This window comes from Microcoleus sp. PH2017_24_DOB_U_A (assembly GCF_020738205.1).
GTDB lineage: Bacteria > Cyanobacteriota > Cyanobacteriia > Cyanobacteriales > Microcoleaceae > Microcoleus.
In genome coordinates this window covers 1-57,335 of record NZ_JAEQCT010000070.1, presented here as the reverse complement: position 1 = coordinate 57,335, position 57,335 = coordinate 1, and the positions used below count along the sequence as shown (strand labels likewise).

At 45.8% G+C, this 57,335-nt stretch carries 51 protein-coding genes; 25 read left to right on the top strand and 26 right to left on the bottom strand.

Features of this window, described 5'->3' with window-relative positions; all coding sequences use genetic code 11:
• Positions 1 to 278 precede the first annotated feature (278 nt).
• The gene (locus tag JGK07_RS20145) at positions 279 to 611 is read left to right on the top strand and encodes a (2Fe-2S) ferredoxin domain-containing protein (RefSeq protein WP_293176941.1); all 333 of its coding nucleotides are present in this window, start codon (positions 279 to 281) and stop codon (positions 609 to 611) included.
• On the opposite strand, the gene JGK07_RS20140 is transcribed toward JGK07_RS20145, so the two are convergent.
• Together JGK07_RS20140 and JGK07_RS20135 are read right to left on the bottom strand one after the other, a co-directional pair.
• Positions 608 to 997 carry an HNH endonuclease gene (locus JGK07_RS20140; protein WP_366516864.1) on the bottom strand — a complete coding sequence of 130 codons (390 nt, stop codon included), beginning with the start codon at positions 995 to 997 and terminating at the stop codon, positions 608 to 610. The two genes, JGK07_RS20145 and JGK07_RS20140, sit on opposite strands and share 4 nt — an antisense overlap.
• A gap of 84 nt (positions 998 to 1,081) precedes the next feature.
• Positions 1,082 to 1,708, bottom strand: coding sequence for a heme-copper oxidase subunit III (locus JGK07_RS20135; RefSeq protein WP_293176940.1), 627 nt, complete (start codon positions 1,706 to 1,708; stop codon positions 1,082 to 1,084).
• 19 nt (positions 1,709 to 1,727) lie between these two features.
• Here JGK07_RS20135 and JGK07_RS20130 point away from each other — a divergent pair, with 19 nt between their 5' ends.
• Positions 1,728 to 1,928 (top strand): hypothetical protein, encoded by a 201-nt coding sequence (locus tag JGK07_RS20130; RefSeq protein WP_293196527.1) that lies wholly within the window; start codon positions 1,728 to 1,730, stop codon positions 1,926 to 1,928.
• A gap of 305 nt (positions 1,929 to 2,233) precedes the next feature.
• Here JGK07_RS20130 and ctaD read toward each other — a convergent pair whose 3' ends face one another.
• The 4 genes from ctaD to JGK07_RS20110 form a co-directional block, all read right to left on the bottom strand.
• Positions 2,234 to 4,039 carry a cytochrome c oxidase subunit I gene (ctaD, locus tag JGK07_RS20125; protein WP_293176938.1) on the bottom strand — a complete coding sequence of 602 codons (1,806 nt, stop codon included), beginning with the start codon at positions 4,037 to 4,039 and terminating at the stop codon, positions 2,234 to 2,236.
• Positions 4,040 to 4,111: 72 nt separating this feature from the next.
• The gene (locus JGK07_RS20120; protein ID WP_293176942.1) at positions 4,112 to 5,119 is read right to left on the bottom strand and encodes a cytochrome c oxidase subunit II; all 1,008 of its coding nucleotides are present in this window, start codon (positions 5,117 to 5,119) and stop codon (positions 4,112 to 4,114) included.
• A 219-nt stretch (positions 5,120 to 5,338) separates the two neighbouring features.
• Positions 5,339 to 6,100 (bottom strand): class I SAM-dependent methyltransferase, encoded by a 762-nt coding sequence (locus tag JGK07_RS20115; protein ID WP_293220064.1) that lies wholly within the window; start codon positions 6,098 to 6,100, stop codon positions 5,339 to 5,341.
• 169 nt (positions 6,101 to 6,269) lie between these two features.
• The gene (locus JGK07_RS20110; protein ID WP_366039527.1) at positions 6,270 to 7,319 is read right to left on the bottom strand and encodes an LD-carboxypeptidase; all 1,050 of its coding nucleotides are present in this window, start codon (positions 7,317 to 7,319) and stop codon (positions 6,270 to 6,272) included.
• A 37-nt stretch (positions 7,320 to 7,356) separates the two neighbouring features.
• On the opposite strand from JGK07_RS20110, the gene JGK07_RS20105 reads away from it, so the two are divergent.
• From JGK07_RS20105 to JGK07_RS20095, 3 genes are all read left to right on the top strand, one after another.
• Positions 7,357 to 8,790, top strand: a complete 1,434-nt coding sequence (locus tag JGK07_RS20105) for a carotenoid oxygenase family protein (protein ID WP_293241468.1) — start codon at positions 7,357 to 7,359, stop codon at positions 8,788 to 8,790.
• Positions 8,791 to 9,349: 559 nt separating this feature from the next.
• Positions 9,350 to 10,174 carry an SDR family NAD(P)-dependent oxidoreductase gene (locus JGK07_RS20100; protein WP_293193195.1) on the top strand — a complete coding sequence of 275 codons (825 nt, stop codon included), beginning with the start codon at positions 9,350 to 9,352 and terminating at the stop codon, positions 10,172 to 10,174.
• A 171-nt stretch (positions 10,175 to 10,345) separates the two neighbouring features.
• Positions 10,346 to 12,100 carry an asparagine synthase-related protein gene (locus tag JGK07_RS20095; protein ID WP_293205558.1) on the top strand — a complete coding sequence of 585 codons (1,755 nt, stop codon included), beginning with the start codon at positions 10,346 to 10,348 and terminating at the stop codon, positions 12,098 to 12,100.
• Positions 12,101 to 12,383: 283 nt separating this feature from the next.
• Here JGK07_RS20095 and JGK07_RS20090 read toward each other — a convergent pair whose 3' ends face one another.
• The 4 genes from JGK07_RS20090 to JGK07_RS20075 all read right to left on the bottom strand — a co-directional run bounded on the left by JGK07_RS20090 (position 12,384) and on the right by JGK07_RS20075 (position 17,543).
• On the bottom strand, positions 12,384 to 13,577 hold the full coding sequence (locus JGK07_RS20090; RefSeq protein WP_293241466.1) for a hypothetical protein: 1,194 nt from the start codon (positions 13,575 to 13,577) through the stop codon (positions 12,384 to 12,386).
• A 130-nt stretch (positions 13,578 to 13,707) separates the two neighbouring features.
• On the bottom strand, positions 13,708 to 14,940 hold the full coding sequence (locus JGK07_RS20085; protein WP_293205554.1) for a decarboxylase: 1,233 nt from the start codon (positions 14,938 to 14,940) through the stop codon (positions 13,708 to 13,710).
• 89 nt (positions 14,941 to 15,029) lie between these two features.
• Positions 15,030 to 16,886: an asparagine synthetase B gene (locus tag JGK07_RS20080; protein WP_293241463.1), complete on the bottom strand. Its 1,857-nt coding sequence runs from the start codon at positions 16,884 to 16,886 to the stop codon at positions 15,030 to 15,032.
• A 33-nt stretch (positions 16,887 to 16,919) separates the two neighbouring features.
• Complete coding sequence (locus tag JGK07_RS20075) at positions 16,920 to 17,543, bottom strand: DUF3859 domain-containing protein (RefSeq protein ID WP_293193191.1); 624 nt, start codon at positions 17,541 to 17,543, stop codon at positions 16,920 to 16,922.
• A 240-nt stretch (positions 17,544 to 17,783) separates the two neighbouring features.
• Between JGK07_RS20075 and JGK07_RS20070 the strand changes: the two genes are divergently transcribed.
• Positions 17,784 to 18,047, top strand: coding sequence for a hypothetical protein (locus JGK07_RS20070; protein WP_293176928.1), 264 nt, complete (start codon positions 17,784 to 17,786; stop codon positions 18,045 to 18,047).
• A gap of 173 nt (positions 18,048 to 18,220) precedes the next feature.
• Here JGK07_RS20070 and tsaB read toward each other — a convergent pair whose 3' ends face one another.
• Positions 18,221 to 18,880 (bottom strand): tRNA (adenosine(37)-N6)-threonylcarbamoyltransferase complex dimerization subunit type 1 TsaB, encoded by a 660-nt coding sequence (gene tsaB, locus JGK07_RS20065; protein ID WP_293176926.1) that lies wholly within the window; start codon positions 18,878 to 18,880, stop codon positions 18,221 to 18,223.
• Positions 18,881 to 18,882: 2 nt separating this feature from the next.
• On the bottom strand, positions 18,883 to 20,592 hold the full coding sequence (locus JGK07_RS20060) for a serine/threonine-protein kinase (protein WP_293176924.1): 1,710 nt from the start codon (positions 20,590 to 20,592) through the stop codon (positions 18,883 to 18,885).
• A 39-nt stretch (positions 20,593 to 20,631) separates the two neighbouring features.
• Here JGK07_RS20060 and JGK07_RS20055 point away from each other — a divergent pair, with 39 nt between their 5' ends.
• Entirely contained in the window at positions 20,632 to 20,778 is a 147-nt protein-coding gene (locus tag JGK07_RS20055) for a hypothetical protein (RefSeq protein ID WP_293176922.1), read from the top strand.
• A 132-nt stretch (positions 20,779 to 20,910) separates the two neighbouring features.
• On the opposite strand, the gene JGK07_RS20050 is transcribed toward JGK07_RS20055, so the two are convergent.
• Positions 20,911 to 21,159 (bottom strand): Ycf34 family protein, encoded by a 249-nt coding sequence (locus JGK07_RS20050; protein WP_293146353.1) that lies wholly within the window; start codon positions 21,157 to 21,159, stop codon positions 20,911 to 20,913.
• A gap of 108 nt (positions 21,160 to 21,267) precedes the next feature.
• Here JGK07_RS20050 and JGK07_RS20045 point away from each other — a divergent pair, with 108 nt between their 5' ends.
• A complete protein-coding gene (locus JGK07_RS20045) occupies positions 21,268 to 22,533 on the top strand; it encodes a CCA tRNA nucleotidyltransferase (RefSeq protein ID WP_293176920.1) in 1,266 nt (421 codons plus the stop codon).
• 256 nt (positions 22,534 to 22,789) lie between these two features.
• Here JGK07_RS20045 and JGK07_RS20040 read toward each other — a convergent pair whose 3' ends face one another.
• Complete coding sequence (locus JGK07_RS20040; protein ID WP_293176918.1) at positions 22,790 to 23,914, bottom strand: ankyrin repeat domain-containing protein; 1,125 nt, start codon at positions 23,912 to 23,914, stop codon at positions 22,790 to 22,792.
• Positions 23,915 to 24,849: 935 nt separating this feature from the next.
• Here JGK07_RS20040 and JGK07_RS20035 point away from each other — a divergent pair.
• Together JGK07_RS20035 and JGK07_RS20030 are read left to right on the top strand one after the other, a co-directional pair.
• Entirely contained in the window at positions 24,850 to 25,461 is a 612-nt protein-coding gene (locus JGK07_RS20035) for a 2OG-Fe(II) oxygenase (protein ID WP_293176916.1), read from the top strand.
• Between the two features lie 820 nt (positions 25,462 to 26,281).
• Positions 26,282 to 28,399, top strand: coding sequence for a glutamine synthetase III (locus JGK07_RS20030; RefSeq protein WP_293291017.1), 2,118 nt, complete (start codon positions 26,282 to 26,284; stop codon positions 28,397 to 28,399).
• A gap of 263 nt (positions 28,400 to 28,662) precedes the next feature.
• Here JGK07_RS20030 and JGK07_RS20025 read toward each other — a convergent pair whose 3' ends face one another.
• From JGK07_RS20025 to JGK07_RS20000, 6 genes are all read right to left on the bottom strand, one after another.
• Positions 28,663 to 31,560, bottom strand: a complete 2,898-nt coding sequence (locus tag JGK07_RS20025) for an S-layer family protein (protein ID WP_293176912.1) — start codon at positions 31,558 to 31,560, stop codon at positions 28,663 to 28,665.
• A 174-nt stretch (positions 31,561 to 31,734) separates the two neighbouring features.
• Entirely contained in the window at positions 31,735 to 33,144 is a 1,410-nt protein-coding gene (locus JGK07_RS20020; protein ID WP_293205534.1) for a cation:proton antiporter, read from the bottom strand.
• Between the two features lie 349 nt (positions 33,145 to 33,493).
• Positions 33,494 to 34,267 carry a 1-(5-phosphoribosyl)-5-[(5-phosphoribosylamino)methylideneamino]imidazole-4-carboxamide isomerase gene (gene hisA, locus JGK07_RS20015; RefSeq protein ID WP_293176908.1) on the bottom strand — a complete coding sequence of 258 codons (774 nt, stop codon included), beginning with the start codon at positions 34,265 to 34,267 and terminating at the stop codon, positions 33,494 to 33,496.
• 116 nt (positions 34,268 to 34,383) lie between these two features.
• Complete coding sequence (locus JGK07_RS20010) at positions 34,384 to 35,067, bottom strand: TIGR02117 family protein (RefSeq protein WP_293205532.1); 684 nt, start codon at positions 35,065 to 35,067, stop codon at positions 34,384 to 34,386.
• A 155-nt stretch (positions 35,068 to 35,222) separates the two neighbouring features.
• Complete coding sequence (locus JGK07_RS20005; RefSeq protein WP_293205530.1) at positions 35,223 to 36,413, bottom strand: glycoside hydrolase family 10 protein; 1,191 nt, start codon at positions 36,411 to 36,413, stop codon at positions 35,223 to 35,225.
• A 165-nt stretch (positions 36,414 to 36,578) separates the two neighbouring features.
• The gene (locus JGK07_RS20000) at positions 36,579 to 37,988 is read right to left on the bottom strand and encodes an amidohydrolase (protein WP_293241459.1); all 1,410 of its coding nucleotides are present in this window, start codon (positions 37,986 to 37,988) and stop codon (positions 36,579 to 36,581) included.
• 388 nt (positions 37,989 to 38,376) lie between these two features.
• On the opposite strand from JGK07_RS20000, the gene JGK07_RS19995 reads away from it, so the two are divergent.
• The 10 genes from JGK07_RS19995 to JGK07_RS19950 all read left to right on the top strand — a co-directional run bounded on the left by JGK07_RS19995 (position 38,377) and on the right by JGK07_RS19950 (position 49,702).
• On the top strand, positions 38,377 to 39,147 hold the full coding sequence (locus JGK07_RS19995) for an isochorismatase family cysteine hydrolase (protein WP_293176900.1): 771 nt from the start codon (positions 38,377 to 38,379) through the stop codon (positions 39,145 to 39,147).
• Between the two features lie 410 nt (positions 39,148 to 39,557).
• Positions 39,558 to 40,010: a cupin domain-containing protein gene (locus tag JGK07_RS19990; protein WP_293146325.1), complete on the top strand. Its 453-nt coding sequence runs from the start codon at positions 39,558 to 39,560 to the stop codon at positions 40,008 to 40,010.
• 124 nt (positions 40,011 to 40,134) lie between these two features.
• On the top strand, positions 40,135 to 40,305 hold the full coding sequence (locus JGK07_RS19985; protein ID WP_366025916.1) for a hypothetical protein: 171 nt from the start codon (positions 40,135 to 40,137) through the stop codon (positions 40,303 to 40,305).
• A gap of 13 nt (positions 40,306 to 40,318) precedes the next feature.
• Positions 40,319 to 40,678 (top strand): DUF952 domain-containing protein, encoded by a 360-nt coding sequence (locus JGK07_RS19980; protein WP_293176898.1) that lies wholly within the window; start codon positions 40,319 to 40,321, stop codon positions 40,676 to 40,678.
• A gap of 315 nt (positions 40,679 to 40,993) precedes the next feature.
• Positions 40,994 to 41,569 carry a hypothetical protein gene (locus JGK07_RS19975; RefSeq protein ID WP_293218828.1) on the top strand — a complete coding sequence of 192 codons (576 nt, stop codon included), beginning with the start codon at positions 40,994 to 40,996 and terminating at the stop codon, positions 41,567 to 41,569.
• A 124-nt stretch (positions 41,570 to 41,693) separates the two neighbouring features.
• The gene (locus tag JGK07_RS19970; protein WP_293241456.1) at positions 41,694 to 44,027 is read left to right on the top strand and encodes a glycoside hydrolase family 31 protein; all 2,334 of its coding nucleotides are present in this window, start codon (positions 41,694 to 41,696) and stop codon (positions 44,025 to 44,027) included.
• Between the two features lie 770 nt (positions 44,028 to 44,797).
• The gene (locus JGK07_RS19965; RefSeq protein ID WP_293192075.1) at positions 44,798 to 45,883 is read left to right on the top strand and encodes a Fic family protein; all 1,086 of its coding nucleotides are present in this window, start codon (positions 44,798 to 44,800) and stop codon (positions 45,881 to 45,883) included.
• A 54-nt stretch (positions 45,884 to 45,937) separates the two neighbouring features.
• A complete protein-coding gene (locus tag JGK07_RS19960) occupies positions 45,938 to 47,086 on the top strand; it encodes an AAA family ATPase (protein ID WP_293176890.1) in 1,149 nt (382 codons plus the stop codon).
• Positions 47,083 to 47,694 (top strand): hypothetical protein, encoded by a 612-nt coding sequence (locus JGK07_RS19955; protein WP_293224489.1) that lies wholly within the window; start codon positions 47,083 to 47,085, stop codon positions 47,692 to 47,694. Before JGK07_RS19960 ends, JGK07_RS19955 begins: the two co-directional genes overlap by 4 nt.
• Positions 47,695 to 47,767: 73 nt before the next feature.
• On the top strand, positions 47,768 to 49,702 hold the full coding sequence (locus tag JGK07_RS19950) for an ABC transporter ATP-binding protein (protein WP_293291015.1): 1,935 nt from the start codon (positions 47,768 to 47,770) through the stop codon (positions 49,700 to 49,702).
• A gap of 242 nt (positions 49,703 to 49,944) precedes the next feature.
• Here JGK07_RS19950 and JGK07_RS19945 read toward each other — a convergent pair whose 3' ends face one another.
• Positions 49,945 to 50,367 (bottom strand): hypothetical protein, encoded by a 423-nt coding sequence (locus JGK07_RS19945; RefSeq protein ID WP_293176884.1) that lies wholly within the window; start codon positions 50,365 to 50,367, stop codon positions 49,945 to 49,947.
• Between the two features lie 298 nt (positions 50,368 to 50,665).
• On the opposite strand from JGK07_RS19945, the gene gnd reads away from it, so the two are divergent.
• Positions 50,666 to 52,120 (top strand): decarboxylating NADP(+)-dependent phosphogluconate dehydrogenase, encoded by a 1,455-nt coding sequence (gnd, locus tag JGK07_RS19940; protein ID WP_293176882.1) that lies wholly within the window; start codon positions 50,666 to 50,668, stop codon positions 52,118 to 52,120.
• Between the two features lie 34 nt (positions 52,121 to 52,154).
• Here gnd and JGK07_RS19935 read toward each other — a convergent pair whose 3' ends face one another.
• Positions 52,155 to 52,430, bottom strand: a complete 276-nt coding sequence (locus JGK07_RS19935) for a hypothetical protein (protein WP_293176880.1) — start codon at positions 52,428 to 52,430, stop codon at positions 52,155 to 52,157.
• An 81-nt stretch (positions 52,431 to 52,511) separates the two neighbouring features.
• On the opposite strand from JGK07_RS19935, the gene JGK07_RS19930 reads away from it, so the two are divergent.
• Positions 52,512 to 52,982, top strand: a complete 471-nt coding sequence (locus JGK07_RS19930) for a restriction endonuclease (RefSeq protein ID WP_293176878.1) — start codon at positions 52,512 to 52,514, stop codon at positions 52,980 to 52,982.
• A gap of 3 nt (positions 52,983 to 52,985) precedes the next feature.
• Positions 52,986 to 53,399, top strand: coding sequence for an alternative ribosome rescue aminoacyl-tRNA hydrolase ArfB (gene arfB / locus JGK07_RS19925; RefSeq protein ID WP_293176876.1), 414 nt, complete (start codon positions 52,986 to 52,988; stop codon positions 53,397 to 53,399).
• Between the two features lie 106 nt (positions 53,400 to 53,505).
• On the opposite strand, the gene JGK07_RS19920 is transcribed toward arfB, so the two are convergent.
• The 4 genes from JGK07_RS19920 to JGK07_RS19905 all read right to left on the bottom strand — a co-directional run bounded on the left by JGK07_RS19920 (position 53,506) and on the right by JGK07_RS19905 (position 55,662).
• Entirely contained in the window at positions 53,506 to 54,096 is a 591-nt protein-coding gene (locus JGK07_RS19920; protein WP_293210959.1) for a helix-turn-helix domain-containing protein, read from the bottom strand.
• Positions 54,097 to 54,416: 320 nt separating this feature from the next.
• The gene (locus tag JGK07_RS19915) at positions 54,417 to 54,698 is read right to left on the bottom strand and encodes a helix-turn-helix transcriptional regulator (RefSeq protein ID WP_293176872.1); all 282 of its coding nucleotides are present in this window, start codon (positions 54,696 to 54,698) and stop codon (positions 54,417 to 54,419) included.
• Positions 54,699 to 55,009: 311 nt separating this feature from the next.
• On the bottom strand, positions 55,010 to 55,282 hold the full coding sequence (locus tag JGK07_RS19910; protein WP_293176870.1) for a helix-turn-helix transcriptional regulator: 273 nt from the start codon (positions 55,280 to 55,282) through the stop codon (positions 55,010 to 55,012).
• 137 nt (positions 55,283 to 55,419) lie between these two features.
• On the bottom strand, positions 55,420 to 55,662 hold the full coding sequence (locus JGK07_RS19905) for a helix-turn-helix transcriptional regulator (protein WP_293176868.1): 243 nt from the start codon (positions 55,660 to 55,662) through the stop codon (positions 55,420 to 55,422).
• Positions 55,663 to 55,939: 277 nt separating this feature from the next.
• On the opposite strand from JGK07_RS19905, the gene JGK07_RS19900 reads away from it, so the two are divergent.
• Both JGK07_RS19900 and JGK07_RS19895 read left to right on the top strand, forming a co-directional pair.
• Positions 55,940 to 56,938, top strand: coding sequence for a hypothetical protein (locus tag JGK07_RS19900; protein WP_293176864.1), 999 nt, complete (start codon positions 55,940 to 55,942; stop codon positions 56,936 to 56,938).
• Positions 56,910 to 57,107 carry a hypothetical protein gene (locus tag JGK07_RS19895; RefSeq protein ID WP_293176862.1) on the top strand — a complete coding sequence of 66 codons (198 nt, stop codon included), beginning with the start codon at positions 56,910 to 56,912 and terminating at the stop codon, positions 57,105 to 57,107. The genes JGK07_RS19900 and JGK07_RS19895 overlap by 29 nt, the downstream gene beginning before the upstream one ends.
• Positions 57,108 to 57,335 lie beyond the last annotated feature (228 nt).

The following is a 57,335-nucleotide window of genomic DNA, read 5'->3' as shown; positions in this document are numbered from 1 at the left end:
CTTGTAGGGCAGATAAGATTGTCAAACTCACCAATTATCGGGAAATTATCTGCGTCTATCAGTGTTTGTTTCAAAAGTATCTGCGGTTAGCCGATTCATAGATTTATGTAGCGCGATCGCCAATGGTTAGCATCAAAAGGTTTATCATGATTTTTGGGTTAGCACGGGAACTCTTCCAAAATCTCTATTGACTCTCTGACCACTTTTGTATATATGACCACACCTATTTCCATTATACAAATATAGCATACAAAAAGCAGAGTGTCAATCAAAAAAACATGAAAATCATCGAATCTTCTAGGCGAGTTCTTGTTTGCCAAAACCGCACTTGTCGCAAGCAAAATGCAGCCAAGGTACTGACAACTTTTCAGCAATTGTCCGGTGCAGAAGTCGAAGTTGTCGCTAGTAGTTGTTTGGGACAGTGCGGTAACGGGCCGATGGTGTTGGTGCTACCAGAAGAGGTTTGGTATAGCGGTGTTTCTGCTGAAGAAGTTGCGGCAATTACCGATCGACATTTGCGGGGTGGAAAGCCGATAGAGGCGATGCTTTATCGTAAGTTTCACCGCCATTCTGTAGGGGCGGTACCCCCGAACCCGCCCGCCGATGTTTAAGCTTTTTTGCTGTGTACTTGAATGCGTTTGTCGGTTTTTTGCTTCTTCACCCAAGAGACAAATTTCTGGAGTTGAGGGTCATTTTTGAGCTTTTCTAGGGTGTTGAGCTCTTGGGCGAGGTGTTTGTTGTCGAATAGAGAGTGTATCTGGCGGTGACAAGCTGAACAAATGTCGATCGTCTGGCTGGGATCTTCGTTTTTCCGCTTGGTGTTTTGTTTGGGGATGAGGTGGTGGGCGGTTAATGCTGCCATTGGTCGATCGCACAATTCGCACTGCATAATTTCCTCAATGCTGGTGGATGGGAGAATTGCTTCTTTTAATTTAGCGTCATTTAGGGCGATCGGCTTTGAGAAAGTCAGTAAAGGTCGATCGCACTTCCCAAACAATAAAAAACCCCCAACCGGGGGTCATCTTAATTTTATCAGGTGGGACAGGCATCTTGCCTGCCCGCTAAGTACAAAAGCCTACGCTCAAATTATGTACAGCAGCACAAACAAAACAATCCAGATCACATCGACAAAGTGCCAATAAATCTCAGTCGCTTCGATGCCGAAGTGGTGTTCGCTGGAATAGTGATCTTGTACGCGCGATCGCCAAACGACCCCAGCCATCAGCACCACTCCAAACGTCACGTGCAAACCGTGAAAAGCAGTCAAAACGTAAAAGCAACTGGCATACAAATTAGTCGTCAACCCAAACTCTAAATGAGTATATTCGTAAACTTGACCGCACAAGAAAACGACGCCCATAGCGATAGTCACGAGCAACCAATTTCGCATACCCGTCGCATCATTCTTTTTGATCGCAGCATCCGCATTGTGAATCACAAAACTACTAGCAATCAGAATCACCGTGTTAATTCCCGGCAGCAATAACTCGCGATCGGGTGTACCTTCAGGCGGCCACATCGGGGCCATCGCCCGATAAATCAAATACGCGGCAAACATACCCATAAATATCATGCCTTCAGATCCCAAGAACACAAGTACGCCTAGCATTCTGTGGTCGGGATGCTCTTCGCCGTGCGCTTCTATTTCGGCGCTGTGGTGGTAATTTAGAGCCGTTTTTTCTGGATCGATCGCTGGAATTTGTTGCATAATAAATTGCTAGTTGGTAATGGATGTTGAAGGAAGAAGGAAGAAGGAAGAAGGAAGAAGGAAGAAGGAAGAAGGAAGAAGGAAGAAGGAAGAAGGAAGAAGAAGGAAGAAGGAAGAAGGAAGAAGGAAGAAGGAAGAAGGAAGAAGGAAGAAGAAGGAAGAAGGAAGAGAACATTCGTGCCAACAATTGTCTGAAAATCTTTGTATCTCTCGTTTATAGCGGAGGCTCGATCCCCCTAAATCCCCCTTAAGAAGGGGGACTTTGAGTGTGTCCGGTTCCTGCATTCTCAAGGGGGGCTTTGAGTATGTCCAATTCCTGCATTCTCAAGGGGGGTTTTGAGTATGTCCAATTCCTGCCTTCTCAAGGGGAGCTTTGATTGCTTCTTGTCCCCCCCGACCTAAGGGGGGCTAGGGGGGATCGAGAGCTTAATCGTCAGACAGCAGAGCGGTACTAGGTTTGACGTGTTTGTTGACTGATGACTGATGACGTTCGCGAGCGGGGACGCTCGCGCTAATCACTGATGACTAATTGCTATCTTGACTTTCATCACCAGGAGAATCAACGTTTATCTCTGATTCAGGCTCGACCAAAGTAGCAGTCCCGCCAAAGAAAGTGGAAACTTGAGCCTCCGCAATCGGAATACCCCGTTTCTGGGCGTTGCGTGTCGCATTTTCCCTCAACTTCAGCCTGAGACGTTCGCCAGTGTTCTGAATTTTTTCCATGCCGTAATCGTAAGGCCCGGTTGCCAATACCGGTATTCCTTCAAAATTTTCGATCGGCGGTGGCGAAGTCGTCATCCATTCCAAACTTAAAGCTTGCCAAGGATTGTCACCTGCTTTCGGGCCGTACCTCCAACTCCAAATCACGTTAACAATAAACGGGATTGTCGAGACTGCCAGCATATAAGCGCCCACAGTACAAATGACATTAATTGTCGTAAATTTTGGGTCGTACATTGCCACCCGCCGGGGCATTCCTTGCATCCCCAAAGCGTGCATCGGCAAGAAAGTTACAGTAAAGCCCACATAGGTTAAAACAAAGTGAACTCTACCCCAAAATTCGTTAAGCATCCGCCCCGTCATTTTGGGGAACCAGTGGTAAAAAGCCGCGTAAATTCCAAACACTGAGCCGCCAAACAGCACGTAGTGTAAGTGAGCGACGATAAAATAAGTATCGTGAACGTGAATGTCGAAAGGTACGGAAGCTACCATGATCCCGGTGATGCCACCGAGGAGGAATGTTGAGATAAAACCCATCCCAAATAACATCGCACTCACTAGGCGGAGTTTGCCGCCCCAAATAGTTGCCAACCAGCTAAATATTTTGATCCCAGTGGGTACGGCGATGATCATGGTGGTGATCATGAAAAACATCCGCAGCCAGCCGGGAGTACCGCTGGTAAACATATGGTGCGCCCACACGATTAAGCCCAAAAAGCTGATGGCGAGACTGGAATAGGCGATCGCCAAATAACCAAAAATTGGCTTGCGCGAGTGCACTGGCAACACTTCTGAAATCACCCCAAAAAAGGGCATGATCATAATGTAAACAGCCGGGTGCGAATAAAACCAGAATAAATGCTGGTAGACGACCGGATCGCCGTTACCAGTCGGGTTAAAAAATGCCGTTCCCGCTAACAAGTCAAAGGATAGCAAAATCAAGGCTGCTGCTAGCACTGGAGTAGCAACTAAAGTCAGCGCTGAAGTCGCAATCATTGCCCAGCAAAACAAAGGCATTTCATTGAGACTCATGCTCGGAACCCGCATCGTGAATATGGTAACGGCAAAATTTACCGCCCCCAAAATCGAAGAAGTTCCCAGGAACAAAACGCTGAGAATCCAAATTTCTTCCCCCATTTGAGCAGTAACTAAGCTCAAAGGCGGATAGGAAGTCCAACCAGCCTGGGGAGCTCCCACCAAAAAACTGCTCAACAGCAATACGCCGGCTACGGGAATCATCCAAAAAGCCAGGGCATTGAGCCGGGGAAATGCCATATCTTTTGCCCCAATCATCAGGGGAATCAAAAAGTTAGCAAATCCGGCGCCTGCGGGGACAATCCATAGGAAAATCATCACCGTGGCGTGAACAGTAAATAAACTGTTATAGAGTTCCGGGGCGACAAAATCGGAGTCGGGTGTGGCGAGTTCGGTTCGCACTAAGGTAGCCATCACGCCGCCGATTAGATAGAATCCAAAAGTTGTAACTAGGTATTGAATACCGATGACTTTGTGGTCGGTATTAAATGTGAAATAATCTCGCCAATGTCTATCGGCGGGTGCTGTTCCGCGAGCATCTATGTTGGCAGTTTCTTGGAACTGTGCTTGTGTCATAGTTATTAGTCATTAGTTATTAGTCATTAGTTATTTGCTCTGGATTAAATATCCATTGCCAGGAACTAATGACTATTTTTTGTGATGAGTTGGATGAAGTTGTTCTAGACTTTCGGGATTAATTTTTATTTCCCTGACGTAGGGAGCTAAGAATTCCCCGTCTGACATTTTTTCGGGATTGATGGCAACTGCTTGCTCTAAGTTTTGAGCGCTAGCAACTTGCTGTTCTTTCACCCAAAGGTCGAAGTCTTCGGGTGTGTGAACGAATGCTACAGCTTTCATTGCTCCGTGATATGCGCCGCACAATTCAGCACAAACAATTCGGTATTCGCCGACTTTGTTTGGTATAAATCTTAGTTCGCTTCCTCGCCCAGGAATTGCATCTTGTTTGAGCCGAAATTCGGGCATCCAAAATGCGTGCAGCACGTCTTGAGCTGCAAGATTTAGCTGTACGTCGCCGTTGAGTGGCATATGCAGTTCACCGGAACTAACGCCACTTTCTGGATAGCTAAAAATCCAGGCGTACTGCAAACCCATGACATTTACTACTAAGTCTGCTGGTTTTTCTTCGTTTTCTGGGGCAGCACCTACGCCTAGGGCAATTTGTTTTTCTGGCTGAATTTGAGGTGCTTTTTGTGGTGTATCTGACAGCGTGCCTGCGATCGCACTTCCGCGCATTTTAGAGTGCGATTGCATTGTACCGTGATCGTGATTACCCATCGGATCGAGGCCACCCATTGAGTTGTAAATCTCAAAACTGTAGACTCCGATACCTAAAATAATCACCGCTGGTAGGGCTGTCCATAGAATTTCTAAGGGAAAGTTATCATGCCAAGCTGGCCCGTCTGTATTGTCTCCTTCACGACGGCGATATTTAATTACAGCAACGACTATCACTCCGTGGACTAGGATAAATAATCCTATGGAAAGTGTCATCATTGTGTTGAATAGTCCGTCTATCTGCGATGCTTGAGCCGAGGCGGCGATCGGCATTAATCCATGATTCTGGCCGTACCAGAGACTGATCAGAGTCACTCCGATGCCGACGAGCATGGTGAGGATGGAACTTGGAATGTTCAAGCTAGTACCTTTTAGTAGCGACACTTCTTCGCTGGAATAATTAGGGAAGCGCCTCTGGGTTGTCAATTTTTAATTGTAGATTGACATTTTGAACACAATGCCTATCTTAAGGCTTACTTAATGCTTAGTATTTTTGGGCGATCGCTCCTTCGCATGAATACGGCTTATGTCCCTTGACAAAAATCAGAAAAAATGGTAACAAATTTGTTTTCTTTGCTACTAAATTTGAGATTGTTTTTCAAACACCATTAAATGCTGCTGGGGTAACATATCTTTTGTCTCTTTCCATACTAAACCGACGGCGGCCATTTCTTTTTTCACCTGTTTCTGGGTCATTTTGTGCAAACCTTTAATGGGAAGCAGCGGATTTTCGCCCCGATACTCGATCGATACTGTGCGGCCTCCTGGTTTCAGTGCTTTGACAATTCCTTGCATCATTTCTCTGGGATAGGCAAACTCATGATAGGCATCCACCATCACAACTAAATCGACGCTGTTTTCCGGCAAATTGGGATTGTCGATACTTCCCAAAACTGGCTCAACGTTAGCGATATTTTTTTCTTGTTTATTTAATTCAATAAAGTTGAGCATTTCCGGCTGTACGTCAACGGCGAAAACTTTTCCTTCGGGAACTAGGGGGGCGATACGAAAGCTAAAATATCCGGTTCCGGCTCCAATGTCTGCTACAATGTCGGTTGGTTTTAAATCTAGATTGTTGACTAATCGAGCAGATTTTTCTTCCATGCCACGAGATGGTCTTTCCAGCCAACTAGCGCCTTGATATCCCATGACTTGGGCAATTTCTCGACCCATGTAAAATTTGCCGGTGCCGTCGGGATTGTGGATTGTTCGCTGCTGATAGATTGTATCTTGGTTGGCGATTTTATTGGCTGCTGATGCGCCGAGATTGAGCGGAAATACGCAAACTATTGTCAGGATGATTGCTGTTAATAATTTAATGAATTGTGGGATTTTATTCACGGTATTTATGATTGTGTATTTGAATGGTTGCTCGCGATCTGCCCATTGGTGACGACTTAATGTTAAACGTAATTAGTTACGTAGTTGCGCTTCAGCGCTCTTTATAATATAAGCTAAGAGCGCTGAAGCGCAACTACGTACCTTAGGAATATTGAGAATAGTTCAAGATTTAGCTGACGGCGGATGATAATAATTTGATTGTACCAGCAGTTGCGTCGATTTCGACTTCTTTGCCGATCGGCAAAGTGAACTTATCCCGAATGTGTCCCACCATCGAACCGTACCAGGCGGGAATATTCAAGGGGCGAATGCGATCCGTCAAGACTTGAGACAAGGTGAGGGACTCTTGCGGTTTTTCGGCCTCGCACTTGGTGCACTGTCCGAAAACAAAACCGGATATTTTATCAAGAATGCCTGCTAATTGGAGCTGCGTCAACATTCGATCGATACGATAAACCTCTTCGCTAACTTCCTCGACAAACAAAATACTGTTTTCCCAATCCGGCAAATAAGCTGAACCGATTAGTGTTGAGATTACTGATAAATTGCCGCCGATGAGTTTTCCCCTAGCTGTGCCGCGCCGGATGGTCTCTACAGGCATAGTTTTGGAGTTTTGCATGGTCACAGAACCTCCGTCAAACAAAACTTTTTTGACGTAATCTACTGTAAAGGGACTCCAACTGGAGACACCTAAAGGGCCGTGGAAAGTAACTATATTAGTTTTAGCATGAATTGCCAATAATAGCGCAGTAATATCGCTGAATCCCATAATAATTTTGGGATTGTTGCGGATTATATTGTAATCCAGGAGTGGCAAGATGCGACCGCAGCCCCAGCCGCCCATCCCGGTAAAAATAGCTTGCACTGAGTCGTCGGCAAAGGCTGCGTTGACATCCGCGGCGCGATCGGCATCTTTGCCTGCTAAGTAGCCGTAGCGGTCGTAAAAATGCTCTCCTAGCTTAACTTTTAAGCCTAGGTTATCCAGCACTTTGAAAAATTGCTGCACTTCTTTTTCGTAGTTGAAAGCGGCAGGATTGATTAAGGCTACTGTATCGCCGACTTTGAGGCGGCGCGGCTCGATCGCACTTTTCGACAATAGGTTGTTTTGGGCGATGGGTAAAAGCTGAGTACCAATAGCAGTCAGCCCAAAAGTTCTGAGCAGGTAGCGGCGGGCGAAAGTCATAACTGTTAGGTAATTTGTGCTATAATTGTATAGCAAAATTTCTGCCAGCTCAGCTAAAAATTGCCAGTTGCGAATGAAAACAGACAGTAAAATCTCAGCTAAAAAATCCTGGGCCAAATCTTTAGCCCGTCCTGCTGCGGAGTTTCCGCTGACTCAGCTATCGGTTAAAACTGGTAAAATTCCCGACGGATTGCGCGGCACTCTCTACCGCAACGGGCCGGCACGTTTGGAACGCGGCGGTGTTGCTGCGGGACACTGGTTTGATGGCGACGGTGCAATTTTGGCAGTACATTTTACTGATGTCGGTGCTGCTGCTGTTTATCGCTACGTGCAAACAGCGGGATATCTAGCTGAAGAAAAAGCCGATCGATTTCTCTACAGTAATTACGGTATGACAGCGCCGGGCCCTGTGTGGTTGCGGTGGACTAAAACAGTTAAAAATGCTGCGAATACTTCTGTTTTAGCTTTGCCCGATCGCCTTTTGGCATTGTGGGAAGGTGGCCCGCCTCATAGCCTTGATTTACAAACCCTAGAAACTCTGGGAACGGACGATTTAGGCAATTTAGATAAGGAATTTAGTTATTCCGCTCACTGCAAGTGCGATCCGATTACTGGGAATATTTTTAATTTTGGAATTACACCGGGTCTGAGTCCAAAATTGAATGTGTATAAAAGCGATTTTACTGGCAAAGTCGTACAAAAATCAACTGTTTCTTTAGATGGAATTTCCCCGATCCACGATTTTGTGTTTGCGGGAAAGTATTTGATATTTTTTATTCCGCCGGTGCAAGTCAATTTGTTGCCATTGTTAGCGGGAATTAGCAGTTATAGCGAGTCCTTTAAGTGGAAACCGGAATTAGGAACGCAGATATTAGTTTTTGAATCGGAAACTCTGTCTTTAGTTAGTCGCGGCGAAACCGATGCTTGGTTTCAGTGGCATTTTGCTAACGGTTTTGTCAAGGAAGATGGTTCGGTGGCGGTAGATTTTGTGCGCTTTGCTGATTTTACAACTAATCAGCGACTGAAAGAAGTAGCGACTGGTGAAACTCACACCGATGCGGAGGGTATTCTTTGCCGAGTGCATCTCAATCCTTTGACAGGGAAAGTGACAGGAATAGAAGAATTGTTGGATAAACCTTGTGAGTTTCCGGTTGTACCTGCTTCAGAAGTAGGACAAGACTCGCGGTATATTTATCTGGCAATGTATCGGCCTGATGTTGATATTGTAGCGGAACGTTACGGCGCGATCGCCCGTTTGGACACGCAAACCCGCAATCTCACAATTGCCGACTGCGGCGAAAATCGCTATCCCGCAGAACCCATCTACGTTCCAGATATTTCATCGGAGAAAGGTTGGATTTTGACAGTTATTTACGACGGCAATTCTGATAGCAGCGAAGTGTGGATATATGAGTGCGACGGACTTTCGCGCCCGCCTGTTTGTCAGCTAGAATTGCCTGGTGTCATACCTTTGGGCTTTCACGGTACTTGGAAATCGACCGTCTGAGAAGATTGTAAAGAAGTGTTGCGGAAGATTTATTAAAAATTGTTGCAGCTTTGAGGTGGAGTTGTTAACGTGTGTGTAGATAGGAGATTCTCATATCTAGGAGGTTTCATCAGTTGACAGTTGACAGTTGACAGTTGACAGCTACCTATAGCCGTCGATAGAAGAGGATTGGAGCAATGAATCATTTTGTTTGATTTTCCCCTAAATGGGGAAGCTTCAGACCCAATTTTAAGGTATGGAATTTATGCTCTGTATTGCTCAAAAATCCCGGCGAAGGTCATTCGCGACTACACAAACAAAGTCTGCCTTCGCAGACTAAAGAAAGAGGGAAATTAAGCCAAAGTCGGTATGATTTTCCACCTGGTTTTCCCATCTCAGGTTTGTCTGCTTGAATGAGGTTGAGTAGCCAGATTTACAACCAATTTCTGGCAAACCAAAAGTTTAGTTCAACTCACGCGCCCGTTGGCGATTCAAAAGTTTTGAGTTAACTCCACAAAATTCATAACTCGCAACTTATAACTTCGCGCGCGGTGAGTATCAAAATCAGAGGGTTTTATCTATGCAGCTTCAAGGAAAAACAGCTCTAGTTACAGGGGCTTCACGTGGAATTGGGCGATCGATCGCCCTGGAATTAGCCAGACAAGGAGTCAAACGCTTGCTGATTGTAGCGCGCAACCGCCACCAGTTGATCGAATTGGCAGAGGAAATCGATGTTTTTGGTACAGAAGTAGTGCCGTTAGCTTTAGATTTAACTCAGTCAGTGGCGGTGAATATTGCGATCGCCCAAGCTTGGCGAGATAACGGCCCGATTCACCTGCTAGTCAACTGTGCAGGCGTCGCGCACCAAGCATCCTTTTTGCGATCGCCGCTACCGTTAATTGAGGAAGAAATCGCCTTAAATTTGCTCGGAACCTACACAATCACCCGGTTAATAGCGAGGCGAATGGCTGCCCAAAAAGACGGAACAATCGTCAATGTTTCGAGCTTGATGGGCAAAATTGCCGCTCCTACAATGGCAACTTATTCTGCTACTAAATTTGCCATTTTGGGCTTTACCCAAGCATTACGCAGCGAGTTAGCCGCCTACAATGTCCGAGTCACAGCTTTGCTACCATCTCTCACAGATACCGACATGGTGCGAGACTTAGAACAATTCCGCTGGGTAGTGCCCACAACTCCCGAAAAAGTTGCCCTAGCACTTGTCGCGGGATTGCACAAAGATGCGCCGGAAATCTTGGTAGGATATCAAAGTCATTTAGCAGTTTGGTGTCACAGAATTGCGCCTTGGTTGCTGGATTTGGTGTTGCGGATGGCAACTCCTGAACTTAGGGATAAATCCCAGCGCGATCGCAAATTGCGATCGGTTTTAGCTGGCGGGCGATAAATCTGTTTCGGCTACGTAGGGTGCGCTTCGGCGCACCTTACGGTTACTCGGCGGTTGAAACCGCGTCTACACAAACGATGTCCGCCTCCGCGGACTAAGAAATAAAGCGATCGCAGGGTGTACGTTTCTGTTAAAGTTAATATTATTCTAAATAATATTAAGCTTGCCAGAATGAACAATATAAAATCATTACTGAATTACAAGAGTAGCCAAAAACAAAAAATTTCAGTTCCTCCAAGTCCTCTGGTTGAATTTGCCTCAAGTTGGCGGATAGCTTGGGGGAAAATAGACGCGATCGCAGATGATGCAGCGTGGCGAGAAGGTCAAATTGCGATTATTTGCTCTAACCCAAGTGTTCAGCTAATTCTCAGTCCCTCTGAAAAATTTGTGATTGTAGGCGATATTTGGCTCAGCAATCGATCGCAATTGCTGGAAAAATTGGGCATTTCTGCGAGTAGTTGGCAGGGGTGCGATCGCCAATTAGTGGCTCAACTGTGGGAACGCTGGGGCCCTGAATGCTTGCCGCTGCTGGCGGGTATGTTTGCGTTTGCGGTTTGGGATCGTCAATCGCAGGTTTTGCGGCTGGCGCGCGATCGCACGGGCGCGCGCACTCTCTACTACACTACTGTTGGCGCGACTCGCTGGATTGCGCCTCAACTGCGGGCGATCGCACAATACCACTCAAGGGCGATCGACCTCACAGCCCTGCGAGATTACCTCTGTTGTTCGTTCGTTCCGGGCGATCGTACCCTGTGGCAGCAAGTCCGAGAACTGCGCCCAGGAAGCATTTTAAGCATTCCTGACGAGACAATTTCGGCATACTGGGAACTGCGAGAACAAGTTGTCGAGGCGGAACAATCTTTAGAATGGCACGGCGCGAGATTGCGAACTCTTTTAGATGAAATTGTCCGGGAATATTTGCCAGCAAATCAACCTGTAGGCGTCTTTCTTTCCGGCGGGTTAGACTCTAGCTGCATCGCGGCTTTAGCTGCTCAATTTTGCGATCGACCAATTCACACTTACTCAATTCATTTTGGCGAAGAATGCGCCAACGAATTAGAGTTTTCCAGTTTAGTCGCCCAACACTGTCAAACTGAACACCACATTTTAGAAATTAGCTTTCGGGATATGTGGGAAAAGTTGCCAGAAACTATGGGTTACTTAGACGATCCGATCGGCGATCCGCTGACAGTGCCAAACTTGCTATTAGGAAGAATGGCGCGGGAATCAGTCGAAGTAATTCTGAACGGCGAAGGTGGCGATCCTTGTTTTGGTGGCCCCAAAAATCAACCAATGTTAATGAACAGCTTGTACAATTCTGTCACGAACTTGGATTCACTGCCAGCATATTTGCTTTCATTTCAAAAGTGCGCTGCGGATTTACCTCAACTGTTAAAACCGGAAATTTGGGCAGCGATGCAAGCAGAACCTTCGGTATTTAGTGCGGATTTGAATGCAAGCGGCAATTATCTGAATCGATTAATGGCATTAAATATCAAGTTTAAGGGGGCTGACCAGATTTTGACCAAAGTGAACAACTTGACTCAAGCTGCGGGCTTGCACGGGCGATCGCCTTTGTTCGATCGGCGAATCGTGGATTTGAGTATGACGATTCCGCCTGAGTACAAATTATCCGGGGTTGTGGAGAAAGCTGTGCTCAAACAAGCGGTGGCAAATTTGCTGCCGGCTCAAATTTTAGACAGGCCCAAAAGCGGGATGCTAGTTCCCGTACAGCAAGGGTTTAAGAGGTTTTGGCAGCGGGAGGCTAGGGGTTTGCTATTGTCAAGAAGAGCTGCTATTGCTCCTTATTGTAATCAATCTTTAATTGCTCAATGGTTAGATTATGAAGGAGATACTTGGGGGCGTTATGGCGTTAAGCTGTGGCTATTGACAAGTTTAGAGCTTTGGCTGCAAAGTAATAAGTAAGATCATGTCCGAGCGATTGCACATTATATTTGTAGGGACTTAGGCAGTGCCCATTAGTGTCAACTTAAGCCTGAAACCCCTGAGAATTCTCGCTTTTACCCCAGTCTAGATCCCCCTAAATCCCCCTTAATAAGGGGGACTTTGAGGATATTTCTTGTCCCCCCCTTATTAAGGGGGGTTAGGGGGGATCGAAACTTTGATACCAACAAGAGAGACGGCCGGTTTGACGTTAAGTTGACACCAATGGGCACTGCCGTGTCCTTTCCTCGTAACCCCACAAACCTCAACCAAAACTGTCAACAACATAGATAGAACTCTCCGTGCCACCTAGCAGAATCAAAGTGCTGTCATCGCTGCCTATATCTCGACTTCCAGCAATTCCTCGATTCAGAATTTGAATCATTTTTTGAGGACTAAACGATTCCAATTCTACATAATTACCTAATTCCAACCACTCCAATTCTTCAGCCGATAAATCTTGGCGAATTGCTGATGATAATTGTTTAGCATCTCGTGCATTTTGCTCGGAACTTAGAACAAACATACTGCCGCCACCCGCCAGAATTTGCTTCGGTAACAATCCAATATCAATAATTATCGCACTGTGATCTGCGAACCAATTAGGACTCGTGCGTAGGTGGTTAACTAAACCAATTCCTTTGGGAGTGCAATCGTGCAAAGCGTACACTTTTAAGTCGGGATTGCGGCGCAGCATTTCCATCGTTGTATCGAAGATACTTTGAGGATATCCGGTAATACTGAGGACTGCACAGTTGTTTTCAAAGTGAAAATTGTTGGCGATTAAGAATTGGGCAATTTCTGGGCTATCGCACACCACCAATCTGTCAAAACTGTAAGCGCTGACATCGGGACTGACGGTGGCATTTTGATTTGTATCGCGGGAAGGTGGCAGCATTTTTGCGATCGAGGAGTTGATTTCTGTCCACTTATTAATCCAGTATTGAAGCAGATTTAAGTCAATCGTAAATTCTTGACTATCTGTAGGTTTTTTATCAATTTTGAAATTTCCCAGATAGATGGATGCCATTCCGAGAATAGAGCTAGCTAAAAAGAATGAAAAGGAACTTGATAACAGATTCCAACCGATTCCCGCTACCAAAATTATTACACCCCAAACTTGCAAAGTTTTCGCTAATTTCTGGCGTTTTTGGTACGAATACTTAGTAGAACGGCTAGCATTAAAAATTGCTTTAATTAATAAAACATTGCTCGCAAACATTAGGACAAAAAAAGCTATACTCCATTCGGGAAATAGAATTAATATCCAAATGCTCAAAAAGAAACCTAAAAATATATTAATAATTAGGTATGATGGGATTGTGTATATCCCATAATATTCTGTTGGTTTCGCTCGTTTTTCAAACAGGTAAAATAACTGCTTAGGAGTGAAAAACAGCGTATCGTTCACAGAAATATCAGCGATCGCCTTGGCAAACATCGGGTCAGTTATTGTCAATCTTCTGATATAAGTCGGCCCAAAAACAAACTGATGGTTACATTTTTTACAGCGATAGCTATTGGCTCTGCGCTCTTTTAACTTATTGTCAGTTTGGCACTTGATGCACTTCATAAAAATCTCCTAGTGATTATTCAAAAACTTGATTAGCTAACAAAACGCTGTAATCTTCTCTGTGGCGAATTAGCCGATGCCCGCCATTTTCTAACAGCACTTCCGCTGGTTTGGGACGGTGCAAAAAGTGCGACGACATGGCATAGCCGTAAGCTCCCACATCTAAAATACCAAGGATTTCGCCAATAGTCAAAGCCGGAAGTTGACAGTTTTTCCCCAAATAATCTCGCGAATAAGTCGTATTGCCACAAACATCAGTAAAATGTAGAGCATCCCGACAATTCCAGGTATAAATCTCTCGATAACCGCCATGAACCGACGGTACTGAAAGATTAGCAACAGTCGTATCTACACCGACAATTTGTTTAGCTTCCTGCCATTTTGTGGAAACAACTTGAGCCAGCAAAGTAGCACATCCCGCTACAACCGATCGCCCTGGTTCAATTATTAAGTCAATTGCGCGGTCTAATTGACTAATTCTACTGGTCAATTCTGCCCCAAATAGTTCCCAGTCAAAGGCTGTACCCCCGCTGTGGTAAGGATAGCCAAAGCCGCCGCCAAAATCGAGATATCCCCAATCTGGCAATTGCTGCGCTGCGGCAATTATCGTATCAATTACTTGAGTAAACGCTGCGGTAGAATTAGTGCCGGTTCCGCGATAAAAATGCAAGCCGCTAAGCTTTAATCCGGCTGTTTTTGCGATCGCAATTGCTGCGGGAAATTCGGGCGATCGCACTCCAATGCGACTTTCCCCCGTTAATTCGGGCAAATTCAGCCTCAAACCCAGACTGGGCGGTTCTAAAGCCTGCTGGTTTTCCCTGAGAGATTGGTACACTTCGCAGCACAACTGCAACTGGCTAAGACTGTCGAAATTCAGAGTTTTGACACCCCATTTGAGAACTTGTTCCATCTCATCTCGGTGCAAATTGCTGCCGCTGTAAACAATATTTTTGGGCGCAAAACCAGCCTGAATTCCCAAATAAATATCTCCCGGTGTATTGGCGTGCAATCCCCACCCGCTATCCCGAAAAATTTGCAGCAGGGCGATGCTACCATTGGTGACGCTGGCAAAACAAAATTGAGTTCGCGGATAGTCAATTGCCTTAGTAATGCGGGCAATGGTTCGACGCAAAATGTCGCTTTGATAAACGTACAGCGGCGAACCGTAGGTAGCTAATAACTCTTGGGCTAGGGCAAGAGTGAAAGGCGGTTGTTTGATGATTGATTTGCGATCGGTAATTGTTTGCATAAGTGTAAAGTATGTATTTAGTCTCGCGTTGCGCGGACTTCGTTTGTGTAGACGCGGTTTCAACCGCCGAGTAATCAAGGGAGTAGCTTTCATTCTCCCCACCGCTGACGGTAATTCCAAACCTGTCGAGGCAACCAAAAGGGATGATTCCAAGATTTATTTTTCACATTTTTACCTAAAATTTGCGATCGCCAATTTTGCCACATCACCAACAGCCAAATCATTTCCCCAATACGCCGCCCTTGAATTCCGGCTGCGAATTTGCCGGACATAATTTGAGCCGCTAAATCTGGTTTCCAGCATTTCTCTGACAGCAAAACGGCAGGATTCAACCAATCGCCGATGTCATGCCAAAATTCGTTAAAACACCACGAAGTTAAGGGCACGCCCATACCGCGCTTTTCCCGCCACACTATGTCCGCAGGTAGCCAATTTTCTACCGCCCGTTTGAGGATGTATTTCTCGCAAGCACCTCGCAAACACAGTTCTCCCGACAGTTGAAATGTCCAGTCTGTGAGGGCAAAATCGCAAAAGGGCGATCGCACTTTCAGACCAAAAGCCAAAGCCAAATTAGCAGCCCGCGGATGGATGTTCTGCGCGCCTTTCAGCATCAAACCCGCGCGGCGGAGGCGGTGCAGCAAAGACTCGCCCACAGAAGGATTAAGAGCCTCTAACAGCCAATTTTGAGGCTGCAAATCCTGAATTTGAGTGTAAATTTCCGGCTGATAAACTTTAGATTCGTATCCCCAAAGGCGGTGAAAAGTTCGCAAGTATTGCAAGGCAAAAGTTTGGTCTCCGGCGGGATTTGCTGCTTGATAAACAGCCGCTGCAATCAGGGGTTTATTCGTCCAGCCCGCAAATAATTGATCGCCACCTTCGCCGTTAAAAACGATCGCACATTCTTGACTCGCAGCCTCATTTAACAGGTACAGCGGGACTGTAACTCCGTCACCAAAGGGCAAATCTAAAGCTTTCACCGCAGAATGCAAGACTTGTTTAATCCGATGTGGCCTAGCATCTACTTTTACCAAGGGAATGTTCAGCGAATCGGCAACTTTTTGGGCCCAAGGATATTCGGGAATTCCGGCCTCGCCGAAGTCGAGAGTATAAGCGCGGACTTTGACTCCGGCTTTGATTAATAAGGCTGCGACTACTGAGGAATCTAAACCGCCTGATAGAAATACTCCGACATTTTCATTACTATTTATATCAGAAATTTGACGTTCTACAGCATTTTTAAGTAAGTTTTGTAATTGTGTTATTGCTTCTGCTTCGTCTTGTATTTTTTCTGAACTTTCTCGCCATTCTAACAAGCGTTTTGAGTTGGCTTCAAGAATGACACCGCTATCTCGATCGCACTCCCAAGTTAATTCGGTTCCGGCGGGAACTGCGAACACATTTTCTACAGGAGTTAAGGGAGTTGGAACGTAGGAAAAACAGCTATAGCCGTACAAGCCGGGAATGCTAATATCTGGTTTTTTGCAAATATTTAATAGCAGTTGTATATTCGATGCAAACCAAATACTCTGCCCGATTTGCGTCCAGTAAAGTGTTACTCGCCCAAAGGGTTCTCGTCCCAAAATTAGGCAATTTTCGCGGACGTTTGCCCAGGCATCAGGTAACAGCAAACCGTTGGATGATGGATAAGTCGATAGCCCAGATGCTGAGAGGGCAGCGATTTGCCAAGTTTTAGCGCTTTTTTGGGTTGGCAAGTGCTGCGGGCGATCCTCTTCGAGGGCTTCGCTAACGCACTCCGTACTGACAACATTCCAAATTGGGTAATTTTCGTCGCCTGTGGTGGCGAAACTGGACAAATTATCGACTTTTTGGACTGGGATTTCTGTTGCAGATTGGCTAACTATTTTGGCTAGCAGTGCTTCCAATTTATCGCGGGAATCGCTGCCCCAGTATCCTATAAATTGACGCTTTTTGTTTATTTTTACCATGTTAAAATGAATCCATAGGCGAGTTTTTGATGATTATTTAACTTCAAAGGATGTACTGCCGATCGCCCGACTTTCAAGAAACATTTTAACTTGCCACTTTCCGGTAGCAGCAGCAGCACCAATTTTGTAACGACATTGAGTATTCCAAATGGATTTGTCGATTTCGCGAGTTTGATAGCGGTTTTGTTTGACAACTTGACCGCTGGGATCGATCCAATCGCAGGATATCGATAGTTTTTTGCCTAAAGGTGCATCCTTTAAGGTAGTACGGTAAAAGATTTCGGGATTGTTTTGGCGGAAAATAACAGTCAAATTGCCGCCATCATCCTGCACGGAAGTTATGCGGTTTTGTTGCATTGAAACGCGGGCGATCGCTTGTTCATTTTGGTAAATGTAGAATCCGGTAATTGCGATCGGTACCACCCCAACTACCACCGCTAACAATCCAAAAATCCACCGATTGCGTTGCTGCTTTGCCAGTGCTTCCCGACGCTGTAACTGGATTAAAGCCTCATCTAGCAACTCAGTCGGCAAGCCCAATTCCTGCAAAACTTGTGTGACTTCTTCGGAACTAAGTTCAGCCTCCCGGACGTTAGAAAGGCGTTCTACTTCAGCTACTATTTGCGTTAATTGAATTTGAGTCAGTCGATTTTCCATATATTAAGAAGCTGTAGGATTTTTTCATGAATGTGGTTTACTAACACCAGTCAATTAACATTATGAAACAGGCTGAGCTTCAAGTCAATTCATAAACATCATAATTTTGAACTCATAAAAGTCATAATTAATCGTTGGCGCTGTTGAATTTTGTTCGGAATTTCCCCAACCAATTGCTAAACTGAGCTTGTAGTGCGATTAAGAGCCCGATAGCTACGCGCACGCGTACTTTTGCCTAAAATGAACAACAGCCTAATCGAGTCCAATCCGATAAACACCCACTGGGATTGCCCTGAGTGCGGTGGCACAGGTACTGTCAACGGAGAAACTTGCTCCGAATGTCTCGGAGCAAAATACATTGATATTGATGCGCTAACTAGCTGGATGCTCGATTTTATGGAATCTCGCGGCTGCAATCCTGATGAAATCGACCAATTGCGAACCGAAAACCCAGATGCGCTGACATTAACATTTTGCCTCGAACTTTGTATCGCCCTTAAATAAACAACGATATCAAGTCTGCTTAATTGCTTATAAATCATTTACGGGCATCGGCCAAAGAGGGCATCGGGCATCGGGCAAACAGTCGGAAAAAACGCACTCTACAAGTTGATTTAACTGAAACGAAATAATGCCCAATTCCCTATTCCCTATTCCCAATGTCCTATTCCCTAGATTCAGTGTCCCTGCACGGGATGTTGCCCGTAATAAGGCAAAGCATCCCACCAATCAGGGCGACTTCCTTGTTTCCACTCCAAATAAGCCAAATCCAAGACGCCAGAAACCGACGCACCCAACTCGCTGCCAACTTCAATCAACTGATAGGAATTTTCCCTACTTTCGAGCTTTTCCTGCCAAGACTCCGCGGTCATTACCGCATCTGAAAACAACTCAGTTACACCAGAATTACTGTTAACTGCATAAACAGCCCCAAACAATTGCCCCCGCTGTGCAGGCATTTGCAGCGCAATATCCTGAGTTGACATAGATTTTTTACTGATATCATAAGCAACAGCCGCCAAAGTTGAAATAGTAAAAACCGGAATATTCAACTGTTGAGCCAAAGTCCGCGCCGTCACCATACCCATGCGAGTCCCCGTAAAACCTCCGGGCCCCTTTGCTACTGCAATAAAAGCCAAATCTGCCCAAGTTTGCGGCGCGATAAACTCTACTAAATACTGGTGTAAATCCGTTGCTAAACTGCGGCCCAAATTCCAAGTTTGGCAGCGATTATCGCCGGAAAAATTGCTGATTGCTAAACCTAATTCGGGTGTTGAGGTGTGCAACGCTAAGCCGTATTTTTTAACTAATGTTCCGTCTTGGGGATTGCTATTCACGATTACTGATAATTTTCCTTCACAAAAAACAGCGGCAATGCCACAACCAAGCAACCCAATAGAATGCCAAATATTCCCGTGTTTAAAATCCTTGAATTGCCCATGCCACCAGTTATCAAAAACAGCACTACCAAACTTGCAAATAAATTCTTGTTCGCAAATTCTTTGTCTTGAGAAACTTGATGTTTGACAACCATAAAACCGGATGCAACTATAAGCGCGAACCAAGAATTAAAAATGACTATTTGAGAGCCAAAGATAAACCAAACTAAAGCAAACATGAGCGAATCGAGCCAGAAATCCTGAGTTTTCAACTTCGGAAGCCAAAATTCTTGGGTAACAACTGGGGCGATTTTCTTGGCTAATTGATTGTGTTGCAGCCGCAGGAGTTTGTTTTTTAATTGAATTTTGGGATCGATTTGCAATACTTCCTTCCACTCGGGGACGCGAGAATTGTTTACTCTTCCCAACAGCTTAATGGCTGTGACTTTATTTAACTGCAAAGCGGTGAGTTTGGTGGCAATTATTTGGGATAAGTGGGGATAGTGAACGGGATTGTCTTCGGTTCTGTTGATGACGATATTGAGCTTTTGCTTGGCTTGACTGATTTGGATTGTAACATTGTACGGGGCGATCGCCTCTTGTAAAGCTTGCTGAATTTCGGCTTGCTGTTCCCGACCCAAAAGCGCAGGTGCCGGGGCCAGTGCAGGCTTCGATTCTGCGCTTGTTTCCGGCGCATCCAGCACGGGCTGCGCGTCTAAATAGACCGGCTTGGGGTTCAACTGCCGGATGACTGCGGATGCTGAATTGTAGCGCCGGTTGGTGGCACTTTGGAGCATCGTGTCGAGGATGCGGCCGAAATCGTCGCTAACAGCACTCTTCAAATAATTGCGCCAAGCCCAGGAATCTTCGGCGCCCTCGAACAAGTCGAAGGGAGGAATGTGAGTCAGCAAGTGAATGCAAGTAACACCCAAACTGTAGATATCGCTAGCAAAAACTGCTTTTCCCATCAATTGTTCTGGGGCTGTATAAGCAGCGCTGCCGATAATTGTACCAGTTTGTGGCAATCCGGTTGCTGTTACTTTCTTTGCTGCACCAAAGTCTACTAAAACTATATCTTTTTGGAAAGGAGAGGGTTGATAGGAATTTTCTAAGGCGGGTAAAGGGGCGGGAGATAGGCGGCGGCGAATGATATTTTCTGGTTTGATATCGCGGTGAATAACTTTGGATTTGTGAACGAAGTGGATTACGGGCAATAAATCGTTGAGGATTTGTCGAATTTGGGTTTCGGTGAATGCTCCTTTTTGTTCTAATTCTTGAGCTAAATTTTTGCCGTCTATAAATTCTTGTACTAAATATTGTCTTCCCTCTTGTTCAAAATGCGCGATTAATTCGGGAATTTGGGGATGTTTTCCCAAGGTTTCTAGCTGGGCTGCTTCTTGGTGGAAGAGTTGGGCGGCTTTTTCGGCTGCGGTGTTTTGCGGGAAAAATTGCTTGATGACGCACTGCCCAAAAGTCTGGGGTTTGGTTTCATCAACTGCTAGGAAAGTTCTGCCGAAGCCTCCTTGCGCGATCGGCTTTATGGTACGGTAGCGAGATGCTGATGGCGATTGTTCGTTAGTTAACAACAATTTTGAGCCGCAACTTTGGCAAAATTCTGCATCACCGGGGTTTTGCGGATTCTGACAAGTTGGGTTTAAGCAATAGGACATTTGATTTTAGATTTTGGATTTTAGATTTTAGATTTAGGAATGGGGAATTGGGAATTGGGAATTGGGAATTGGGCATCGGGCATCGGACATCGGACATCGGGAATTGGGAATTGGGAATTGGGAATTGGGCATCGGGCATCGGACATCGGACATCGGGAATTGGAACTAAAAAATACCAACTGTTAACGAAGAGGGCGGGCACGGGGGCACTGCCCCTACCACAGGTCAAATGTCTACGGTCTACTAACAACTAATAACTAATAACTAACAACTAACAACTGTCAACTGTCAACTGTCAACTGTCAACTGTCAACTGACTCAAGTCGGGACGAGTTCGCCCGGCCGCAATTTTGCCCATTTGCCGGTCTCTTGTTTGAAACTTTGACACCCGACTACATCCCATTCCATTTCTACTTCGTCTTGACGGGGGCGGATGTTGACGTTGATGGTGGGTTCTACGGGGTCGAAATCGGGTGTTTCGGTGAGGTGGATTTGTTCGTGCTGTCCTTCTACGGCGTGGTATGTGAAGCAGCGGTCTACATAGTGGCAGTTAATACAAATACACATTCTTGATATCCTCTGTGCATTTCAAAAAGATTGGTGAATTTTGAGCTTTCTGTTAATCTAGCGTAGCAAGAGTTTTATTGTTTGTAAGGAAAGTAGATTTTTGTTGCGATGCCGATGAATTTGCCACCTGCGTTATCTCCTGAGACTTGGCCGTTCGATTTGGAACTGCTGACACCGCCTGTTTATTTGGTGGGCGGCGCGGTGCGGGATGCGCTGCTGGGCCGCCGATCGCACTATTTTGATTTGGATTTCGTTATGTTAGCACGGGCAGTGAAAACTGCTAGAAAAATTGCCGATCGCACGAAAGGCGGATTTGTGTTGTTGGATGCGGAACGACAGATTGCGCGGGTGGTGTTTGCGGGCGGTACGGTGGATTTTGCACAGGCTTTCGGGGGGAGTCTGGAGGAGGATTTGCACCGCCGCGATTTTCGGATAAATGCGATCGCCTGCAATCCTTTTACCGGAGAAATCATCGATCCTTTGGACGGTCAAACTGATTTGCGGTTGGGTTTGCTGCGGATGATTTCGCGATCGAATTTAGAGGACGATCCGCTGAGGTTATTAAGAGCTTACCGCCAAGCAGCACAGTTGGGTTTTGCGATCGAACCGGAAACTTTGCAGGCGATTCGGGAATTGGCGCCGTTGTTGAGTCGGGTGGCGGTGGAACGGGTGCGGACAGAATTGGGTTATTTGTTGAGCAATAATAACGGTGTTCCTTGGATTTGTAAGGGTTGCGAAGATGGGTTGTTTTCGATTTGGTTTGAAAGTGCGATCGACCGTTTCGATATCTTGACAAAAATTGACTCGTGTGCTGCTGATTTGGCGGCAATTTACCCGGAGTTGGAGAGAGAGTTTGGGCGATCGATTCGAGATACAATTAAAACGCCGTTGTTGGCGATCGGGAAGTTGGCTGTTTTGGCAAATTCTGACCCGACAATCGCTGAAACCGAGTTGCTGCGGTTGAAGTACAGCAATGCAGAGATTAAAAGTGCGATCGAGCTTTTGAAATATTTGCCACAACTTCAAGCACAACCGATTGCAGAAATGTCCTTACGAGAACAGTATTTCTTGTTTCGCGACGTGGGAATAGTATTTCCAATTTTAGCAGTTTTAGCCATGGCAGCGGGAATTGCGGTTGAGGAGATTGCACTGTTAATTAATCGCTATCTCGATGTCGGTGATATAGTCGCCCATCCCACACAATTAGTGAGCGGCAATGAGTTAATGGAATCTTTGAATATTCCCAGAAGTCCGCGCATCGGTCAATTGTTAATGGAGATTCAATTAGCGCGGGTGGAAGGGAGAATTGCGACTCGCGAAGATGCCCTGAAATTGGCGTCAGACTTTGTTGCGGTACAGCCAGATTTGATATAAATACAAATCCCTAAAATGTATAGCGGTTATCAGAAAGATTAGGTACGTTGTTGGGCTTTAGCCCTCTGACTGCCGCATACAAAATACGACTTTGAAACCTCGTTGACTCCTAAATTCGCCTCGGCAGATTAAAGATGAGGTATGAGGTACGTTGTTGGGCTAAAGCCCTCTTACTACCGCATACAAAATACGACTTTCAAACCTCGTTTATCCCTGAGACAGCCTAGTTTGTTGAGGATAAGTTTAAACCGCCGATTTATCTTTGAGCTCCGTGCTGTTTGAGTAACTTAACAATCTCCGGAGTGGATGATTTGTAAGCAATACTTAAAGCAGTTGCACCATTTTTGTTTCGAGCGTTTACATCCGCACCCTTTGCAAGAAACAACTTTACTAATGCAGGTTTTAATTGCGGAGAGATACCAGTATTGAATTGCACAATTCTCATCAACAGAGTAGTATTATCGTAAGGATCTGGAGCGTTGACATCAGCACCGCGATCGATCAATAATTTTACAATCTCGATATTTCGACCGGAGACAGCGCTGTACAGTAAACCTGATGGTACTTGGGGTTTATTCTTGAGAAGTAATTCAATTATCTCTTGCTTCTTTTTTTCAGACTCAAACCTATTGATTACAGAAAAAAAGGTGTTATCATTCACCTTGGCGCCTCGCTCGATCAAGGCTTTCATTGCTTGAGAATTGCCACTTTCTGCTGCGATGTTGAGTGCTGTTTGTCCAGTATCGTGACGGGGGAGATCGATCGCCTCCATGTCTGCACCGCTGGCGATTAAAAGGTCGATCGCCCCGCTACCCCGTCCAGCAGCCGCCGCGTGCAGGGGCGTTTGTCCTGATTTGTCGAGAGCCCTTACATCCAATCCTTTTTGGAGAAACAACTGTACAATTGCCTGATTTGGGCCAAAAGCAGCCGCGTGTAACAGTGTTTGGTTTAAATAAGTCTTGAAATGGATATCTGCATTTTTTGCCAAGAGATTTTCGACTGCTGCGCGATCGCCCGTGTAAGCAGCACTAAACAGCAAAATGTTGATATTATCTATTTTCGGCAATTCCCATTCATCTAACATATCCCCAATTCTCACCCGATCGCCCTGCCAATGCACAGACACAAGTTGCACCATGTCAACACTTGTACCATTCAACTCTTTTCCAGCCGCATCCAACAGAAATACATCGCAGGGGGCATCGCTTCCTCCACCGGGCATAGAAAACAGCATCGGATATCTGAGAATCGCGATCGAATATTTGCCATCAGGACTAAATTCGGCCGTGCGAATACCCAATTTCATAATTTGTCGGGGGGCAACGGAGAGGATAATTAACAAGCCTAAAATACCAAGACAGCCAAAACGAAAGAAACGCATAATTATCTTAAGGTAGCTTATGCGATCGACTATAGCAGTGCTAAATGAGTCGTAAAGTTTTTTACCCCACCCCAACCCTCCCCTTATTAAGGGGAGGGAGTAAGAAATTTACAAATGATTTAGGATTGCTATATAACTTTTAACCTATGTCGGTCGATCGCACTTTGGGAATTAGCAAACAACGATCGCGATCGCACCTGCAAATCTTTCAGCAGCATGGTGACGCCAGATAGAGCGACTTTTGGACGATCGGCAAAATTTACTGCAAGCTAGACTAGAGTTGTAATGGTCGTTCTCGATCGACAATTTACAACAACTCAGGAAAAAACATTCATCCAGCAAAGCCCGGGAATTCCCGTTGGAGCTTGTGCTGGTTGTTCCCTTCGTGTTACTACTGAGTTACGAAACTTCCGCATATCCTCGGCGAGGAACTAAGCTTTTCCCAAGTCTGAGCAATTGCTGCATTCCTATCCGCTGTTTCCGTTAAACTTTGGTCAGGAACCCAACTCTAAAGAGATTGGGCTTGCAAGAGAAATCAAGTAAGCCATTCTGACCAGCCTAAGTCTTCACTGACTACGTTATTTGGGTCACGACACCCTGTGGATGCGACGCCAGTCTCCTGCTCTGTCGCTAGTGGTTAAACAGTTTTAAGGTCACTGAAACAGTGCTGCTAGCCCAACAAGCCCTTATAACATTGGCGAGGCGAACATTACCCCGCAAGGGAGGCTCCACAAGAGCAAACATTATGCGTACAGGGTTGCAAGGTTTGAAACGGTAACTGTCCCGTTGAAAGTGCATTACAAAAGTACACCAAACCAAGCAACTCCAAGGCGGTAATGGCAAGAAAGATTCAAGGCGGTTGAAACCGCCCGGGTTGTTTCCCTCTCAGGTCTAAAGACTCTGAGTTTCTCACTTACCGAATAGTTTGATGATTTTTGAGCGCCTTGAAATACTACAGCCAACATCCTAACGCTTTCTCGATCGACTATCTCAACGACTTACGAGGAGCAATTCTCGCCTCACCTTACTTTGCAACCAACAACCTCAACCGCGATTTCATCGGCACAAAAGGCTTTTCCGTGGTATTTGGGCGCGCTCAAATCGCCGAAGTCGAGCGCCGATTCCCGTTGTTCAAACCCTATCTAGACCAAGCATTACAGCCGGAATGCAACGCTTTTTACCTCAATCCCCTGCTTCTAGGCGAAGGTTCCCGCGTCGATCCGCATATCGATCGATCTTTGCGATCGTACTGCAAAACGGTTGAACCTCCCGCCGCCGTCAGCGTTTTGTACGTACAAGTTCCCCCAAATTTGCAAGGCGGAGAATTGATACTCCGGCGCAACAAACAGCAAGTCGGACAGATTAAGCCACAAGTCAATTCACTGATCTATTTTCAAGGAGATTTGACACACTCAGTCAACGCCGTAAAAAGTAGCGGGACTCGCTTAAGTTTGGTTTGCGAACAGTACAGTTTGAGCGCCACAGAATTACAAGATATTCCCGGATTTACAATCGAGTCTCGGGCCGCGAAAGCAAAGAATAAGTGAAGTTTATTCGATAATTGATATCTGATCCAGTGAATGAATCAAAATGCTTGTAGGGGCGGGTTAACCAACAATTTATGGCTCAAACCAACAATCTCATAAACCCGCCCCCACCACGCGACAAAATTAGCTCGCGCGCAATTCAACGGACATGAAATGAGCTAGTAGCTAGTAGGGTGCGTCAGCTTTGAACTCTCAATTATTGACAAAATAACCCGCTGCTGACACACCCTACAACTCAAATTCTGCCGTTATGTGCGATCGGGCGATCGCCCCTTCGCCAAAAAAACTAAACTTTTGTAGCCTACGATACATTTATTTTCTTAATCATTGTTTACACTTTCCAAGTGTAGATTGTGTACTCTCCATAATTCCCCAAAACCCTAAACAAGTGCGTTGTTTGGTGGACAGCGATTTATCGATCGTCGAACCATTAAAAACCATAAGTAGTTTTGACCAGAATTCATAGGAATTAACTCGCACAAAATTTTTGAGCTTACCAGGGTGAAAATTAGCCAGCAAATCTGTGCAGCGCCGACATCTACGATGTTGACTCAAATTAGTACAGTCTCCAGTCATCTATTTGCTTGCTAATAATCGAAATCCAACCGCATCTATGGAACACCGGATTCTCACCAACACCGACGGCGAAGAGATTCCGCCTCGCTCCTCCAATCTTTGAGAGCCAGCCAAACAAGGCATTCTCCAAAAAGTTAGGTCAGACTAAAAATGTTGGTAAATCCAACATATTCGTCAACGGTTAGAATTGCACTAACCTATATTTTTTCACAGCTACTCGTCCTTAATTCGCATAAAAATAACCATGAGTGGAAACGAATCGCGCATTCAAGCAATTTCTCAAATCGTCAACCGCCAAATAACTCCTGCAAAGCCTCCCAAGCGGTTAGAAGAAATGTGGGCAACAGACGTGTTTAGTCTGAGCAAAATGCAAGAAAGCCTGCCCAAAAGCATTTTTAAATCAGTCAAAAATACCATTCAAACAGGTACAACACTCGATCCTTCCGTAGCCGATGTAGTTGCAGTAGCAATGAAAGATTGGGCTATTTCCAAAGGAGCCCTCTACTACGCCCACGTATTCTATCCACTAACAAATAGCACCGCCGAAAAACACGACGGTTTCATCTCCGTCCAAAGCGACGGCTCCGTCATCTCAGAATTTGCAGGTAAACTGCTAGTACAAGGCGAACCCGACGGTTCATCCTTCCCCAACGGTGGCATTCGCTCCACCGCAGCCGCTCGCGGATACACAGCCTGGGATGTCACCAGCCCCGCCTATGTCATGGAAACAGACAACGGCATGACATTGTGCATTCCCACTGTTTTCATCTCCTGGACAGGTGAAGCCCTAGACAAGAAAACCCCGCTTTTGCGCTCCATTGCTGCCATGAACAAAGCAGCAACCAGAGTCTTAAAACTGCTAGGAAATACCGAAGTCGCTCCCGTAAATTCCAGTTGCGGTGCCGAGCAAGAATACTTCCTGATCGATTCCAACTTCGCCAACAGCCGCCCCGATTTGTTATTAGCAGGTCGCACCCTGTTTGGCAAGCCTCCTGCCAAAGGTCAGCAATTTGACGACCACTATTTTGGAGCAATTCCAGAGCGCGTTCAAGTCTTCATGCAAGAAGTAGAAGAAAGAATGTACCGCCTGGGAATTCCTGCCAAAACTCGCCACAACGAAGTAGCACCAGGTCAGTTTGAAATTGCACCCTTTTTTGAAGCAGCAAACGTCGCCAGCGACCACCAACAATTAACCATGACAATTCTCCGCAACACCGCGAAGAAACATGGTTTTATGTGCTTGCTGCACGAGAAGCCTTTCGCAGGAATCAACGGTTCCGGCAAACACGTCAACTGGTCAGTCGGTAACGCCACCCAAGGCAACTTATTAGATCCAGGCGATACACCACACTCCAACATACAGTTCCTAGTTTTCTGCGGCGCTGTAATTCGCGGCGTTCACAAATACGGCCCCTTGTTGCGCGCCGTAGTTGCAACTGCTAGCAACGACCACCGCTTGGGCGCCAATGAAGCTCCGCCAGCAATTATCTCTGTCTATTTGGGATCCCAATTAGAAGATATCTTCGATCAAATTAGCAAGGGGGGTATTAAGGATTCCCAAGGTCGCGGAATCATGAATTTAGGCGTAGAAACACTTGGAAACCGCTTTGAATTCCGCGCAGTAGGTTCGGGTCAATCTGTTTCCGGCCCGCTGGTCGCGATGAATACAATTCTTGCAGATTCTTTGGACTGGGTTGCTAACAAATTAGAAAGCGCTTTGACCAACGGAACTGACCTGAATGCTGCCATCCAAACAGTTCTGAAAGAAGTGATGGACGAGCATGGTGCTGTGGTATTTGGCGGCAACGGCTATTCTGAAGAATGGCACAAAATGGCCGTTGAAGAACGCGGTTTAGCTAACTTGCGGACTACCGCTGATGCTTTGCCCGTATTGAAGGCAGAATACATTGAGGACTTGTTTGAAAAGACAGGTGTTCTCACTCCGGTTGAATTGGAAAGCCGTTTTGATGTGTATGCAGAGCAGTATATACTGGCTATTGAAGTCGAAGCAAAACTGGTCGGCAGCATTTCCAAAACAATGATTTATCCGGCAGCGGTGAGATATTTGTCGGATCTTTCTAACACAATTGCTGGCTTGAAAGAGATTGGCATTGAATTAGAAAAGGCAACTGCTCAACAAGTCGCGACGCTGGTTAAGTCGATGATGGATACTGCGAGCAAGTTGAGTGATGCTTTGAGCAAGCACGATTTTGCTACAACTGAAGAGCATATGCAGTATGCTTCGCAAACCATTCGTCCTTTGATGGATGAGGTTCGTCAGTATGCTGATGCTTTGGAAGCTGAAGTGGCTGATGATTTGTGGCCGCTTCCTACTTATCAAGAAATGCTGTTTGTTAAGTAAGCTGTTGGGCATCTAAATTGTATTTTTGGGGCGGGCTTTCTGGCCCACCCCACAAGACTTTTCTTAAACTTGACTATACAATTTCAATGCACTTGTGCTTAATCGCAAACCTGGTTAATTTCTGGTGAGATTTGTGGGGACACGGCAATGCCGTGTCCCTACAATATTATTTTGGGGTAGGGACACGGCACTGCCGTCTCCTTTGATGTTATGGTTAAAAACTTTATTTTAATCAACGCCCTACAGTTGCTATCAACCGGATTTCAGCGCTCCCGGCAAACAGGCAAAGCAGGCTTCGATCGCTGCGGAACTTGAGCCATTTGATTGTATGCTACAAGCGTTACTTGTCCATCAGCATTTATCACCCAACCTTGAGCGGGAATCACTGGCTGGGGCTGAATTTCTATTTCTGCTTTTGTACCCTGTAGATTCTGACTGCTACCGACGGCCGGTTCCACCCAACTAAACAGGGTAGAATCGCTGCTGAGCAAATCATTTGGGTTCGCAGGTATTCCTCCTTTACCAGTAATAGTAAACTCACTTCCCGCCCCTTGAGTGCAAGGATTAGCTACAATTAACGCCTCTGGAGAGATAACATTTTGTGGCAATTCTACCAATCCTTGAGCCGGATTGACACCAGAAGTGCTAAACGTTACTGCCCCTTGCAAAGCCGGGCCAGCCTGTTGAGAAATAGCCGCGATGTCGCTAGTGGGAATTAAAGAAGTTGGATTCACTTGTAAGTTAGCAAATTCAGCATCAGTCAATCCTAAAGTGCTTCTAGCTGCTTCGCGATTAATGCTCGTAAAACCAAATATATTCGGGACATTCACCGCAACTTGTCCGCCCCTGGCTGTGCGAGCATTGGCTGTAATATCACTATTTTCACGCGGGAGGGCTAACAAAATATCGCTATTAATTCTGATGTTGCCGCCATCAGAATTACCTGCATCGGTGGTAATTCTGCTGCCGCGCCGCAACTGGATGTCTCGCGATCGCAGATTAATATTTGCCCCAGTACCAGATACGGTTGTACCATCAATGCTGGCTTTGTTATCCAGGGCGATCGAGTTGGCGACAACATTAATATTACCAGCCCTTCCCGTTCCCAAAGCCTGAACACTCACCGTTGCACCATCCCGGACAATCAATTGATTAACATTCAGATTTAGCGAACCTGCATTCCCCGTAGCGTTGGGATTGACAACAGTGTACGCTTTGCCAGTCGAAGCCTCAATTCTACTTCTGAAGCCACCATTACTCGCCATGCCTTGCACTTCTAGACGATCGGCATTAATCGTAATATCTCCCGCATCTGCTGCACTCAAAGAACCCGCAGTAATAATGCCCCCATCCCGCAGAGTGAGCCTGGGTGTAGAAAGGCGGATATCTCCACCTCTACCAGAGCTTGTAGTTTGAGTGCCAAGAACACTCGGTGCGAAGCCCGCATTCCCCCCTGTCAAAACTCCAGACACGCCGCTCACTTCGATCGAGTCTGAAGCTCTGATAGTTAAAGTTCCTCCTGGCCCCCCACCGGTAGAAAACACATTTTCACCAATAATCGTACCCGTCGATAAAGTAATTACAGCTCCATTAGAAACAGTCAGCCGCTTAGTGTCGATCGTAATATCCCCAGCTTTCCCCTTTCCATCGAAAGAGCTAGTAGCCAGAGTAGTTTGCCCCGTACCTCCACCCAGACTCCCCGACAATTCTACAGATTCATTCGTTTTAATCGCGATATTCCCCGATGCTCCATCACTACGGCTGATGCCGATCAGACTGGCTCCATCGCGCATGATTAACCGTTGTGCGTCAACAGTGATACTTCCGCCTTGGCCGGTACTTCCACGAGTTGTGCCGCTGTTGAGCACTGAACCGATCAATTCGACGGTGTTAGCACGGATATTCAGATTTCCGGCATTTGCAGCAGTAAAGGTACTGGTACCGCCCAGTGCCCCATCGCGCAGCAGCAGCCGAGGAGTGTCAATGTTAATATTTCCAGCGGCTCCACTACCAGCAGTACCAGCACTCAGCATAATTTGCGGGTCAAAAGGGTTGAACGCTCCAGAGGCTAGATATTGGCTATAAACCCGCTGATAGCCTTCAATTCCCAGCCCGCTCATTTCTACTGAGTCAGTAGCGTGGATGTTTAAATTGTTCCCCTTCCCATCTCCGAGTGTGGCGCTGAGAATTTGCGACCCTTTATCTACTCGCAAGTTTTGGGCATTAATATCAATACTTCTGCCATCAAGATTTCCGAGTGTTAGGCTATAAATTCCTGAACTACTGACGGTGACATTAGAACCTCTGATGTCAATTTTTCCACCGCCTAATCCGCTGGTATTTATCAATGCACCGTTCATTTCAATGTTGCCAAAGTTCTGAATATTGCTGTAGTTTAAATTCAGACCTAAAGCTGTTGGTTCAAATTGTACTAAACCTGGAGTTTTCACACTTCCTAATAATATTTGTCCGGTATAAGCTGTTAAATTGCCGCCGTTTAGTTGAATGTCTCCACCAATTAAGGCTAAAGTTTGACCGGGGTCTACGGCTAAACCAAGTTTGTTAGAAACAGGAACCTCTATCGGTAGTGGTGGTAAGGTTGGTGTGGGGCCCATTGCTTGGGAAGTGTTGACAATTGTACCGGGATTGTCTCGAAATCTCAAGCCCACAGGAATATTAATCGCTAATAACGGCACGGCGCTGGGGTTCGCGCTGCTAAATTCAAAGCCGTTATTAAAAACAATACTATCAGCGGTTGAACCGATAAATGAGCCGCGTAAATCTAATCGAGCATTGGGGCCGAAGATAATTCCTTTCGGATTGAGTAAGAATAAGTTGGCGTTTCCTTGTACTCCTAATGTTCCTAAAATATTGGAAGAATTGCTACCTGTGACGCGGGTAAAAATGTTAGCAATGCCGTTAGGATTGGCAAAATATGCGCCTCTACCTTCACCGACGTTGAATTCGCGGAAACTGTGAAATAAGCTAGAACCGCGACTTGCACCGCCTTCTATGCGGTCTGATGGTAGGTTATTGATGCTGTCGGAGACTGTGCGGGAGTTTTCAGTTGCTAAAGTGCGATCGGGGATGATTTGAGCAATTGTGGCAGTGGGAAATAGCAATAAGAAAGCAAAAAATAGAGTAGAAGATAGGCGGGGCATTGTTTAACCTCTCTTAGAAGTTACGCTGCTGAATAAAATTGGACGATCGACATTAGATATCTGGCGAAAAACTAATCTCGAACAGGCTTTCCGGCCTGTTGCACAAGAATTATACCAGATGTCTAATTGTATTTTTCAATCAGCCGATCGCCCAAACTCAAATTCCCTCATCAATCAAACGATTTGTTTGCTCGCGGGTTCCCCCGTACCAGGAGGTACTACTGAATCGCCAAAAGCAATCCGCAGAAAAGGCGGAGCCAAGAAAGTCGTCAGAATCACCATGATAATAATCGAGACTTCCAACGGCTTATCCAACACCCCACTCGCCGAACCAATTCCGGCAAAAACCAAACCGACTTCGCCCCGAGGAATCATCCCAACTCCGATCGCCAATCGATTGATTCCGGGCACACCAAACACCACCCAACCTGTAACAATTTTGCCAATAATCGCCACCACAATCAAGAAAGCCGCAATCAAAAGGCCCGCCCGATTATCCGGCACTGCTGGGTTCAAAACTCGCAAATCGGCCCTAGCTCCCACTGTCACAAAAAAGATGGGGACAATGACATCTGAGATGGGTTTCACCAATTCATCCAACTCTGTGCGCGCATCGCTTTTATCCAACACCAAACCAGCCGCAAACGCACCCAAAATCGCTTCCAGATGAATTGCGTTGCCCAGAAATGCCATGAATAAGGCGAAAATAAAGGCCGGGATAATAATATTGCCGCGAGTTTTGAGTTGGCCCACCACCGCCGAGAAGGTTTTGTCGAAGACACCGCCCAACAGAATCGAACCTAACAGAAATACAGTGGCACTGACAATCAAATAGATGACATTAACAACATCAATTTCACCCGTTTTAGCTAAGCTAGCGACAACAGCTAGGACAATAATTCCCAGCACATCATCAATCACCGCCGCACCGACAATAATTTGACCTTCTTTAGATGTCAGTTGTCCTAAATCAGACAACACTTTCGAGGTAATTCCGATGCTGGTTGCTGTCAAAGCCGCACCTGCAAAAATTGCCGGAATTGCTGGAGTGTGGAAAATTACCATCAAGCCAACAGTACCGGCGGCAAAGGGAACAGCCACCCCGACACAGGCGACAACGACGGCTTGAACTCCGACTTGTTTTAGTTGATTGAGATCGGACTCTAAGCCAATTTCAAACAGCAGAATAATTACGCCTAATTCGCCCAGCACAGAAATGATTTCACTCTGCGACTCAAAGACACTGGTAAGGGCGGCAGGGGATAGATGGTTGAGCGATTGTAGAACACTCATAATCCCGGAGTCTGAAGCTGACAGCCCGCTTTCGGAAAAAACGATCAGGTGTAAAGCAGACACCCCGACAATTACCCCTGCTACCAATTCACCCAATACGGGCGGTAAATCGAAGTTTCTCGCTACTTCTGCGCCTAATTTACTGGCGATATAAATCACTACTAAACTGAGCAAAACTCCGCTGAGGACGATCGGCGAATTTTCGGGATCGACTGTTGCTAGCAAAGGTATGGGAGCAATTAGCGGTGCTATCCCTGAACTGAAAGCTGTAATTGTATGGTTCACAAACATGAGTGATGTGATGGTAATAAAGATGATTCTACGCTGATTGATGATTGAATTTATGAAGTGTAGTAGGGACACGGCGCCGTGCCCATAGGTGTCAACTTATGACTACAACCCTTGATAAGTCTCGTTTTTACCTGAGTCCAGATCCCCCTAAATCCCCCTTAAGAAGGGGGACTTTGAGAAGACTCCTGTCCCCCCCTTCTTAAGGGGGGTTAGGGGGGATCTGGCTTTAATCGTCAAACAATAGTCTCTGAATGGGTTTGACGTTAAGTTGACACTAATGGGCATTGCCGTGTCCCTACGGGGATTGAGCGATAGGCGGGTGTACTTCATAAATGTGGAATTTGCTGTATCAAGCAAAACTTGAAGAACCCAAATCTGGGGGAACATCCTGCCATCTTCCTTGTCCTACTGCTTGAATTGCTTCTTTTAGCATGATATCGCCGGTATAAATTGCTCTACCAACGATCGCACTTTTGACACCAATTGGTTCCAAAGCCAACAAACTTAACAAATCTGCGATCGAACTGACGCCGCCGGAAGCAATCACCGGAATCGAGATGGCGCTAGCAATTTCCCGCAAAGATTCCAAATTCGGCCCTTCCATGGTGCCGTCGCGGTGAATGTCGGTGTAAATAATTTCAGCCGCCCCTAATTCTGCCATTTTTTGCGCCAATTCTGTCGCTAAAACTTCGGAAGTTTCCAGCCAGCCTCTGGTAGCAACTTTACCGTTTCTGGCATCGATTCCGACGAGAATTTGACCTGGAAATTCGGCACACAATTCACCGACTAATTGCGGTTGTTCGACGGCGACAGTGCCGAGAATGGCGCGCTGAACGCCTAATTTGAGAATTGCCGCGACAGAAGGGCGATCGCGCATTCCGCCTCCTAATTGACAGGGAACGTCTACTGCGCGGACGATCGCCTCAATAGCTGCTAAGTTTACAGGATGACCTGCTTTTGCCCCATCGAGGTCTACCAAATGCAGCATTGTGGCGCCTTCATTTACCCACTGTCTGGCGACTTCGACGGGATTTTCGTTAAAAGTTTGGGACTTGGCGTAGTCTCCCTGATAGAGTCTGACGCATTTTCCGTCCAAAAGGTCGATCGCTGGAATTACATTCATAATATTTGGGAATTGGGGAATTGGGGAATTGGGAATTGGGAATTGGGAATTGGGAATTGGGAATTGGGAATTGGTAATTGACTGCTGTCAACTGTCAACTGTCAACTGTCAACTGTTTAAATACCTTCACAACCGCTATTTAAATGAAACATAATCGATGACGATAGAGTTGACCACAAAGGAGTATCAATCTCAGCTTCTCGCAAAGCTTCAGCCGTCCAGTCATTGCAAGTTCTCAAAATAGAGTAACTGCCTTTTGCTTCATAAAAACTGTCAGTGTTGTAGTAGCCGTAGCTGATTTTTATTTTATTACCTGCTGCGTCTAATTGGAATGTATTTTTAAGGAAATTTACCAGCCTCCGATAATTTTTCCCACTAATTTTAACACATTTGGTTTCTATATCTTGAGGAAAAACTCGATAACCTTGAACGTGGAGGGTAGACGGAGTAGGGAGAAATAGAGCATTGAAAGCTATAACTGGGTTGATGGTTGCTGAGGTGGGACTTTCCAGCATAAAAGCTCGATCTCCCCAGCCAAAAGACAAATATTTATAATCATAATTTGCCTCTCGTCCTATTTGTGTAATTGGTAAATATTGATTCCAGTCAAAGTATTGATTTTTAACTGGAACGATGATTTCGGTGTGGATGCCTTGGTTAGAAACTTGTACGCTAACTGTGCAATTTTTTTGCGAGGACTCTCCCCACTTTCGGGGAGTCAGGTAGCCGATTGCAGCAAGGATAGCAATCAGACATAAATTAAGAATACAAATGCGGTAAATTAATTTAGTGTTAAACATTATATCTATTTTCAAGGTTCGTAGTGAGGACTTTAGTCCTTAATAATCTTAAGAAGAAGGACTGAAGTCCTCACTACGAACGAAGAAGAAGAAGGACTGAAGTCCTCACTACGAACGAAGAAGAAGAAGGACTGAAGTCCTCACTACGAACGGTTTTAAACAGGCGGGCGTTGCATCTTTGTGGGAAAGAATTCTTGCAGGGCAGAATTTCGCTGTTCGGGAGTTTCGCTGGCCCAATTTGACAAGCTTTCATAGAAAAAGAAGGAAACTCCTGCAAAATTCCTGTTTCGGACTGCTTGCACTTGCTCTTGAATTTGTGACAGCGGAATAGAACTGTTTTTCAAACCTGTTAAAATACCGATCGCAGTTGGAATGTGCTTTTTGGCGAGTTTGACTTCTTCCCGTTCCAGTTCGGCATTAAAACGCTTGATATCATTGCGATACACCTGTATTATAAGTTCTTCGATGTAACCGCGTCTTTCCCAGCTAAACCAGTCCTGCAAGTGGGCGGGTAAAGCAAAGTGCAACGGATTGGGAGATAAACTAATAATACATTTTTGTTTGCGGGATTTGATGGCGCGGGAAATTCGCCCCATGAAGTCGTTGATTTTGTCGGCGCGCCAGCGGATCCAGAAGGTTTCGCGGGCGTCATTGGAGGGAGGACTTTTGATTTGTTTTTCATACATTAACACTGTTTGCGGCTCGTAGCCAAACTCTACGGGCAAACCGAAATGGTCGTCAAATTGAATGCCATCTAGATCGTAATTATCGACGATTTCTAAGATTAAATCTAAGATAAATTTCTGAACTTCCGGATGAAAAGGATTCAGCCAAACTCGATCGTGCGTGCCTTCTTTCCAAATAGTTGAACCGTCGCGTCGCGTCGCCAGCCAGTCAGGGTGAAGTCTGGCTAATTCCGATTCGGCGGGAGCCATGAAACCAAACTCAAACCACGGGATTACTGCTATACTTTTTTTGTGGGATTGTGCTATAATTTCTTTGAGAATGTCTCGGTCTTGCAATCCTGGTGATGGGTCGATCGACTTTCCGAATACTCGTTTGGCTACAGCGCTGGGATAAAGCGTATAGCCTCCTTGCCAAACCGTAGGATAAATGGTGTTAAAGTTGAGTTTGTCCAGTCGATTTACAGCGTCAATGATGTTGTTGCGGGAGAAAATAACGTCGCTGTCAATATTAGTCAGCCAGATGCCGCGCAATTCGGTGGTTGGGGTTTTGGGTGCAGTTTGAGCTTCCATTCGGGGGGAGAAAATTGCGGCGGAGGTAAGGGCGATCGCAAAAACAACTATTAAAGCCAGTATCCGCCGCCATTTGTGCAGTTTAATCATCAATTTTTCGCAAACACCACAATCTAATATCATACTGTAACGTTCACACTGCAAACCTGACTTTCTTGAACCCGCGGAGGCGGGTTTTGTCTGTATAGTCGCGGTTTCAACCGCCGAGTCTTTCTTCAACCCGCCTCCTCGGGTTTTGTCTGTCTAGTCGCGGTTTCAACCGCCGAGTGGCAATTTCATCACTTGGCGGTAGTGCGATTCAATCTCGCCCACCATCGGCGATTGGCGCTTGCTACTCCACTCGCTGCGATCGAATAATTGCCGCCTCAAACCATCAACATCAATGGTTTTAACCTTACCTTCAGCGACAATTTGTTTGCCGTTTACCCAAACGCTATCTACCGTATTTGTCGGGCGTCCCAAAATTAGCAAACCAATCGGATCGGTGCGCGGTAACAATGATAAACTGGTTAAATCGTACAGCACTAAATCGGCTTTTTTGCCGACAGTTAGCGAACCAATTTCATCGCCGAGATTCAAGCCTTTTGCTCCCCCCAGCGATGCCATTTCTACAGACTGGCGCGGTGTAATCCAGTGGCGGTAATCCAAATCCGTAATATTGTGCAGAATTGAACCCATTTTAATCGCTTCCAGCAAATCTTGAGAGTCGTTGCTAGCGGCGCCGTCGCAGCCAAAAGATACGTTTACTCCGGCTTTGCGGTATTTCAAAATCGGTGCAATCCCGCTTCCCAGCCGCAGGTTGCTGAGGGGATTGTGTACGACTGTCGATTGGGTTTCTGCCATAATTGCAATATCAGAATCGTCCAGCCACACGCAGTGCGCTAAGGAAGTGCGCGGACTTAAATAACCGATTTGTTGCAAATGTTCGACAGCGCTACAGCCGTATTTTTCGCGAGCTAACTGTTTTTGAGCTGGCGTTTCTAAGAGGTGGGCGTGCAGGCAAAGATTGTAGCGATCGCCCAAATCGATGCAGCCTTCAAACAAAGCATCAGAACACAGTTGAATTCCCGTCGGTGCCAGCAATATATTAACACCTTTTTCTGGATAGTGAAACTGTTTGATAGCTGCTTCCATGAGTTCCAAAGTTGCATTTGTCGAGCGAATGTAAGCCGCGTGCTCGATGCCACTCTCGCCCGCAGGCATTCCCGCTGTCAGGGATTCATCTTGAATTAACGGCCCGATAAAAGCGCGGATGCCGATTTCTTGATAAGCGCGAACTGCGGCGGCGATCGTCTCTAATTCTTGCCCCGGAATCAAAACTAAATGATCGACTACACTTGTACCGCCCGAGAGCAATGTTTCTACCGCAGTTCCCAAGGCACTCAAGTAAACTTGTTCCGGATCGAGAGGCGTGAAATCGTACAGTTCGCCAATCCACAACTCCAGCGGTAAAGGCGGAATAATCCCGCGCTGCCACATTTCAGAAGAGTGCGTGTGCGCGTTGACAAAACCGGGAAGCAGCAGCTTATTTTTGCCATCAATTGCTATTACTGTAGGAGCTAAATTGGGCGCGATCGCACTTATGCAATTATTCGCCACTTGCACGTCTGCGGTTTCATAACCACTCTCAACCGGAATCAAAGCATTTTGGATTGTAAAACTCATAGATTTAGCTTTTCTGGTGAATTCACATCTATTTCTATTTTAGGACTAGATCATCTTCTTTTATCTCGTTCTCAGCCTTTTAAATATCGTTTAATCTCGTTCCCAGGCTATGGCTGGTAATGCATATAAGCGAGAAAGAGCCTCGCCTGTGGTTTACTGGAGGTAGAGCCTCCTGCAAGGAATTTCCAGGCTATGGCTGGGAACGATAAAATAGCCTGGAAACTAGAAACTTTTTGCCTAAATTTGGTTAATTTCAATAAAGCATCAAGTAGATCGAAACAGTTACGTTTGATACTGAGACTTAATCTTAGCAAAGATTTAAGATATCGCAAGTTAGCAACAATCAAAGAGTTATAAAATTGAAGTGGTTTTTCAGTCGCAATCTAATATGAATCCAGATAGCCTCCGCACCTTGGGCGTTGCGCCAAATGCTTGGAAAGTTGATGCTAAAATTGCCGACATCACCCGATCGCCGATCGCGCCTCAACCTGTTACCCTAGAAACAGAAACGAAAACCCTGCGATTGGACTTAGCAAAAGCAGCGATGCTAGTGATAGATATGCAAAACGATTTCTGTCACCCCGACGGTTGGCTATCACACATCGGCGTCGATGTAACCCCTGCGCGCACTCCAATTAATCCTTTGCAAAATTTGCTGCCAAAATTGCGATCGCACGCAGTACCCATTATTTGGATAAACTGGGGAAACCGCCCCGATTTGCTCAATATTAGCGCAGCTTCGCGCCACGTTTACAATCCCACGGGCGAGGGCGTAGGTTTGGGAGATCCGCTACCCAAAAACGGCGCATCTGTTTTGATGGCGGGGAGTTGGGCGGCCGCCGTTGTTGATGAATTAGAACAGAAACCAGAGGATATTTGCATTGATAAATATCGCATGAGTGCCTTTTGGGATACTCCTTTAGATAGTATCCTACGGAACCTGGGAAGAACTACACTTTTTTTTGGCGGAGTCAACGCCGATCAATGTGTCATGGCTACCCTACAAGATGCTTGTTTTCTAAACTACGACTGCATTTTAGTCAAAGATTGTACAGCTACCACATCTCCAGAGTATTGCTGGCAGGCTACTCTTTATAACGTTAAACAATGTTTTGGGTTTTTGTCTGATTCTCAGGCTATGTTAGAAGCAATTAAATAACTAGGGAATTAGTCATTAGTCATTAGTCATTAGTTATTAGTCATTGGTTATTGGTCATTGGTCATTGGTCATTAGTCATTGGTCATTAGCAATAAACTGGGGAGGTTGAGCCACGGACTAATGACTCTGAATGCTCACTAATGACAGCAGAAACATAGGGTGCATCTCATTTTGGCAAGGGCGAAGCATTTCGGCACATAATTTATGAACCAGAATCAGAGATTTACTGCCGAAATGCTTCGCCCCTACGAGTATATTTGCATTCATTGAGATGCACCCGAAACATATAGCAACCGTCCGAGACGGTTAGGAAGTTCTTAATTGCTAAAATCCTGGGTTCTGCTTCCCTCTTCCCTCTTCCCTCTTCCTTCTTCCTTCAGCTATAACAACTCACAACTAAGAATAAAAAAATGACAAACCAGTGCATGATTCCGGTGATGAAATCGCCTCAAGACTACCAAGCATTTCGCATCAGCCCGGGCGATACTAATAGATTAGCCATAGTTTTCGATCCGGCAACCGCGAATGCCTCATTAACTGTTTGCATCGAGATTTTCGATCCGGGCGGAAAAACTCCTCCCAACCGCCATCAATTTGCGGTAGAAATGTTTTTTGTACTCAAAGGAAGAGGGCAAGCGACTTGCGACGGCAAAACAGTTAGTATTAAACCTGGTGATAGTTTGTTAGTGCCTCCAACTGGCACTCACGTCATTGAAAATACGGGCAGCGAACGTCTTTACACTTTGTGCATTATGGTGCCAAACGAGGATTTTGTGGAACTAATTCGCAGCGGTACACCAGTCGAACTCGATGAGGAAGATATGAGGGTTCTCGGGCGATCGGATGTACTCGTGCCGTGCTAGGTTTGTAGTGAGGACTTCAGTCCGCAAAATAAACAGCTAAACGCGCTAAGTTAGATCGTTCGGACTTCAGTATACCTCTTGCAGAAATAGGTAGGAACGGGCAAGATGCCAGTTTCACAATTCAATGCGCCTGAGTTTGAGTGCCGCTTGTTTTCCAGCTTATGACGTGAATCCGGGAACTTGTGCGCCTCCGGGTGCAGCGCGGTTAATTGATGCTAAAATTATGACGCTGACAGTAAGTTGTGGCGGGAGTTGTCCTTCTCAGATTTTACTGCCAATTGGCGATCGCACTTAAAATCCATCAAACTATGAGCGTTATCTTTCACATCACCCGCAGCCAACAGTGGGAAGAAGCAAAACAAGTGCAATCCTATCGCGGAGATACGTTAGATACAGAAGGATTTATCCACTGTTCGACTCTGCCGCAAGTTTTGAAATCTGCCAATAAATTTTTTGTAGGACAAACAGGATTGCTGCTGCTGTGGATTGACTCGGAAAAAATAGAATCTGAACTTAAGTATGAATTTGCCGCCGGTGAGGATTACCCGCACATTTACGGGCCGCTAAATGTGGATGCTGTGTTGCAAGTTTTTGAGTTTGAACCCGGTGCCGATGGCAAGTTTGAATTGCCGGCAGAGTTAACAGCAACTATCAACGAACAAGCTTAGTATCCTGTGAAGATACTTCAACAAACATCACTTATTAGTCAAGGTGTTTGATGATATTACTTTGGTGGTTATCGAGCACATGAATGAAGAGATAGCATCTAAGGATCGCGAATTAAATAATTTACACATATTTGTGGGATGGGCGTCCCGCCCGTCCTTTCGTGACGGGCGGGACGCCCATCCCACAAGAACAATAAAAATTGTAAGTTATTTAATTCTCATTCCTAAGTATTGCCGATAAATCTTCTAATCTGCAAATTATTAAGCTATTAAAACAGCATGGTGCTAAAATTTGACCGAGGATATTTTTTCAATATGATGCTATTCAAATTATTGCCGATCGCCCTGCTATTATTAAGCTCTGCCATCAGTGGCGGTGCACTAGCACAATCGGCGAAACCCAGCAGACAGATCGGGCCGGCGATTGATTGCGATCGCGACGGACAACAGGACGACATCCGCATGGATGATGATGGTGATGGTATACCCGATCGCTGTTTGCTAAATCAAATTAAGCCTGTCATGAATCGGGAAAATTACGATCTAGAATTGAAACAACTTCAGGCTCAACCCTGTCAAAAAGCCACAAAAACCGTCAAAAATATTAGCTACATCATGTGTTCTACCAATGGCGGTAAAACCATTGTCAGTGCATCGGAAGCCCTGGTGGAAGTGGGAGATGGAGTGGGATTTTGGCTAAAAGGCGATCGGGTAAGGGCGATCGTCTTTTTTGGTACGGGTGAAGTTGTTTTCTTCAACCGTGGAGTTTTGGAAGCACAAATGTCGGATAAACGGGAAGTTACAACTGTTTTTACTGCTGATGAACGGCAGCAGTTTGAGAGGCTAGAAAAGAACGGAGTGCAGAAAATTTTGCAAGTATTTAGCAGGTAGATCGGGTTTTTAATAGGGAGAGAGTTTTATGTTTAATGAGGTTGATTTACTTGTTTCTTCCTTTTGCCAGATGACAACCCTTAACTCATCAAACGACAATTTATAATATTTCGATTCATAGTATATGCCGCAATACTTCGGAAAACTCCAAACTACCGAACAGCCTTGGTCAATTATTGGCTCTATACAATCGATCGACAAAACCGATCGCACAATTCACTTCAACTGTACCAACTCCTCTCTCAAAATCAGCATCCTCGCGCCGAATTTAATTCGAGTGCGAATGTCCCCGACAGGTGAATTTAAAGATAGATCGCACTCCGTAACTCTCCCCGACGAAGAATGGCAAATTGTACCTTTTGAAGTGCGAGAAACAGCGGAAAAAATCGAAATTGAAACAGCACAAATAACAATTTCTGTCAAGCGCGATCGCCCTGCCATCGAATGCTTTGACAAATCAGGAAAACCCTTTGCTAGCGACTGCGATCGCCCGATGGGATGGCGCACAGGTGCAACCGCCGCCTGGAAGCGCATCGAAACAGACGAACACTTCTACGGTTTCGGCCAACGCACCGGCTTCCTCGACAAACTCTCCGAAGTCAAGACAAACTGGACAATTGACGCCCTCGACTACAATTCCGTCACCGATGAAATGTACCAGGCGATCGCATTTTACATCGCCCTGAATCCCGATCGCGCTTACGGCATCTTTTTCAACACCACATTTTGGAGTCAATTCGACATCGGCGCGGAAACACCAGGGGTTTTGCGGATGGAAACCCGAGACACGGAACTCGACTACTACATCATCTACGGCCCCGAACCCGCCCAAATTCTCGCCACCTACACCCAGCTCACCGGCCGGATGCCACTCGCGCCAAAATGGGCGCTGGGATACCACCAGTGCCGCTGGAGCTACGAATCCGAGGACGTTGTGCGGGAGTTGGCCCGGGAATTTCGCGATCGCAGCATTCCCTGCGATGTCATCCACCTCGACATTGACTATATGCGCGGCTACCGGGTTTTTACTTGGAGCCCAAAGCGTTTCCCCGATCCGGCGAAACTGATCGCAGACTTAAAAGCAGTCGGTTTCAAAGTTGTCACAATTGTCGATCCCGGTGTCAAGTACGAACCGGAAGCAGATTATGAAATATTCGATCGCGGTGTGGAAAACGACTATTTCGTCCGCACCGCCGACGGAAAGCTTTTCCACGGTTACGTTTGGCCCGACAAAGCCGTGTTTCCCGACTTCATGCGCCCCGACGTGCGCCAGTGGTGGGGCGAATTGCACAAAAGCCTGACAGATATGGGCGTTGCGGGGATTTGGAACGACATGAACGAACCTGCGATCGCCGATCGACCTTTTGGCGATGGTGGCGAACACATTTGGTTTCCGCTGGATGCACCGCAGGGCCCGGAATTCGATCGCACAACTCACGCCGAAACCCACAATTTGTACGGGTTGATGATGGCGAAAGCTTGTGCGGAAGGGTTGCAAAAAGTCCGAGGGGGCGATCGATCTTTTGTGTTGACGCGATCGGGATTTGCGGGGGTGCAGCGCTACTCCTCCGTGTGGATGGGCGACAATCAATCGCAGTGGGAACACTTAGAAATGTCGCTACCAATGCTTTGCAACATGGGGCTTTCCGGCGTCGCGTTTGTCGGTTGCGACATCGGCGGCTTTGCGGGGAATGCAACCGCTGAATTGTTCGCGCGGTGGATGCAGGTGGGGATGCTGTATCCGTTGATGCGCGGTCATTCGGCGATGACGACGGCGCAGCACGAACCGTGGGTTTTTGGCGATCGCACCGAGCAGATTTGCCGCGAATACATCAATTTACGCTATCAGTTATTGCCGTACATTTACACGCTTTTTTGGGAAGCTGCGATCGCGGGAACACCGATTTTGCGACCGCTACTTTATCACTTTCCGCGCGATCGTACAACTTATCACCTTTACGATCAAGTATTGCTCGGCCCATCGCTGATGGCTGCACCCGTTTACCGACAGGGAGTTGAGCATCGCGCCGTGTATTTGCCGGAGGGGACTTGGTACGATTGGTGGACGGGCGAATGCTATCAGGGCCCGACGCACATTTTGGCTGATGCACCTGTGGAGAGAATGCCGTTGTACGCGCGCGGTGGGGGGATAATTGCGTTAGCGCCTGTGAGGCAATTTGTTGAGGAAAGGGCGATCGATTCATTGAAAATGCGAATTTGGCCCGGAACTGGTGAATGGACGCTTTATGAGGACGATGGACACAGTTTTGAGTACGAACAAGCTGTCTGGGCTACGACTAATTACAAGGTGTATTTGGAAGGGCGAAAAATGATAGTTGAAATTGCGGCGCGGGAGGGGGAATTTGCGATTTCGGAGCGCGAAATTACTGTCGAAGTTGTGGGGATTGGGGAACAGCAATTTACAGATGATGGCACGGTGCGGCGTTTGATATTTTAACTAATACGAGTGGGAAGTCCCGCACTCTATCCGTTTACAGGATGAGTGACGGGATGAAAACGAGCAGCAAAGAAATTGAGCGATAGCGAATCCATGATAGGATCGAACTAACCGGAGATGACAAGAGTAGCCGTGGTGGGCGAACTTTCCGTTGTATAAAGGCTAGACACCACCTATCAGTTTCTGACTGGTAGCCCCAATATCCCGCTAAGCCATAAAAGAGCTGATGGATGGGTGAAAAAATCAACAATTCTACTCCTTGGGACACAGGGAGTCTGCCGGAAAAGATAAGTAATTATCTTGCTAGTAAGTACCACATAAAATAAAGGTGAGTAAAACCTACGGAGGGAGGATAAGACCAGCTTAGAGATGGCTCGCGTCGAGGCTCTCCCGTTGAAAGAGGAAGCCTGCACTCTATTTGTTTACAAAATGAGTGCCGGGTATGTCACGCAAGGTTCTCAACCATATCCGCAGGGACACAGCACTGCTGTGTCCTCCTGTCTCAACCATATCCGTAGGGACACAGCACTGCTGTATCCTCGTATTGCGATCGAGTTGGCCTGTCCTGGCAATCTTATTATACTAAAAAGACTTTTGCTATAATAAGATTCCGCGACCGCCGTCTTATTTCACTGGAATAACATAAGATAACAAGACCTCAACCTTTGTCCCTCCGTCACCCAATGATGCGATCTGGTCGATACGTCCAACAAACTGAAGGATACAGCGCCTTCATTCCAGCGCCCCTCCCTCCCGAACCGCCCATTAAAATGGACGCAGAGCTTCATCGCTTGCTCTCCAATGCCGATCGGGCTTTAGGAAGACTAGACGGTGCTACCTCTATTTTGCCCAACCCTGACCTATTCGTAGCGATGTACGTCCGTCAGGAAGCCGTTCTTAGTTCGCAAATTGAAGGAACGCAAAGCACCCTAGAGGACGTACTTCAATATGAAATTGATGTCAAAGGTCAAGAACGCTTTAAAGATGTGCAAGAGGTTGTTAACTACGTTAACGCCATGAACTACGGTTTAAAGCGGCTTCAAGAATTTCCACTTTGTCTGCGCTTGCTGCGAGAAATTCATACAGAATTACTCAAAGACGTGCGAGGAAGCGATCGCACACCGGGAGAATTTCGGAAAAGTCAAAATTGGATTGGCCCTCAAGGTTGTAACCTGGGTACTGCGGCCTATGTACCTCCAACAGTTGCAGAAATGCACCAATCTCTCGACAACCTAGAGAGATTTTTGCACGATACCAATTCTTTACCTGTACTGATTCATTGCGGATTAGCTCACGCTCAATTTGAAACAATACACCCATTTTTAGATGGAAATGGACGGATTGGACGATTGCTAATTACTTTTCTGCTTTGTCAGCAAGGAATCCTACAAAAGCCTTTACTATACCTCAGTCATTATCTAAAGTTTCACAGAATAGAGTATTACGATCGCCTGATGGCAATTCGCACTCATGGAGATTGGGAAGGATGGTTAAAGTTTTTTCTTCAAGGTATTTTTGAAGTCAGCCAGTCAGCAACAACTACAGCCCGTTCTATTCTGGAAATGCGCGAAAATCACCGCGAAATTATCGGTCAGCAAATTTCCAGTAGCAGTTATGGTTTGCGCTTGCTAGATATACTTTTCCAGCACCCAATCGTGAATATTCGTTTAGTAGAAAACGAATTGCAATGTAGTTACGCAACAGCTAGGAAAATAGTCGATAAATTTGTAGAAATTGCTTTGCTTGATGAAGTCACAGGTTGGCAACGCAACAGACTTTATCGTTACAAACCCTATCTGGATCTTTTTGAAAGCAGCTACTCACTAATCAATCCTGACAATTCTGATTCTCACTAAAACGCTAGTAAAAATTAACTCTATGATTAAGTATTTCTTGATTAGGTTAAAATAATGATTATCTCCCATATAGTTCTGCAAAATTGGCGCAATTTTCAGTCAGTGAATGTTGAGTTGCGCGATCGCGTTTTTTTGGTAGGCCCGAATGCTTGCGGTAAGTCAAACTTTCTCGATTCATTGCGCTTTTTGCGGGATCTGGCCAAAGCAGGAGGCGGATTGCAGAAAGCCGTGAGCGATCGAGGCGGCGTATCAAAAATTCGCAGTCTTTATGCACGTCGATATCCAAATGTAGAAATAGGAATTCAGCTTTCAGAATCTAATGATGAACAGCCCTTGTGGACGTATGCGCTGGGAATTAAACAGAGAAAAGGTGGAAAAAATGAGCCGATAGTTGCCTATGAACGAGTTTGGAAAGGCGATCAACAAATTGTTGATCGCCCTACTCAAGACGATAACAACGATGAGCTACGTCTTACCCAGACTTATTTAGAGCAAATTAATGCCAATGCAGAATTTAGAGAAATTCCTAAATTTTTAGAGTCAATTTTATATTTACATTTAATTCCTCAGTTAGTTCGCCATCCCGAAGCTTTTGCTACTCCTGGACTTTCCGAAGATCCTTTTGGGAGAACTTTTTTAGAACGAGTTGCTAAAACTCCCGAAAAAACCCGAAGATCGCGATTAAAAAAAATTGAAGATGCTTTAAAGCTGGCTGTCCCACAATTGAAAAACCTCACAGATACCAAAGATGTGATGGGAGTTCCCCATTTGGAAGCTGTTTACGAACATTGGCGGCCCGGAGCAGGAAAACAACGGGAAGACCAATTTTCTGACGGAACGTTACGGTTAATTGGTTTACTTTGGTCACTGCTAGAATCCGATTCATTATTGTTACTAGAAGAACCCGAACTTTCCTTAAATTCGGCTATTGTTAGCAATCTACCCTCTCTGATTTATCGCCTTCAGCGTCCGAGAAAGCGACAGGTTATTCTTAGTACCCATAGTGCTGATTTGCTCTCAGACAAAGGCATTGGCGGCGAAGAGGTGCTGCTAATGACACCGACTCCTGAAGGAACTCAGGTAAAACTTGCTTCCAGTAACGAACAAATAACAATGCTATTAGAAGGAGGTTTAAGTATAGCTGATGCTGCACTTCCTCTCACAGCACCGCCTGCGATCGAACAACTCAGTTTATTCAAATGACGGATATTCCCATCAATCTAGTGTTTGAGGATGTACTCAGTGAAGCAGTTCTTAAAGAAATGCTGAAACAGTCTCAACGTCCATTTTTAGTTGGATCTTGCTCGAATAAGAAAGGAGCTGGCGACATTAAAAAGAACCTTCCTGCATACAATAATGCGGCTAAGCGAATGCCTTACTTAGTCTTAACTGATTTGGATAATGCAGACTGCCCGCTAGTAATTCTGTCGGAGTGGTTAACTCAACCAAAACATCCTAATCTGCTGTTTCGGATTGCGATTAAAGAAGTAGAAGCGTGGTTACTAGCACATCGATCGGCATTTGCCGAATTTTTGGGTATTTCAGTAGACTTGATTCCTGGCGACGTGGATAAAATTCCCGATCCCAAGCAGCTTTTAATCAATCTGGCTAAAAAATCAAGGAAGCGAAATCTGCGGGATGCGATCGTCCCCGATCGTAATAGTACCGCAAAAATTGGTAAAGACTACAACGGTCAACTCATCCAGTTTGTCAATCAAAGTTGGCAGGTTGCGTCAGCACAGACTAATTCCCCCAGTTTACAACGAGCTATGAATGCGATCGTAAATTTTCAACCAACCTGGGAAAATTGAGAAAAAAAAAGAGAAATTATGCGCTCGCCAACGACAATTAATCAACCGATCATCTATAATATAACGGGAGGGGATGAGTAGACCCGACACCTACCCACAAACTATGCAACCCATCCAAATCACCACATTCCAAGCTTTGCGGCGCAGCCTCGGCCTCATAATCCAAGCCGCACCGATCGAACTCCGCAATTTAATCATACTCAACATCATCCGCGGTGCCGCCCCATCTGGCGTGCTTGTTTTAGATAAACTAATCATTGATGAAGTATCTCGGTTGCTGTCACGAACCCAAACGGCACAACCTTTAGCTTTGATGCTTTCCCACCCAATCTTGCTGTGGAGTATTGTCGGAGTCTTAACTCTCAAGTTAGTCAGCGATTCAATCGAAACCATGAGTTCTTTTGCAGCAACATCTTTGCGCGATCGCGTGCAAGGCGGAGTTGAAGGACAAGTCCTCGAAAAAGTCGCCAATTTTGACGATATCGCCCTGTTTGAAAACCCCGAACTATTAAACATATTAGAACTTGCCAAAACCGGAGTTAAACAAGTACAGCAACTAGCCTTCACCATCAGCATGACAATCACGGGAATTTGTATCTTCATTCCCTCGATCGGCCTGGCTGCATCAATAGCTTGGTGGGTTCCTGTGGTGATGGTGGTGTCATCACTTCCCTCAATTCACATTGAAAGAAAATATCTCAAACTTATCTGGAGAATTCAAAAAAAGCAAGCTAAAATCACTCGCGAGATGAACTTATCCGCTACGGTATTGACAGGGGAAGAATATGCTAAAGAATTGCGTTTGTTTGGGTTGCAGGAACTTTGGCTCAAACGCTGGAATGGTCAGTATTTGCAGTTTTTTAGCGAGATGCAGCAAGTGCGAAAAAAAGGAGCGATTGTTGTACTTTTGTGGTCGATATTTAGTAGAATAGGTGTAGCCTTGCCATTTGTTTATGTGGTGATGGGAGCTTTGGGAGGGCGCTACACTTTGGGAGATTTGGCGCTGTATTCTGGTTTGATTGTCCAAGTAGAGACGAGTTTGCAATTACTGATTGGTAATTACACTAATTTGTACGATATTTCCCTCGGCGTCAGTCCGATTTTTCAACTTTTGGATCTCAAACCCGAGTTGCAGTCTCCGCTGGTGAATGTGGCATCTCGCTTGCCTAGTTTAGAAGATTACGGGCAAGATGCCCGTGCCACAAATCAAGTATCAGATCACGGGCAAGATGCCCGTGCCACAAAAGATAAAATTGGTATCGAGATTAAGGATTTATCTTTTTGCTATCCCGGTAGCACTAAAAGCACGATCGCAAATATCGACTTAACCATTAATCCGGGTGAAATGCTAGTGCTTGTCGGGGAAAATGGCGCGGGTAAGACGACTCTTGGCAAACTCCTCGGTCGCCTGTACGACCCGACAAGTGGTACGATCGCCTGGAATGGCAAAGATTTGCGATCGTACCCTCTAGCATACGTGCGATCGCGCATCGCCGTTGTCATGCAAGATTACGCCCGTTTCCCCTCCACAGTGCGCGAAAACGTCGGTTTTGGCGACTTGCTTTCACTGTCGGATGACACCGCAATTAACGAAGCTATTTCCGAAGCAGGAATTAGCGCAAAAGTCAATAGTCTTTCCGCAGGTTTAGAGACACCGTTGGGGAAACAATTAGAAGACGGCATAGACTTATCGGGGGGACAGTGGCAAAGAATTGCGATCGCCCGCGCCTTAATGCGGCTTGATACAGCCGAAGTCCTAATTTTTGACGAACCAACCGCCGCCCTCGACCCCAAGACAGAACACGAAATTTACAGCATCTTCCGCCAAATCGCCGCCGGGAAAACCACGATTGTCATCAGCCACAGGTTGGGATTGGCCAAAATTGCCGATCGCATCGCCGTGATGGAAAATGGTAAAATAGTCGAAATCGGAACTCACGACGAATTGATAGAATTGGGCGAAATATACCATTCAATGTTTACCCGTCAAGCTAGCAGCTATATTTAGATATTGGTTATTGGTTGCTTGTTATTAGTTATTGGTTATTTTGTATATCAAATCGGGTGACATCCGAATTATGTAGTGCTGTCCCCGCTCGCTATTGGGGTAGCGAGCGGGGACAGCACTGACTATTCCGATGCAACCAGAAACGATATTATTGTTATTTTTTGCCTGCTACGAATAACCAATAACCAATAACTAATCACCAACTGTCAACTGCCAACTGCCAACTGCCAACTGCCAACTGACTATCTCCCAGTCAGCGTATCCGCATAAGGATCGGGCAAAGCTTGCTGCACCTCCAACACCGACAAAGAATCTCCACTTACAGGTTGGCTAATTGACTTTTTTTTTAGCCCATCCCCCCGCATATCGCGCTCTTGCAACTTCACCAATTCCTCCTGATAAACAGCAACAATTCGCCCCAAACTGATCACCAAATCATCCCAATTCTCATCTCCCACCAACTTCTCAGAAATCCCCTCAAACAACTCTCCAGCCTGCCGTTTTTGCACGTAAGCCTTCAACAGCTTTCCCGACTTTTGCAAAACCGCCTGATAAATCTCTCCATCCGACCACCACAGCCCCTGTTGACTCAGCAGCCAAGTCAAAATATACTCCCGAGCGTGTTGCTCCTTCACCCAGGCTGCCAGATACTGCAAATCTTCCATAATTACAACAGTCTCCTAAATTTTCCTCAAAATGTCCGCTTATCTGTATCTATCGTTACTGCGATCGAATTAATATCCGTCTCATTATCCCTCACCGCTCTCTTTAATATCGCTAATATCGCTTAAATCTTAAAAAAACCCTAGTGATTCACCAAACATCAATTTTTTGAATATAAAAATACACTTAAACTGACATCTTGCATCATGCTCGCTTAACAGGCTTTCCGGCCTGTTCCACAAAGAGTAAATTCCCTCTCAGGTCTAAAGACTCTGAGTTTCCCACTTACCGAGTATTTTTATGGCAAAGCAAAATTTTGGTTTAATCGGTCTAGCAGTTATGGGCGAAAACCTAGCCCTCAACGTCGAAAGCAGAGGCTTCTCCGTAGCGGTATACAACCGCACAGCAGCCAAAACCGACGAATTCATGGCAAAACGGGCCCAGGGCAAAAACATTGTAGCCACCAAGACTCTGGCGGAATTCGTCGAAGCTCTAGAACGTCCTCGAAGAATCTTAGTCATGGTACAAGCTGGCAAAGCCGTAGATGCGGTAATTGACCAGCTCAAACCCATGCTAGACCCCAATGACATGATTATTGACGGCGGCAACTCCCTCTACGATGACACCGAACGTCGCACCAAAGATTTAGAAGCTGCCGGACTGGGATTTGTCGGCATGGGCATTAGCGGCGGCGAAGAAGGCGCACTGAATGGCGCTAGCATGATGCCCGGTGGCACGCTGGCAGCCTACAAGGAATTAGAGCCAATTCTCGTCAAAATAGCGGCTCAAGTAGATGACGGCCCCTGCGTCACATTCATCGGCCCTGGCGGTGCCGGTCACTATGTGAAAATGGTGCACAACGGTATTGAGTACGGGGATATGCAGCTCATTGCTGAAGCCTACGATTTGCTAAAAAACGTCGGTGGACTCAGCGGCCAGGAGTTGCAGGAAGTTTTTGCCGAATGGAATACAACTGACGAACTCAACTCGTTTTTGATTGAAATTACGGCTAATATTTTCAAATACATTGACCCGGAAACTAAGCAACCCTTAGTTGAGGTAATTATGGATGCTGCCGGTCAAAAAGGTACTGGTCGCTGGACTGTAATGAGTGCTTTGGAATTGGGCGTGAGCATTCCCACAATTATCGCTGCTGTGAATGCCAGAATCATGTCTTCTTACAAAGCAGAGCGCGTCAAAGCTTCGGAACAACTGACGGGGCCTACCACCAAGTACGAAGGCGATCCTAAAGAGTTTGTGAACAAAGTTCGGGATGCTCTTTACTGCTCGAAAATTTGCTCCTACGCCCAAGGTATGGCGCTGTTGAGCGCGGCCTCAAAGTCGTATAATTATGACTTGAGTTTGAGCGAAATTTCCCGCATTTGGAAGGGCGGCTGTATCATTCGGGCTGGATTTTTGGACAAGATTAAAAAAGCTTTCAAGGACGATCCCGCACTGCCGAATTTGCTGTTAGCGCCAGAGTTTAAACAGAGCATTCTCGATCGCCAATCAGCTTGGCGCGAAGTGTTATCTACGGCTAGCCTGCTGGGTATCGCTGTACCGGCCTTCAGCGCGTCCCTGGACTATTTCGACAGCTATCGGCGCGATCGACTCCCGCAAAACCTGACGCAAGCTCAGCGCGATTATTTCGGGGCTCACACCTACGAGCGCACCGACAAACCGCGCGGTGAATTCTTCCACTCAGAGTGGACTCAGGCTGCTAAAGAGTCGCTGCAAACTGGTACTGCTGATTAATTAGTTTTTGTAGGGTGCGTTTCGGCGCACCTTACTAATTAATCTGGGGTTGCAAATTGTTTTGACGTTTGTTTTTGAGATAGCTTTTAATATATTCGTCGTTAAAGAGCGATCGGGCGATCGTCAGTGCTTCTTGTCTTTCTGCGTCTGTCATGTAGTCATCGCCTTTTAAGCCTGATGGCGGGTGTCGGGGATCGCCGCCTGCATCGAGGAATCGCTGACGGACGTTAGCGAAGCCCTCGAAGAGGATCGCCATTAATTCTCCCAATCTCCGGTCTTGTTCTCGAATGATATCATGCGATTTCGTCATAGTCTTCAACCTCGTCTATACGAACAACTCGCCACTTTGTATTATAAACTATAGATATCTCTTTAAAGTAAGTGTAATTTTATGAAACCTTTTCTAGTAAGAGCCGCTGCCATTATCGGTGATATTGCAGCATTGGTATTTGATACAATTAAAGAAGAAGAATCAAAAAAACTTTTATCAGACAGCGGTATTCTCGAAGTGGATGCAATGACTGGCAAAGAGTTTGAAAAATTTCTAGCTGTCCATTTTAGAAACTGTGGTTATAGCGTCACTTTAACTCAAGACAGTCAAGATTATGGAGCAGATTTGATTTTGTACAAAGACGGATCGAAAACAGTAGTTCAAGCAAAAAGAAGCAAAAATCCAGTTGGGATTAAAGCAGTTCAAGAAGTAGCAGGAGCCGTCAGACATTACAACGGAAATAAAGGCAGAGTCATCACCAACAACAGATTTACAGAAAATGCTTGCAAACTTGCCAAATCTAACGACGTAGAGTTATGGGATAGAAAAAAACTCATCGAATTCATCCTGACAGCTAAGAATTATCAATAAATCATGATAGAAATTTCCAACACAGTATTTATTGCCGATCGCGAAATTGAGATTAGCGCCATTCGCTCCCAAGGCGCGGGCGGACAAAATGTAAATAAGGTGGCGAGTGCTATTCACCTGCGCTTTGATATCCCAGCTTCTTCATTACCCGATCGCTACAAAGAGCGTTTATTGCAACTCAACGATGGGCGAATCACCTCCGAAGGTGTGATTATCATCAAAGCACAGGAGCACCGCAGCCAGGAACAAAACCGCGAGGAGGCTTTGAGGCGGCTGCAAGAATTGATCAAAAGTGCGATCGTCATCCCGAAAAGGCGCAAACCCAGCAAAGCGACTCGTAGTTCCCAGCGCAAGCGTCTTGACAGCAAAACCAAGCGAGGGCAGATTAAGGCTCTGAGAGGGAAAATTACCGATTAAGGGATCAAAGGGCTCCCAGGTACGTAGTTGCGCTTCAGCGCTCTTTTTGGGATATCGGAAAGAGCGCTGAAGCGCAACTACGTACCTAAGAATTAACCCCTGCGCGTTATTTGTCCGATCGCCCTCGCGATCTACTGGATAAGTCATCGGGAATTTTAGTTACGTCTAATCCTAAAAGCTCAAACATAGTTTTTAGAGAAACTTGGTATAGGTTAGCCAGTGCAGCCACGTTTTCAACAGTTGGCATAGACTTTCCTGATTCCCAGTCAGCTTGCATCCGCTCAGAAACGCCGATATGTTGTTTGACTTGAGGGCGGGTTAGCCCAGCTTGTTCTCTGAGAAGCCTTAATGGAGACTTTTCCTTTTCTTGCGAATTTTCTTCCCTAATACATGAAGCTTGTTTCAATGATTCTGGCTTCTTGACCTCCGTCGAAAGATGAAGTACACTTAATGCTTGTAGGTCATCGGGAATTTTGGCTACGTCTAATCCCATACATCTAGCAAGTGTTTTTAGAGGTACGCCTAGCTCCCGCGCCAGAGCAATGACGCGATCGAAGCGAGGAATGGCTTCTCCTCGTTCCCAATCACCAATAATGCGAATTCCTACCCCCATTCGACGACTAAGTTCGGGTTGGGTCAAATTTGCACTTTCTCTCAGGTTTTTCAAGGTTATCGTTTCTCGGTCTTCAGCTTCCATTAACTATAGCAATTAATTGCTAGCAAAATAGTGCTTGACAAAGTTGGTATCTGGCACTAAACTGCTAGTAGATAGGCAAAACAAAGGCGGCCTGGCAAGCCTCCTTCGATCAAAATGCAGGTTTGAATAACCGCCTCACTTGTAGTGTCTATCAATTATGCACCTGCATAACCCTTAGTATTTTTGGGGCTTGAGTGCATACCTCAAGCTCCTTTCCCTGAACTCCGAGGAGGTGATGCGATGTCAATCGTCGATCGACCTACAACACAGCCCAACTCAAAATTGTACCAAAGATTCCGACCATGACTTCCCTGTGCTTGTTAGTTGTCCGATCGTGAGGGCGATTTTACCAAAGGGATATCGTCAGGAATGTTGGAGATATCGATGCGTAGCAATCTAGCGACGGTTTTGGGCGAAAGCTTTAACTCCCTGCATAGGGCGAAAAAATTATCCGCCCGTGGCATTTTCCGACAATTAACCCAGGAATTCACTGTATTTAGAGAAACTCCTAGGTTTCGGGCTAGTTGTTCCTGCGTAGCTTCAGCCAATTGGATAGCTTCTTGAATAGTTTCTGGTTTGAGATAGTCTATATCTTGATTCATTTAAACTAAAGTTATACAACTTTAGTTGACAAATTAGAATTGTCCAACTAAAGTTGTAAGTGACGGACATGGCAGAAGGTGGTCGGCGAGCCTTCAAGTTCAAAACGTGCAGGTTTTAATAACCGCCTTGCTTGTGCTGTCTATCAATTGTGCTGGCATACAAGAGCCTATTTTTGGGGTTTGAGTGCATACTTTAAGCCCCTTTCTCTGAACTCCGAGGAGGTGGTGCCATGTAAAAGGTCGATCGACCTTACAACACAGCCCAACTCAAAATTGTACCAAAAATCCCGACCAAAACTTCGCTCTGTTGGTTAGCTGTCCCTCGGCGGCACGTAATCATCAACAAGTCCTGACACATCTAGCCCGATCGAGTGACAGAACTGTTTCAAGCTAATATTTAGGGCTGTACAAATGGCTATTGCAGTATCAACTCTGGGTTTTTGTTTTCTTTTTTCTATGGAATACAAAGTATCTTCAGAAACTTTCCCCGTCAGTTGCAGGCTAAGCTCACGGCGACTAAAGCCCCTGTATTCTCTAATTTCCGCAAGGCTCATTTCGTATAAATCCCGTACTTCTTGATTCATTATGCAGAATGTTTCGTAGTTTACCCTTGACAAAGACAGGAAGCCTGACTAAACTACGAATAAAGGCATAGCAAGCAGCCGGCAAGCCTGAAAGCACAACCCAACTCAAAATTGTATCTGTTGGTTTAATTTAATTGCTAATTCGGCCCAAAGCTCTCTGGAAGTTCATCTATTTTTTCTATTTTTAGTTCTCGGCAAATAGCTTTCAACTGAAAGAGAGAAAATTTTGGTTCTGTGGCTCCAGATATCCATCTATGATATGTGGCCCGCGGAATCCCGCATCTAAAAGCAAACTCATCTTGTGATAAGTCTGTTTTGTTGATTCTTAGGGCTTCCAATGGTGAATTGCCCTCCTGTCTTCGTTCTTTTCTTGATGACATTGTAACATAAAATCTCAAATTGAGATGTCATACTTGACAAAATTAAATCGACATCTCATAATGAGACAAAAGCGACATAACACAAGTCGGTCGGTCAGGCCGAACAGTCCAAACGTCCAAGTTTGAATAGCCGCCTTGAGGTGATGCGATGTAAAAGGTCGATCGACCTTACAACACAGCCCAACTCAAAATTGTACCAAAAATCCCGACCAAAAATTCCACTTGGCGATCGCCCAACTTCCGTGCTATCGTTCCCTTTCTCGACCCCTTCCCGATCATGACCACATCTACCGACAACTTCTACCTAGGCGATATCGCCTCCAACTTTCACTTCGCAGGCCCGCTGCTAGACTTTGAAGAAGAAATCCAGAATCAATCGCCCTTTCACGATTTAGAGTATCTGACAGGCGAAATAAAAAGAGGATTCCTCGACTACGTGCGACAAGGGATCATGCTGGACGCGATCCGAAAACTGCGCTTGTACAAAGACAAGTTCAAAACTTTCAAAATTTACTGCGAACAAGCCTTAGGCAGACAGTATTTTTATTGCACGCAAATTATCAAATCTGCGGCAATTTGCCTGCGCTTAATAAAAGCCGGATTTGAGATTTTGCCTAGCTGCGTCGCTCAAGTTGTCCCCTTGTTCAAACACGCAGTCACAGATCAATACGGCGACTGTGCTTTACAGGAAAAGTGGCAAGAAGTTGTGGATGTCATCCCCAAAGAAAGGATTACAGCAATAACGATAGCCGAAACAGTTGACAACAATCCCAACCTCAGGTTAAAACAAATTCGGATTAAAACCGACACCTACGCCCTGTTGACCAAAAAAGCAGCCGCTGCGGGAATGTCAATTTCGGAATTTTTGGGGCGGCTGGTTGACGAATACAACCCCAGAATTGTAGAGCAGCCGGCGGAACACACTCCCGAACAAGAGGAGATTTTAGACCAATTGGACGCGGAGTTTAAGAAGCCCGCAGCGGAACAGATTTCAAATTCTGCTCCAGCCAAAGTTAAATCTAAAGGTTTTGGAGTAAAAAATGAGCCAAAAGGTGGTAAAAGGGAGGTGAAGGCGAAAAGTTCGGAAGGTAAAGTAAAAGCGAAAAGCTCTCCAAGTGAAAATAAGCTGAAAAATAAGCAAACAGAAATTCCAGTCGAGAAACTATCCAATTTATTTCAGGAACAAAATAATGAAGTCATCTGCCCAAAACCCAATCATGCGTCAACTGAAGCTGATGGAGGCTCAATTGACCCAGATTCAGTGCCAACTGATTAAAGCCACTGTGTTGAATTGGTGGCAAATCGTTTTGCCTGACGGACAGAAGATTGCGATCGAGCACGCGGGCGGCGGACACTGGATTTTTCGGGCTAACGGCCTTGAAAAATCGCATCCTGAAGTGCGGCTAGCGGTGTTAAGGGCGATCGCCGAAGGCTGTCGCCGATAAGCTACGATTAAGGACACGGCGTTGTGTCGTGTCCCTACTGGGTGATGGGAGTTGTCATGATTTGCGGATGTTGGGGCGATACCTTCGGTCTCCTTCGCTTACGCGATTAGTATCGAGATTGGTTAAAAGTGCTATCCACCAATCACCGGACATAACAGGACAACCAGTACCTAAAGGTGAAGAGATAGCCAGCCTCAGTTACAACTACGTTTTGAGGGTGATGACACC

Bases quoted from the DNA above. Each gene is read 5' to 3' on its own strand.
- JGK07_RS20145 (WP_293176941.1), top strand. From the start codon at position 279: ATGAAAATCATCGAATCTTCTAGGCGAGTTCTTGTTTGCCAAAACCGC.
- JGK07_RS20135 (WP_293176940.1), bottom strand. From the start codon at position 1,708: ATGCAACAAATTCCAGCGATCGATCCAGAAAAAACGGCTCTAAATTAC.
- JGK07_RS20130 (WP_293196527.1), top strand. From the start codon at position 1,728: ATGGATGTTGAAGGAAGAAGGAAGAAGGAAGAAGGAAGAAGGAAGAAG.
- ctaD (WP_293176938.1), bottom strand. From the start codon at position 4,039: ATGACACAAGCACAGTTCCAAGAAACTGCCAACATAGATGCTCGCGGA.
- JGK07_RS20105 (WP_293241468.1), top strand. From the start codon at position 7,357: ATGAAAACAGACAGTAAAATCTCAGCTAAAAAATCCTGGGCCAAATCT.
- JGK07_RS20100 (WP_293193195.1), top strand. From the start codon at position 9,350: ATGCAGCTTCAAGGAAAAACAGCTCTAGTTACAGGGGCTTCACGTGGA.
- JGK07_RS20095 (WP_293205558.1), top strand. From the start codon at position 10,346: ATGAACAATATAAAATCATTACTGAATTACAAGAGTAGCCAAAAACAA.
- JGK07_RS20085 (WP_293205554.1), bottom strand. From the start codon at position 14,940: ATGCAAACAATTACCGATCGCAAATCAATCATCAAACAACCGCCTTTC.
- JGK07_RS20080 (WP_293241463.1), bottom strand. From the start codon at position 16,886: ATGGTAAAAATAAACAAAAAGCGTCAATTTATAGGATACTGGGGCAGC.
- JGK07_RS20075 (WP_293193191.1), bottom strand. From the start codon at position 17,543: ATGGAAAATCGACTGACTCAAATTCAATTAACGCAAATAGTAGCTGAA.
- JGK07_RS20070 (WP_293176928.1), top strand. From the start codon at position 17,784: ATGAACAACAGCCTAATCGAGTCCAATCCGATAAACACCCACTGGGAT.
- JGK07_RS20060 (WP_293176924.1), bottom strand. From the start codon at position 20,592: ATGTCCTATTGCTTAAACCCAACTTGTCAGAATCCGCAAAACCCCGGT.
- JGK07_RS20055 (WP_293176922.1), top strand. From the start codon at position 20,632: ATGGGGAATTGGGAATTGGGAATTGGGAATTGGGCATCGGGCATCGGA.
- JGK07_RS20050 (WP_293146353.1), bottom strand. From the start codon at position 21,159: ATGTGTATTTGTATTAACTGCCACTATGTAGACCGCTGCTTCACATAC.
- JGK07_RS20045 (WP_293176920.1), top strand. From the start codon at position 21,268: ATGCCGATGAATTTGCCACCTGCGTTATCTCCTGAGACTTGGCCGTTC.
- JGK07_RS20040 (WP_293176918.1), bottom strand. From the start codon at position 23,914: ATGCGTTTCTTTCGTTTTGGCTGTCTTGGTATTTTAGGCTTGTTAATT.
- JGK07_RS20030 (WP_293291017.1), top strand. From the start codon at position 26,282: ATGAGTGGAAACGAATCGCGCATTCAAGCAATTTCTCAAATCGTCAAC.
- JGK07_RS20025 (WP_293176912.1), bottom strand. From the start codon at position 31,560: ATGCCCCGCCTATCTTCTACTCTATTTTTTGCTTTCTTATTGCTATTT.
- JGK07_RS20020 (WP_293205534.1), bottom strand. From the start codon at position 33,144: ATGTTTGTGAACCATACAATTACAGCTTTCAGTTCAGGGATAGCACCG.
- hisA (WP_293176908.1), bottom strand. From the start codon at position 34,267: ATGAATGTAATTCCAGCGATCGACCTTTTGGACGGAAAATGCGTCAGA.
- JGK07_RS20010 (WP_293205532.1), bottom strand. From the start codon at position 35,067: ATGTTTAACACTAAATTAATTTACCGCATTTGTATTCTTAATTTATGT.
- JGK07_RS20005 (WP_293205530.1), bottom strand. From the start codon at position 36,413: ATGATTAAACTGCACAAATGGCGGCGGATACTGGCTTTAATAGTTGTT.
- JGK07_RS20000 (WP_293241459.1), bottom strand. From the start codon at position 37,988: ATGAGTTTTACAATCCAAAATGCTTTGATTCCGGTTGAGAGTGGTTAT.
- JGK07_RS19995 (WP_293176900.1), top strand. From the start codon at position 38,377: ATGAATCCAGATAGCCTCCGCACCTTGGGCGTTGCGCCAAATGCTTGG.
- JGK07_RS19990 (WP_293146325.1), top strand. From the start codon at position 39,558: ATGACAAACCAGTGCATGATTCCGGTGATGAAATCGCCTCAAGACTAC.
- JGK07_RS19985 (WP_366025916.1), top strand. From the start codon at position 40,135: ATGCGCCTGAGTTTGAGTGCCGCTTGTTTTCCAGCTTATGACGTGAAT.
- JGK07_RS19980 (WP_293176898.1), top strand. From the start codon at position 40,319: ATGAGCGTTATCTTTCACATCACCCGCAGCCAACAGTGGGAAGAAGCA.
- JGK07_RS19975 (WP_293218828.1), top strand. From the start codon at position 40,994: ATGATGCTATTCAAATTATTGCCGATCGCCCTGCTATTATTAAGCTCT.
- JGK07_RS19970 (WP_293241456.1), top strand. From the start codon at position 41,694: ATGCCGCAATACTTCGGAAAACTCCAAACTACCGAACAGCCTTGGTCA.
- JGK07_RS19965 (WP_293192075.1), top strand. From the start codon at position 44,798: ATGGACGCAGAGCTTCATCGCTTGCTCTCCAATGCCGATCGGGCTTTA.
- JGK07_RS19960 (WP_293176890.1), top strand. From the start codon at position 45,938: ATGATTATCTCCCATATAGTTCTGCAAAATTGGCGCAATTTTCAGTCA.
- JGK07_RS19955 (WP_293224489.1), top strand. From the start codon at position 47,083: ATGACGGATATTCCCATCAATCTAGTGTTTGAGGATGTACTCAGTGAA.
- JGK07_RS19950 (WP_293291015.1), top strand. From the start codon at position 47,768: ATGAGTAGACCCGACACCTACCCACAAACTATGCAACCCATCCAAATC.
- JGK07_RS19945 (WP_293176884.1), bottom strand. From the start codon at position 50,367: ATGGAAGATTTGCAGTATCTGGCAGCCTGGGTGAAGGAGCAACACGCT.
- gnd (WP_293176882.1), top strand. From the start codon at position 50,666: ATGGCAAAGCAAAATTTTGGTTTAATCGGTCTAGCAGTTATGGGCGAA.
- JGK07_RS19935 (WP_293176880.1), bottom strand. From the start codon at position 52,430: ATGACGAAATCGCATGATATCATTCGAGAACAAGACCGGAGATTGGGA.
- JGK07_RS19930 (WP_293176878.1), top strand. From the start codon at position 52,512: ATGAAACCTTTTCTAGTAAGAGCCGCTGCCATTATCGGTGATATTGCA.
- arfB (WP_293176876.1), top strand. From the start codon at position 52,986: ATGATAGAAATTTCCAACACAGTATTTATTGCCGATCGCGAAATTGAG.
- JGK07_RS19920 (WP_293210959.1), bottom strand. From the start codon at position 54,096: ATGGAAGCTGAAGACCGAGAAACGATAACCTTGAAAAACCTGAGAGAA.
- JGK07_RS19915 (WP_293176872.1), bottom strand. From the start codon at position 54,698: ATGAATCAAGATATAGACTATCTCAAACCAGAAACTATTCAAGAAGCT.
- JGK07_RS19910 (WP_293176870.1), bottom strand. From the start codon at position 55,282: ATGAATCAAGAAGTACGGGATTTATACGAAATGAGCCTTGCGGAAATT.
- JGK07_RS19905 (WP_293176868.1), bottom strand. From the start codon at position 55,662: ATGTCATCAAGAAAAGAACGAAGACAGGAGGGCAATTCACCATTGGAA.
- JGK07_RS19900 (WP_293176864.1), top strand. From the start codon at position 55,940: ATGACCACATCTACCGACAACTTCTACCTAGGCGATATCGCCTCCAAC.